Origin of the sequence: Adlercreutzia faecimuris, assembly GCF_022669055.1 — a bacterium.
Lineage (GTDB): Bacteria > Actinomycetota > Coriobacteriia > Coriobacteriales > Eggerthellaceae > Enterorhabdus > Enterorhabdus faecimuris.
Window position 1 is genome coordinate 229361 of sequence record NZ_JAJMLW010000004.1, and the last position, 53791, is coordinate 283151.

Genomic DNA, 53791 nt, shown 5'->3' on the forward strand with positions numbered 1-53791 from the left:
AAGTATAAGGTACGGCTGATTCTCAGCCTATGAGGAAGCAGGGCGCCACACCGATCGGGCCATTCGAGCACGCAATGCTGGTGGCATTGCCGGAGGCGTTGGCGGAGCACGCGAGGGTCGAGTGGAGGCCCGCCACGCAGCGCAGCCACACGTGAGACCTTGCTCCGTCGGGGGTGCGGAAGATGCGGTCACTTGGCGTCTCGAAGATGGGCAGCTTCGAGACCATGGCGCTGCCGTATCGGCTGCCCCAGTAGAAGCAGCCGTACATTTCGCCCTCGTCGGGAAGCCACAGGCGCCCGATGTTCTTCCACGACCACGTGGTGGAATCGGTCAGCTTCGAGGATGCGCTGTAGCGGTGCTCCATGAGGGCGATGCGCTCCTTCATCACGGCGCGCACCTCGGCGGGGAACTTGGGGAGCAGCGTGTTGGTGAGGTAGCGGTACACGTTGCTGGCGAGGTAGGGGTTAGGCTCCGCAGCCGTTCCGTTGTTGTCGTTGGTGGTGTTCCACTGGACGCTCTCAGGGAAGGCGAGGTTCGGAACCATGAGGAGGCTTGGGCCTTGCTCAGGGTCGCCGCAGTCGCGGTCGTAGTCGAACGCTCCAATTCTGTAGTTGTAGGTGTTGGATTCGACCTGCAGGGGCACGTAGTCGCGATGGCGGAGGCCTGCGTATGCCTTCTTTCCCACGCTGCCGCTGAGGTCAACGCGGTCGGCAAGGTACTCCCATGCGTTCGCGTAGCCGTTGGCGATCTCGTCCTCGAACAGCACCTCGATATTGCGGCCCTCGAACGTGTTGTTCGCCTGCTGGGTGTTCAGCAGGATGGGGCCGCCACGGAAGTCCTCGTCCACTTCCTCAAGCGCCAGAATCTTGCGCTCCTGCTCGTCAATGAGCGCCCGCGCCTGAGAGTCCACGATCTCTCGCTTCTCGCGAACGCCCTCGGCGTTGATGAATGACAAGCTGTTTACCTGTGCCATGTTACTACTCTCCAATCATTAGGGTGAAGGTTTCCTCGTCCATGCTGGCCGCCTTGAAGATGGCGGTCTCATCGTCTTCGTAGCCGGCCACGTCGAAGGACGCATACAGCACGTCCATGACCGCCCAGATGTCACCGCTCTCGCGGGTGAGGCGGTTGGTCAGCTGCCCGATGGCCTCCATCACGGAGTCCATATCGAAGCCTGCGGAGTGAATCGCGTCGATGATGGCCTGCGCCTCGCGCGCGAGCACCAGCGCCTGCGCGATGGTCTCGTCAATGTCCCGGCATGCGCTGAGCACCTTCCAGAGAACGTCCTCGGTGACTTCGGGCAGAAGCGTGTCGTACACGTCGCCGCTCTCGTTGATTAGGAAGGGGCGCTCCATCTTCTGGGTGACGATGCGCTGCTCGTCTCCGAGGTAGCCGATGATGGTGACAAAGAGCCGCCCTTGTGTGAGCAGCACGTTGGCCGGAATCTCGCACTGGCCGGATGTGACCTCGATGGGGTTGCTGCGCTCGCCGTCGGCGGCGTTGACGAAGATGGCCACGATGTCGGTCATGTAGTCCCATTCGTCATCCCATGCGACGCGCAGCACGTCGCCGCGCACGCAGTTCTGCACCCATCGGTCGTTGCGCGGGTAGGTTATCTTTCGGTCCACGATGCGCACGTCGTGGGTTCTTGCGTTTCTAGACATGCCCTTCCTTCCTATAGTCCGAGCATCTTCTCAAGCTGTGCCACCTTGGATGCTAGGGCTGCTGTCGCTTGGGATGACTGCTTCGCTGTGGAATTGCCGAAGTCCACGCTTGAGGCGTGCGGCTCGTTGATGTCGATGGTCTGCTTGATAATCTCAAGAGGCTCATCCAAGCCCACCAGGTGGTTGCGGCACGGGTACCAGTCCAGCAGGCTCAGCTCGTCGGGCGCCTTGTCGATGAGCGAGAGGTCGTAGACGCTCACGGCTGCGGAGTGGGGGAATCGGTTGTTCTCGGCGAGCCACGAGCGCGCGGCGCTCAGCAGGTTGGCTGGCTGGGTCACGTCATCCCAGGTCTGCGTTCCTTCGAGGATGCCGTACTTCGCAAGCGCATCGGCATCGTCGATGTATTGGCGCCCTCCGTTGACACTGGCCACCGTGATGCGGTCCTCGCTGTCTTCCAGCTTCGCCCCCAGCGGGTAGAGGCGCGTGATGACTTGGGTGGGGTCCTCGTCCATGGAGACGCTGGCCATGTTGCGCGCCACTTCCACGGGTGTCTCGCGGTCGCGCCCCAGCTTCTTGCTGTAGTCCAGATAGAGCAGGCCGTCTGCCTCGTTGCGGCGCACACGCATCTCCCCGCCGAACACGTCCACCAGCTTGCCGAACAGGGTCTCGCGCGTGGTATCGCGCTGCAGCCCCTTGTACACGCCGCCGGTGGTCTCGTAGGTCACGAGGTCAACGTTGCCGCGATAGACCCGCTTGTGCGGTTCCACGCGCTCGTTGTGGCGCGCGAGCACGTAGTCGATGAACTCTTGCAGGCCGGTGCGCCCGTTGCCTCCCGACCACTGGCGCTCCGCCAGGTACGGCTGGGCCGAATCGCATAGGTACGCCTCCACGCCCTCGCAGAGCACCGCCTTGGATATGAGGCCGTTGCCGTCCATGGAGCCTGGCGCCTTCACGACGCGCCCATCGAAGTCCAGGCGGCCGGTCTTGCCGTTGCGCACCTGGATGGTGGTGGTCATGCTATCAAGGAGCGCATAGCCCGGATTGTCCGGGTAGATCGTGAAGGCCATGCTGTCGATGGCGTTGCGCTCCTTCGAGATTTGAGCGCCGGCGATGCGCTCGTAGCGGTCGTGGATGTTGACCGATTCGCTGCCGTTGGTGATGGTGACCGTGTAGAGCATTACATGCGCTCCTCGAACCAGCGGATGAGCGCGGGGCCTCCGTCCACCTCGATCTCCACCATGCCCGCCTCAAGGCAGAGGCTCGTCACCTGCTCCTTGCGGACCGTGGCGCTCTCGCCTCCCACGGTAATCGTCGCCCAGTCGCGCAGCGGCTTGGCAGTCAGGCGCACGGCCCTGCCCTCGTTGATGACGTAGTTGGTGCCGACCTCAAGCGTGGCGGTGCTCTCATCGTCGGCAACCATGAAGGGGTACAGGTCGAAGGTGGCGGTCACCGTCGCGCGCACTCCGCTCTTGGCGTGCTCCCATTTGGTGGATGTGCAGCTGCCGTGGTTGTGAAACTCCTCGAACATGCTGTCGCGGATGTCCGTGTTGCAGATGCCGGAGAGCCATTCGATAAACTCGCGCACGCCCTCCATCAGCTCGCTGATGCCCTTGAAGTCCTTGGCGAAGGTGTACTCGATGGACTTCTCGCCGTAGAACGGCTCGCCGTATACGCCGGTGTAGTCGAGCGAGCCGTTCGCGTAGGGCACGGTCACCTTGGTGGTGCGCAGCTGCGGCGGTGTCTCAACTCTGTCGATGAGCCGCCACCCGAAGTCATCCAGGGAGTGATAGCCCGCTACGCTGATGCCGTGGTTCATATCGCCAGTCCTCTCCTCGCGTTGTTGTATCTGCTGCCGTTGATCTGGTCGAGGTACGGCGCAAGCGCCTCGCCCAGGGTCTTGCCGTCGATCTTGAGCACCGTCTGGCCGAAGCCTGCCGCCATGAGGGCGGCGACGATGGCGGAGGCGAACTCCTCAGGAGACGGGAACGCCATGTTCTCGGAGACCGCCTGCGCAAACGGGAGCATATGCTTGCCGTCGCGCGGAACCACGAACTCGGTGCCCGCCTCGCCCACGCCGATGATGCTGGCGCCGTTGAACATGCCGCCCGTCGCATACCACTCGATCGAGAGCGAGGGAATGGAACCCTTGAGGAGGTCCCCGATCTGCCAGCCCGCCGGCGAGATGGCGAAGTGCGGAAGGTTGATGTGCGGCAGCTGGATGTGGAAGTTCGAGAAGAACCCCTTGATGGTGTCGATGATGCCACCCACTGTGTTCTTCGCCGTCTCGATGGGGTTGGTGATGGCTTCCCTCACGCTGTTGAAGATGCCCAGCACGGTGCCGACTAGGCTGTTGAAGGTGCTGGTGATGTTGTTCCAGATTCCATTGACCACCCCGCCGATGTTTGAGCTGATGGCGTTCCAAATGCTGCTGGCCACGCTGAACACGCTGTTCCAGATGGAGGCCCATACGTTGTAGATGCCCGTGAGCACGCTGCTGATGATCGAGGTGAGCGCGTTGAACACGTTGGCCCCAGCTTGCAGGATGCCGTTCACGATGCTCTCGAATATCTGCTTGATGCCGCTCCATACCGCACCCCAGTCGCCGCTGATGATGCCGGTGACCACTTGGATGATGCCCTGGATTACGCCCATGACCGTGTTCACGGTGTTGCTGATGTTGTCCCAGATGGCCGTGAACACCGAGGAGATAAGCCCCCACGCGCCATCCCACGCAGCTTGGATGACGGGCATGACCGCGCCGATGATTGTCTGGATGACCTGCATGCCGGCCTGCACGATGGGGGCAATCTGCTCCCAGGCGCTCGTCACGTTTGCCACGATGGCATCCCAGAGGCCGGCGAACAGCGTCTGGAACTCTTGGAACTTGCTCACCAGCGGGGTGATGACGTTGGCCATCACCCAGTCGGCCAGGGGCTGGACCGCGGCCTTCACGGCATCCCACACGCCGATCCAGAAGTTGCGGAACTCCTCGGAGGTGTTCCAGAGGTACAGGAACGCCGCCACGAGCGCGCCGATGAGCGTGATGACGATGCCGATGGGGTTCAGCTTCATGGTGCCGTTGAGCAGCTTGGTGGCATTGTCCACCAGAGCGGTGGCCGCTGCCCGCGCCTTCTCTGCCACGGTCACCGCGAGCGAGTAACCCTCGTACGCAAGGAGCGCGCCGCCTGCCGCAGCGAGCACGGGCACCATGCTCTGCACGGTGCTGGCCAGCTGCGAGAGCGGCGAGGCCGTCTCGCCGACCACGTTGCCGAACTCATCGAACTCCTGGGTGCCCGTGGTGAGCCACGCCATGAAGCCCTCGATGCCCGGCACCACCGTCCCGGTGATGAACTGCACGGCGCTGCGCAAGGGTTCCTGTAGCCCGTCGTAGATTTTGAGGCTCAGTTCCTCAAATGCCGAGTTCATAGCTGCCAGGTCTCCGCCAAGGTTGTCCGTCATCGTGGCGGCGGTCTCCTCAGCTGCGCCAGCGCATCCGTAGAGTTCGTCCCTGAATCCGACCATTTCGTCGGCTCCGGCATTGAGGAGGAGGTTAAGGCCCTTGATACTATCAGCCGTGAAGGTGCTCTGGAGGGCTGCTGCCTTCTCAGCGTCGCCCATGCCGTTGGTGGCCTCCTGCACGTCTGCAAGAATGTCCGTGAAGTCGCGGTAGTTGCCCTCCGCGTCCATGACCGCCACCGACTGCTCGCCGATGGCGATGGCGCCGTCCTCCATCTTCGCGGTCATATCGCGGAGCACGGCGTTGAGGGCGGTGCCCGCTTCCGAACCCTTCAAGCCCTGGTTGGCCATCATGCTGATGGCGGCCGAGGTGGTCTCCACGTCCATGCCGGCCGCGTTCGCGTTTGCCGCACAGTTTTTGAAGGCCATGCCGAGGCCTTCGACTGTCGTGTTGGCATTGGCTTGCGCGTAGGCGAGAACATCGACCATGCGCGCGGTCTCGCTCGCCTCCATGTTGAAGGCGCTGAGGTAGTCGGTTACGAGGTCGGAGGCCGCCGCCAGTTCCATCTCGCCGGCCTGGGCCAGGGTGAGCACGGATCCGACGCCCGCGAGCATCTGCTCGGTGTCCCATCCTGCGAGCGCCATATAACCGAGTGCATCAGCCGCCTGCGATGCGCTGAACGTGGTGGACGCACCGAGTTCGCGAGCCTTCGCCTCAAGCGTGGCCAGATCGTCGCCGGTCGCGCCGGAGAGCGCGCTCACCTTGCTCATGGAGGTCTCGAAGGTCTGGCCGATCTCCACGACCTCGGAGCAGAAGTCCTTGACCGCGCCGGCAGTCACGGCGATGCCCGCAGTTGCGAGGTTGGCGAGGATTCCCTTGAGTACCGTGAAGCCGTCCCCCGACTTCTTGGCGGCGCTCTCGCCGTCCTTCACGCCCTGCCAGTTGAGGGAGCCGTCCGCCTTCTTGATGTCCTCAAGGCTGACGGTGATCTTCTTTGCGCCCGAAACGACGCCCTTCTCGTTCAGCTTTGCGTCGATAGTTACGGTGTTGGCCATGGATTACGCCCCTCTCTGGGCGGCGCGCTTGGCCGCTGCGAACATGTCGGCGGTCGTGTCGTTTGCGCTCAGTTCGGGATCGCGCCCCGATTGGAGGGCGAAATGCTTGCGGCGCGCCTCGAAGGCATCGCACAGGTCTCCGTTGTGCTTGTTGCGCTTCGGGGGTTTGGCCGTGCGGTAGTAGACCGCCTGCGCGAACGGCGTCTCGGCATCGGCTTCCAGCAGCATGCCTAGAAGCGAGCACATGTCGGCGTATGAGAGGGTGCCGGCCACGTCATCCCAATCGAGGCCGAAGCATTGGAGCAGCGAGGCGCGGATTCTCCCCGCGTCCTCTGTGAAGTCGAAGACCGCATCCTCATGCTCCGAGGCGTGGCGGCCGTCGCTCGATATGTCAAGCCCGAAGGCCTCCCACACGATGTCGATGAGGAGATCCCCAAGGCGCTCGCCTGCGATGGCCAGAGCGTCTTCGGGCTTGGGGAACAGCATGCGAATGAGGAGCGGCGCCTTCTGCTCGGGCGCAAGCTCCTCATCTTGGAACAGCTCTATGACCAGGATGCCGTTGCGTGCTGAATCGCATACGTCAACCCGATGGCCGCCCCATTCGTAGGAACTGACGAGGCGGCCGTTTTCGGCCTTAGTCTTCCGGGTCAGGCTCGGACTGCGCATCATCTACCTCCGCCAGGTAATGCGCAGCCTTCTCGTTGAGGGTGTCTTCCTTACGCTCCTGAACCGTCTGGAAGATAGCGTGGAACACTTTGCCCATGACGATGTTGCAGTCCACCTTGCTGATGGGGTAGCCAGCGCCGCAGGCTTCCACGATCGCGTCGTAGCCTTCCTCGCCGATGCCGGCCTTGACCGCCACCTCAAGAACGTCGGCCGTCTGCTTGTTCAGCTTGCGAAGCTGCGAGACGTTCTTGGACTGCTCGGCCTGGTCCCGCAGCTTTTGGAGCGCGGTCATCTTGCTGTGCGCCTTGTTGCATGCTTCTCCGATGTCGAGCAGGCCGTCCACCGTCACGTTGATGCGGGTCTCCACCACCGCGTTGCCGATCTCGATGGTTAGCGGTTCATAGGGTGCCTTGACTTTGAGTTCCATGGTTTACCTCTTTTCCTTTCGCGCAGTAAAAGGAAAGGCCGGGGAGGCTGCGCTTCCTCCCCGGCCTCATGACCGATATTCCCAAGTGTGTCGCTTGGCTAAGCCTCGGAGACCACCACGTCCACGGTCGCGCGGATGGAGGGCTTGGCGGCGCACTTCACGGAGAGACGCGTCTTGCCCGCCGCGATACCCTCAACGATGCCGTCGGCGGTCACCTTGGCGATGTCGGGGTTCTCGATGGCATACAGGCACCAGTCCGAGGAAGTGGCAGGCTCGACGGTCGGAGTGACCTGCTTGGTCTTTCCCACGGAAACCGTCACGTCCTCCACCGCGATGGTGGCGGGAAGATGGTGCCCCTTGGCCGGCTGGATGAGGGTGGGGGTGTCGTTGCGTGCCATGCCGAAGCTGATGGCCTGCTTGTCGGAGGCTGCGCCGTTCGGGCCGCTCATGTTGATGTCCTTGAGCGTGACCTCCTCCTCGATGATCTCGCCGGTGGGGGACACGCAGCGGTACTGGGTTTCGCGCTCGTCCCCGAAGCACTCCTCAAGGCTGGCCAAGTAGTCCTGCAGAGGGTCGCCGATGCGGCGCTTGCCGGTGACGCTCGTGGTCTTGGTCACGCCCGTCACGGTGGTGACGGTGTTGCCGCCGGTGGAGTAGTCCTCGGTCTCGTCGGTCTTCTCGGAGCGGTCGGGGCTGATGTCCTCGATGCCCGGCCCCATGTAGGCCCAGGTCGGCTCATCCTCCTCCGGGGTGATGTTCAGGAGGTTCGCGTACTGGTAGTTCAGCGCGAACCCGATGTCCACGGTCTTCGCCATTAGAAAAAGTCCTTTCTCGTGTCGATGTAGGCATCGAAAGCCCACACGAACCGCCCGGATTCGTCCCAAGGGAGCGGCTGGGGGTCGGTGGTCTCGAAGCTCTCAAGTTCGTAGCTGCCGTTCTCGGAATCGAGCGGGGAGGTGGCCAAGATGCTCTCGGCGAGCTGAGCCGTGGCCATGGCCTCGTACTCGCTCACCCTCATCACGATCACGGTCACGCGCAGCGGCGAGGTGGTGGTGCCGTCGTAGTAGACGATCTTGCGGTCGGGCACGCCGAAGGCGATGGTCACCGATTCGGGGAAGCGTCTGCCGTCTGGCATGGTGGTGAATACGTCGGTGATGCCGCCCTCGTTGAGGCGGCGGCGCATCACGTCCAGAAGGTCAAGGGCTGCCATCAGTCACCTCCATAGAGGGATTCGGCGTACTTGATGAGCGCGGGCATATCGTTGCGCGCGCACGCCTCGTCCCAATGGTCGCAGGTTCCCGACGTGGTGTGCCTCATGGGGATGCTGTACTGCCTTGCGGCATACGGGGTGCTCCAGATCAGCAAACCCTCGGCGTACTTGGAGTTCAGCGGCTCGGAAGCCCTGAGCGTGTTCTCGTCGCGGGGCACGTACTTGCGCATGACGAAGGCCACGCGCATGGCGTACTCCTCCTGGCGCTTCTTCGCCTCGGCCGGGTCCGCCAGCTTCTCGATGCCCTTGATGTTGAGGATGACCGTCATTTGAGCAGCACCTCCCAATGGTGCAGGTCGCCGAGGTTCGGGACGGCTTGGCACTCATGCACCGTGGCATCGGAGACCTCCCCGTCAATGCTCACCAGAGACCCCGCAGGGATGGCGAAGGCGCCAGTGCTCACCTTGGGGTCTATGTAGAGCGTGCCCTTCAAGGGCGCCTGCAGTTGGTAATCCGTGCGCCTGATCGAGGCGGTAGGCTCGAAGCAGACGCGCTCGATGGTCACAGGCTCCTCGAACTCGCCGCCGTAGGGCGTTCCTGTCTTCGGAACCTTGACCTTCGCAGTGGAGCGCAGCAGCCTGCGCGGCAGGGGCATCATTGCAGCCCCTGGTAGAGGAGGGTGGAGCCGACGAGCTCACGGCGCACGGCGCGCCTCATGTCAACGTCGTAGAGCGATGACGAGCCGGATGCCTGCCCCATGGTCGCGGAGAACTTGCCGAGCGTGACCGATGCCACGCCCTCGCCGATGCCGCCGGATGCCCCGTAGGCCTCGTCCACGTCCACGGCGGCGCACACCGCGCGGGTGTATGCCTCCACGTCATCATCGTCCTGCGGCTCGTTGTAGCCGATCACGTCGCGCACCGCAGATACCGCCGCCCGAAGGGATGCCGCGAAGGCATCCGCTTCGAGCGTTCCGCCCTGAGCCTTGTATTGCTCGTATGTGACGGATGGCAGCGGCATCTACTCGCCCGCCTCCTCTCCGGCCTTGGCGTTGTCAGCCTTGGCCTCTGCCGGCTTCTCAGCGGCAGCCTCGTCCTTGGCAGCGTCTTCGGCCTTCTCGGCCTTCTCCGCGCCCTTGTTCTCGGCCTTGGCGTTGTCAGCCTTGGTCGTGGTCTTGGTGGTCTTCGCCTTGGAGGTCTTGGCCTCCTTCTTCTGGACGGCCTTGCCGTCGATGAGCAGACCCACGGTCTTCATGTTGCTCCTCCTTCTTACTGGTGGCTCAGGTAGATGCCTGCGCGCTTGTTTTCGTAGCCGTCAACCACGCCGTACTTGCGGTACTTCACGATGTCCGCATCCGCATCGGGGTTCTGGTCCGCGCTGATGACGGTGGGGCCGGCGATGTGGCGGTCGAACTTGATGAGCGCGGGCTTGTGCACGATCAGGAAGTTGATCGGCTTGGAGAGTTCCGAGGGCTTCCAGCCGCCCGCGATCTCGTCGCCGTCGCGCCCGCTGAGCAGGTCGATGGCGGTGTTGAAGCGGCCACGGGGCACCTTGATGATGCCGGCGAAGCCGTCAAGCGCCTCGCGGGACTTGGTGGTGTCCAGGGCCTTCACGGACTTGAGCAGCGTGGAGGTGGTGAACAGGTAACGCTGCTCGTCGGGCACCTCATTCTCGTCCATTTCCGTGGTGGCCGTGAGGATGGCCTCAAGGAACTGGGCGCCGCCCTCGATGGAGTCCGTGTTGTTGGTGATGCCGGTGAGCGCGGCGATCTTGGCGAAGGTGAAGGCATCGCCCTCAGGTGCCACATGCTCGCGCATCAGGATGTTCGCGGCCTGCCCGAAGGCGAGGTCGAAGGATTCCTGGTTGTCCATGGCATCGACCATGATCTTGGTGCCACGGTCGTAGTCGGCCTCCACGGTCTTCCACACGAGGGATACGCCGCTGTTGGAGGTGTAGCCGCTGGCGCGGTCGTAGTCTCCGAGGCCGCCGACCTCCATCTGCGGATAGCAGAACTCGTGGACGTTCTGGGTGGGGCGCACCTGGGAGGGGGCGCTGTCCAGCACGGAGGTGCAGGCCGCCTGGCGGTACACCTCGTCCAAGATGGTCTGGATGCCCTGGGGCAGGGTGATCTGGTTGGGCATTGGTTTACTCCTTTTCGTTGGTCAGCCCGAAGGTCTCGCGCATCTTCTTCGTGCGCTCGTCTTCGGGGTCGGGGGTTCCCTTGGGCTTGCCCCCTGTGGACTTGCTGTTATCGGTGGACGTGAACAGGTAGGGCGCGGCCTCTTTCAGCTTCTCGATGTCGCCATCGAACTCGCCGAGGCGTGCGCTCGCCGCCACCACGTCATGGCATCCGGCCGCCTTGAGCGCGCTCTCGGTCTTCGCAGTTTCCTGCTCGGCCTTCCACTGCTCGAACTCGTCCTTGAGGGCCTTGTACCCTTCGGCCTCGGCCTTCGCAGCGTCGCGCTCTGCCTCCACCTTCGCGATGTCGCGCTGGTACTTGTGGGCGTTCACGGTGCTGCCGGCAGGTGCAGCAGGCTGCGGTGTCGGCTCGGCTGCTGGTGCAGGCTCTGCGGCAGGTGCAGCAGGCTGCGGGGCGGGTGCCGGTTCCGCCGCAGGGGTCGGTGCCGGCGTAGGCTCGGGCGTGGGCGTGGGTGTCGGTTCTGTTCCTGTCATTGCTTCCAACCTTTCCTTCCGGGGTTTGGTTTCCGCGCTTCTCTGCGCGCTTCGGTACCTGATTGCCGCTCAGGCGGGCGATTGAGACCGTTGCCGCCGTCTCTCGCGCAGTTGGAAGTTTCCCCAAGGTGTCGCCTGGGCATGAAAAAGCCCCGCGCTCGGCGGGGCTTCACGGTTTCGCTAGACTATCGCGTCATCCGGCAGGCCGGGGTCGAACGGCTGCCCTGTGTCGAGGCACTGGCGTATTGCCGCGATAACCTCCTCGTCCGGGGCGCTCATCATCATCATGCGGGGGAAGATGTCCCCGAACTTTGCCTTGTACTCGTCCATGAGTTCGTAGATCAGGTCATCCATCAGATAGCCCCTTTCTCAATCGCTTCGATTATATCCTCGAATATCTCCGCCGACTTCGGCAGGTACTGCTTGAGCACCGCAAGGCTCTCAGGGTTGCCGATGTGCGCGCTGTAGAACTCCGCGAACGCCTCGCGTGCGAGCGCGCCGCCGCCTTTGTCCCAGTACGATGTGCGATGCCCCCAGCCGCCGTCCACCTTGTTGCCGGTCGCGCCGCCGAAGATGTCAGAGAGGTCGGCCTTCTGGGCATCTGTCATGCCCCTGATCTCCTTGCCCACGGCCTCATAGGCGCGCTGCTTCTTGACGGCCTCCTTGTACTGCGGGTCTTTCTTGACGGTGGCCACGATGCTCTTCTTGCTGGCCTTGATGGCCTTGACCTCCTCTGGCGTGTAGCCGTAGTCCTCCGGCTTGAAGCCTGGGGATGTCACGCGCTGGTACGCGCGGGCATCGTGCCGCAGCGCGGAGAACGTTGCCTCGGACAGCATACCTGCGTCGCGCATCCCCCTCAGGTCCATGGCGTCGATGAAGGCGGCGGCTTCCGCCTTGATGCGCGCGTGCACCGCATCGACGTAGGCGGTCGCCTCCTCCTTGAGCATCTTGCCGAAGGCGTTTCCCTTGTACTTCGTGGAGGCGTACATATCGCCATAGGGAACGCCTGCGGCACGCTTGGCCGCATAGCCCTGCGCCCCCGTGCTGATGTAGTCGATATGGTGGCCGAACTCGTGGAACCACGTGTTCATGGACGGCCTGCGCGCGTCGGCGTAGGTGTTGGCCACGTTGATGCGCACGCCCACGTCGCTGGGCGAGAAGTGGGCGGTGCTGCGGTAGGCGTGGTCGATGAGGCTCAGCTGGTCCTCGTATCGCAGGTACAGCCGCGCCGCCGGCGTGGTGCCCTTGCCGACTAGCTTGGCCACCTTGTCCACGTGCTTGTCTTCCAGCTTCGCGTATATGGGGGCGGACCTGTCCACGGCGGTCTTGGCCGCGTGCTGCGCGCCCTTGATCTTGGCGGGGTTTCGCAGCGCGCTCACGATGCTCTTGAAGATGCCCTGCTGGTCTGAGGCTGAAAGCGATGCGAAGTCTGCGGCGGTGCCCCCACGGCTGGCCATTTCCTTGGCTATGGCGGCGCGTGCCGCGCTCTTGGTGATTCCGTTGGCCTTGAGCGTCGCGGATGCGCCCGAGCCTCCCAGGAACTCGTCAACCTTGCGCCCGCTGGCCTTGATGGCGGTGCCCTTCGGCATGTCGCCAGCCCATTCTCTGTTCGGCCTCCTGGTGAGCACGGTGGTGCCGGGCTTCGCCTTGGCGTTGGCGTCGCTGATGAGGTCGCGCATGGCGCTCTGCCGATCTTTCAGCGTGCTCTGGGCCTTGAGCAGGTTGGTGCGGCTCTCAAGGCTGCCCGTCTTATCGTAGACCTGCTGCGCGCCCCTCAGTTCTCGCTTGGCCTCGCGGATGCGCCGCTCAAGGTACCGCTGCTGCTGTTCCAGTTCGTACACCTCCGAGCCTTCCAGCCCGCTGGGGTGCTGCGGGTTCTGCTCGTATGCCCTCGGCGCTCCGTGTCGGTACGGCCCGAAGCTGTGGCGGCAGTTCGCGCCCAGGAGGCCGTCCACGCTTCCGTAGCGCGTGGCCTCGTAGAAGTCGGCGTACTTGTGGCCGTCTATCTCCACCTCGCCGTGCAGGCTGTAGACCTGCCCCTGCCATGCGGCATGGCTCGGCCTGCTGTCCTCGTGGCTCGATACCTCCACAAGCGTGACCTCGCCGCGCTCCATCCGCTCCAAGGTCATGCGCGCGCCGTCCTGCGCGATCTGTGTGCGGATGTGACGGCGCACGGCCACGTCCACCTTGTTGGCCACGGTGACGATGCCGGTGCTGGCGTTCTGGTATGTGATGATCGGGATGCCCTCGCGTTCCAGCTTCCTCACGGCGGAGTGCAGTGCCCGCTCCGTGGTCATGGTGCCGGTGTTCACGCGCGTGATGGCCTCCACTGAGGCCGAGAGGAAGGCCTGCTTGGCGCCCTCCACCATCTGGATGTTGTCGCGTGCCAAGATTCTGGCCACGCCGTCAACGGTCGCGGTGACCTGCTGAGGCCATAGCGGCGTGCCCTTGCCCATCCGCCTGATGTCATCGGCATCGGATGCCTCTATCAGGCGCTCGGCGGTCTCGCGCACCCCGGCCGCGATGACCTCGCGCTCGTCGTTGATGTAGTCGCGAAGCTGCTGGGTGTGGGACTGGGCGAGGAGGTTGAGCTCCGTCATGGTCATCTGGTCAAGTTCCTCCACGTTGATGAGGGCGATGACCAGGTGGTCGAGCATCTTGGCCTCTATGTCGTTGTAGACGGCGGCAACCGCGTCGCCAGCCGTCTCGATTTGCTCAGGGGACAGCATTAGAAGCCCGGATCTATCGCTGCGGCCTGGTCTGGCACGGCGGCCGCTGCATCCTCCTCGTTGAATCCGCAGTAGTTCACGAGGTACTTGCGCTTGAGGGCGGGGATGCCCAGCATGCTGATCTCGGTGAGCGCCATGTTCTTGTCCGTCTGCGTGTCGGTGATGACGCTGTCATCGAAGTCGATGGAGACCGCTGCCTGCGTGTCCACCGCTGTGCCGCAGATGCCCTTGCAAACGCCCGCCACGCCGCGCACCAGCGTGGTGATGGAGCCGCTGAGGGCGTTCTGGTGCTTCCTGAGCGTTCTGGCCAGCATGCTGGAATCGCTCACCACCTCGGTGGCCGTTTTCAGGCCGTCCTTGTGGTCCCATGCCCAGTAGTTGTCCCCAAGCCCGCAGGTGAGGGAGAGCATCTTGAGGCCGGCGTTGATGGCCGCCTCGTTGTCGGCCACGCGCATCTCGGGATGCACCACCTTCATCGGGTCGGTGCCCTCCTCGCCGGGAGGCGTGCGGAACACGGTGTCATCGGCCTCGCCGAATGCGGCGTACTCGGTGACCTTGTTGCCGTTCGCGTCCTTCTTGGTCTTCTTCTCGATCATGGTGTCGGTCACGAACATCTTGGGGCGGCCGACCCGCATGTGCACCAGCAGGCTGGTGAGCGCCTCGTCGGTGGCTTTGATGGCGCTGATGCCCTTCTCGAAGATGCTGGCGCCCATTGCGCAATAGCTGAAATGGGGATTCGGGACGGCGGGCTTCACGAGTGCGAAGGTCTGCTCGGTGCTCTTGGTGTCGAGGTCTGCGATAACGCTCTCAGGGAACACCATGCGGTGGCTCTTGATGTCGAACAGCTGCGTGAGGATGTGGTAGGTGCCGTCCAGCAGCACGTGGGCTTGGCATTGGTCATAGTCGCGGCCGTCCAGCTCCACCCGTGTCACGAACGCGCACTGCGTGCAGCTGTCAGCCGACCACGTGAGGGGGAGGCACTGGTGCGCCTCGTAGTCCTCGATCTCCACGCGCGCATCGGGGTGGAGCATGCCATCGTCCGAAACGTCATAGACCCCGCAGGCCCATCCCCCCGTGCCGAGGGCGAAGGAGCGGGTAACGAAGTCGGCCTGGTTCACGCCGAAGCCGCCGAAGTGGGCAGCGATGACTTTCTGCATCCCCTCATCCTCGGCGGTGATGCCCAGCTTCTCGTTCATCAGCAGGTCGCTCCACGCTTCCGCCGCCAGTGCCGCAGGGTGCAGCGTCTCGCGGTCAACGCGGAAGCGGCGCATGTTCCTGCTCACGCTGTAGTGGTACCAGTTGTTGTCGGCCGTGTACCAGCCCCAGTACTTCCCGATGATGCCGCTCATGCGGGTGTCGGGATGATAGCCCATCATCTTGAGCCATTCGATTGCGAAGGCGAAAGTGCCGCGCTCCTCTGCCATGCTATAACCCCTGCCTAATCCATACGGATGCCGCGTAGCCTGCGGCATCAAGCGTGTCATCGTCTACCTTTGGCAGTGTCTCCGTAATGTCGCCCGACGGGGTTATGACGTACTCAAGGGCGGGAATCTGCTCAGCCGCGAGCGGGCAGGTGTTCGGGTCGATGACGATCTTGGCCAACCGGTTGAACCACCGCACGCGCTCGCTTGGGGAGTTCACGCCCTGCTTGTAGGCCTTGCGCGCGTGAAGCCCCTGCTGCTGGTAGTACAGGATCATGCCCTTCGCCGCGCTATCGCACCAGAGGTCATCATCCTCCTCGTCCCATCCCTCAAGCCTCTCGGCCAGAAGCGGCGCGGTCTTCGTGTCGTGCGCCTCGCTGCCTGTGGCGCTGTCCTCATCGAGGAACCACAGCACGTGCTCGTCCACGTCATAGGCCACGCGCTCGTGAACCCACGGGTGGACGCTGCCGGCATCTACCCCGTGGGCTATGTTGTCCAGCGCCTCGCGCTCCTCGTCTGTGATGGGTCGCACCTCGATGATCTCAGGGTCGATGACGTTGGCGCCTGTGCCTGTGGCCACGCCGTCGTACTCGTGGCGGTACGCCTTTGGGTTGCGCGCCTTGAGTGCTTCGGCTACGGCGATGAACGCCTCGCCCAGCCACGCCCTCGGCGCATCCGTCCAGTGCGAGCGATGCACGGTGCGGCCTTCCTGGGGCTGCTTGCTCTCGCGGTTGACCCAGGCGTTGGCCGATACGGGCGGGTTGTAGCTGAGGAACGTCCACGTGGGCAGGTCGCCGCCGCCGCGCAGCACCGTCTGCTTCACGTTGCGGACGTAGCGGTAGCCGGGGAACTGGCTGGCCTCCTCGAACCACACGTATGCGATATAGCCCTCCTCGGGCGCCAAGCCCTTGAGAGGGGAATCCTCGGGGTTCACGTTGTCCGCTCCGAAGAAGTAGATCACGTTGCCCGTCGGCCTGTGCACGGCCTGCAGGGGCGACTTTCCCCATGTGAACTCGTCGGCCACGCCCATCCTCCGGGCTGCCTTCTTGATCTCCGCATAGACGGAGGTGCGCAGCTTGTTCGTCCGGTTGCGCATGCACAGCGCATTGCGCCCCTGCACGGTGGTCACGCCGTTCACGATCTCGGTGGCGATGTGGCTGGTCTTGAGCGAGCCGCGCCCGCCTTCCTCCCATATCTCCTCGAACTCGTGGGCGATGATGGAGCGGTGCAGGTCGATGAAGGCGCGCCCGATGAGCAGCCCGAAGTCGTACACCCTCAGGATTCCGTCACCCTTGCCCGTATCGTCGGGCAGCACGTCCAGCAGCTTGGAGCCTGTGGCCATCATTGCATCGGTGGCCGCCTTGTCGATGAAGCCCTCTCGCGCCCTCTCCACGGCTATCTTGGATGCATGGGCGTTCAGGGCCGCCATTCGGTCGATGACGGCCGCACGCGACGCGACAGCCTGCTCTGCGGCCGCATCCTGCAACTCCTTGACCCTTGCGGAAACCTTGGGCAGCTTCTCAAGGCGGCAAGCCTGCGAGTCCACCGCCGAGTCCTTCCACTTGACAGACTTCGGGTAGGCCTCGCGGTACGCTTGGCGCTGAGACAGCCCACGGGCGCGGGCCTGGCAGTATTTCTCCTGGGGGGCGGTGAGCACTAGAAGCGTTCCCTGTGCTGTGTGACGCGCTTGCACCAAGGGCACCACATGGTCTTGATGTGGTTGCGCTTGCGCAGGTGGCCGCGCCTGCGGCGCACCGGCATCATGCCCCCGCACTTGCAGCACTTCATCTGGCTGAGCGGCATGGCGGTCCTCCTATCTTGGCGGTGATTCTCTTGGATGTGTCGCAAAACGTAAGGGAGCCTCCCTAGGGAAGGCGGCTCCGGTAGAGGAGGGTCGCGGCGCGACCGGGGAAGAAGGAAAGATTCAAGAAGCCCGATCGGCCGCATTGGCATGTTCCGCCATGTGTCGCCGGTACTCCTCCCGCCTGCGCTTGCGGGTCTGGGCGTGGTGCTCCTTGTCCGCGCGCAGGTGGCAGGGTGCGCACAGGGCGACGAGGTTGGACCTCTCGCAGTTCTCAGGCGTGTGGTCGATGTGGTGCACGGTGAGCGTCCTGCGGTGCGTGTCCAGCGGCTCTCCCGGCCTGCGGCACTGCTTCCCGCACTCCTCGCACTTCCACCCCGCCTCCTCCTTCACCTGGGCTGCTATCTGCTTCCAGTCCTTCGGGTAGCGGTGGCGCTCCATGGGCATCGCGTCCACCCCCCCCCTAGCAGCACGGTGCCAGCAGCGGCTGGGGTGCGGGCGCGTCCGCCATCGTGGCTGCGGGCGCTGCGGGGCTGAGCCATTCCCTCCACGGGCGGCAGGGCATGCCCAGAGCCTCGGCGATGTCGTGCTCGATCTTCGCGCCACGGCTCCGTTCCCATCCGTCCAGCATGGCGATGCCGTCGTACAGCGGGATGGTGCTCTGGCCGTCGTTCGCGAGCATCTGGCGGATGCTGATGCGCATGGCGCGGCCCCATTCGGTTCCCTGCTCGATGTAGTGGTGCGGGCAGTCGCACTCGTAGCCGTCCTTGCGCAGGATGGCGCGGACCGCCCTGAAGGTCTCCCTGTTGTCGTTCGGCTTTCCCGTGACAGGTCCGATGAGGTAGAGGCGGGGGATGTCTCCGTAGACCACCACCCTCTCGCATCCTCCGCATTCCCTCACGGTGTTGGGGTTGGTGCCGGCCGGCACCTCCCACCCGCATTTGGAGCAGACGATGCGCGTCATGTCCGTGTTGAGCTCAAGCATGCACACGCGGTCGCTGGTTCGGCCCATTTCATCGCCTCCAATTCCCTCGCTAGCGCATCCGCCGATTCCTCGGTGAGGTTCATGCCCGCCCCGTCATCGAAGACCACGAAGTTGGAATCGGGGTGCATTCTCACGACTGCGCCCAGATCAATAAGCCACTCAGTTGGGCATTTGCCAGCTTGTTCGACTTTGACGAACTTCCTATTGCTCACGCTTCCTCCTAGAAAATCGAGTCCACCGCTTCGATGCGGCGGCCTATGTGGTTGATTACGGGCACGGCCATGGAGTTGCCGCATGCCTTGTAGCGGGGCGCGTCGGGGGTGCCCGTCTCAACGACCGTGGGCGGATTCTTGATGAATGCGACGTACCCTTCGGGGTCATCGAACTCGTCCGGGCACTTTCCCCAGTCGATTCGCTCACGCGTCTCTCCTCCGTAGATGTCGGTCCATCCGTCGGGGAATCCTTGAAGGCGCTCGCACTCCACGGGCATGAGGCGGCGCACTATGTAGCCGTTTGCTGCTACGATGGGCGCGGATCCGCCGCATTTCAGGGTGTTGGCCACGTTGACTCCGATGCCAGCGTGGGCGTTGTCATCCGCCATGCGTACGGCAGGCTCTCCCGAATGGGCTGCTCTCATCGTCGGGGTCACTTCCTCAGCTGCCGATACCCCTATGCTTGAGTTCCAAGCGAAGGCAACAGCATGGCGGTCGGCGGTCGTGAGGGTGAACATCGCCCCATCGTCCTCGATGCCCAAGTGGTGGCCGCCGTTCTTCTCCTCGCGGCCGATGATGTTGCCGCTTATGGCATAGGCAACACTCGGCACCTGGTTCGTTCCCGATTCGGCAGCCCTCAGGGTGGGGGCAACCTCGTCCTGCGCGGCAACGGATCCCGCCGTGGCCGACTGCCCCGCGCTAAATCCGATGCACACCGCAGGGGTGTGCCCCTGGGCGCTCATGGTGTGGCAGGGGTCTCCCCACTGGGGGTTGCTGCCGTTCCTGGGGTCGGTCACCTGGGTGGTGTCGATCGGCAGCACATTGGACTGGAACAGCACCTGGTCTTGGCTAGTGGCCAGCGTCGCGCTCAGATCGTCCTGAATCAGAGGCCCAGAACCCCCCCCTGGGCAAGGCGATCCGGTATGGCGCAGCTTGAGCGTATAGCTTCCTGCAGGGCGGTCTTGAGCACCGGCGGCAAGGAGCGCCCGCGCCTCTCGGCTCGACGGATTATCCCCTCGCATGCAGTCGGGCTCAAAAAGTACTCCTGCGGCGCATCCGGGCACAGGATGTCCGACAAGAAACACACGGCGCCTTCTCTGGGGTACTCCGAAGAACTGAGCGTCCAGCACTCGCCACGCGAGAGCATACCCGCAGTCTTCCAACTCCCCGAGGAGGGTGCCAAAGGCTCGCCCTTTGTCCTGTGACAGAACTCCGGGGACGTTCTCCCAGATGACCCAGCGGGGCTTAGCTTCTCTAACACAGCGGACGAACTCAAGCATGAGCTGACCTCGCTCGTCCATAAGTCCAAGTCTTCGCCCTGCCATGCTGAACGCTTGGCACGGGCTTCCTCCGATGACAACATCGACGCTCCCTTCGTATTCGGTCCAATCAACTCCGGCCACGTCTCCCAAGTTGGGCACGTCCGGGAATCGCTTTGCTAGCAGGTCGCAGCAGAACGGCTCGATCTCCGAGAAGGCCACGGGGTTCCAACCGAGGGAAGCCCAGGCCACGGAGGCGGCCTCTATGCCGCTGAAAAGGCTGATGTAGTTCATTCCTCCTCCATTTGCAGGTCTCGCATGAGGTCATAGGCTTGGTCGGCCGCCTCCCAGACCTCCCAATCGGGATCGAAGCTGGCCGCAGCGTCGAAGGCATCGCAGTCATTCCCGACGGTAACGACGCTATCGGGTTCAACGAACTCGCCGATCTCGTCGCAGAAGCCATGGGCGCCGCAGGGGCACTCGTGGAAGTGGTTGCAGTCTCCGCAGTGGGCGCGGAACGTGGGCGGTTCGGGCGGGTCGACCCAGTCTTGGTCTCTCATTCCGAAGCTCATAGCGGCCTCCATCCGTCCATCCTGATGGCGGTGAGGTAGTCGCATGCCTCGTCCAGGCGGATGTACTCCCAATGGCCTGCGCAGGCTATCGCGCCATCATCGACCCAGCGGAAGTAGAGCCGGCGATGGTGGGCGAGGCCGTGGCAGTATTCGCGGCCGTCCGCGTCTTGCAGGTTGTTGCCGAAGCCGCAGAGCGTGATGGTCGGCTTCTCGATCTCGCGCCCCTCCACGAACATCTTGCCGGCGCTTCGGAACACCACATGGTGCTGCTCAAGCGGCCACGTGCGGCCGCACACCGCGCACCGCGCCATCCTCACGGACGGCTTGCCCATCATCGGCTGGTACATGGCCGGCAGAGTAGTGACCTTAGCCATTTAAGCCACCCCCCCCCGCAGATTTCGCGCGGGCGACGCGCTCATTGGCCAGGGCGCAGTATTCCGGGCTGAGTTCGTACCCGATGAAGTGCCGCCCCGTCTCGATGGCCGCCACCGCCGTGGTTCCCGACCCCATGAAGGGATCCAGCACTATCGCGCCCTCGTCGGCGATCTCCATGAGCGCCTTGATGAGGTTCAGCGGCTTCTGGGTGGAGTGGATGCGCCCTTCGCCTGAGGGGGCTGCGAACTTGTACGCGCCGGGCAGGTACTTGGCACCGGCCACGGGCGTGCGGTCTATCGCCCCCTTGGTCGCCCAGACCGCGTACTCGCACTCGTTGCGGAAGCTGTTGGGCTGAGGCCGCGCGGCGGTCTTGCGCCACGGGATGATGCCACGAAAGACGAAGCCCGCAGCCTGAATCGCGTCGGTGACGTTGGCCAGCTGCCTCCAATCCGAGAAGACGATGGCGCTGGCACCGTCGGCCATCGCCCTGTAACACTCGCCCATCCAGAGCACCGACCACAGCACGAAGCTGCGCTCGTCACGGCTGTCCCCGTAGAACTCCGGCTTCTTGGCCGCATCGTTGGTCTGGTACTTCTCGGACGTTGCGCCCGACCGGTCGCCCCGGAACATGCCGCCGCTCGAATAGGGCGGGTCGGTGAGCAGCATCCCCACCATGCCGTCGGGGATGTCGGAGAGCGCCGGCAGCATGTCGCGGCACTCGATGATGTCAATCTTGGCCATTGAGCCTCCTATCCGGCCCCTCAAGGGGGACCTGCTTGCATGAGGAGGCGAGGCGGGACGCTATGGCCACGCCGACCGCCCCCTCGGTGATGTTCTTGGCTATCTCGCTGAGGCGGTAGTTGGACGTGACGATGGTGGGCAGCATGGCCTTGTCGCGCTTGTCGATGATGGCGAACAGGCGCTCGCAGGCGTAGGCCGTGTTTGAGGCCTCCTTGCCCAGATCGTCCAGGATGAGCACGTCGCAGCCGGCCGCCCGCTCGAAGAGGGCGCGGTCCTCGTCCTTGCGGCTCCGCATCGCGTCCATGAGGTCGTAGGTGGCCACGGCCATGACCCTGCGCCCCGTCTCGATGAGTTGCAGCGCCGCAGCCATGGCCAGCGTGGTCTTGTACGTTCCGTTCGGGCCGAAGATGTAGAAGCCCTGCCCCTCGGAGGCCAGGGCGGCCATCTTCGCGGCGTAAGGGTGCGCGGCATCGCGGTAGCGGAGGGGTATGCCCGCCCTCTCGATGGCGCGCTCTTTCGCCTCGGCCTGCTCCTTGGCGGCCTTGTGCCGCTCGGCCTCGGCGATTGCCTCCCGCTCGGCCACAGCCCCTGGGCAGCCGCAGTCCTCGTGCCCCCAGAAGGCGGGGATGCCGTTGAACTCGACGGGCGTTCCGTCTTCGCGGACCACCTTGCGGGGAGGCCTCATCGCGCCGCAGTGCTCGCAGCGGATGGGCTTCTCGGCCTCGAAGGCCCTGAGCCTAGAACTGGTCGTAAGCGGCATACGCCTCGGCCTCCTTCTCCTCGCCCTTGGCCTCGTGCATGTACTGCTCGAAGTGATCGGGGCTGAACAGCGTGTTGGGCGTGAGCCGCTTGCTGAACTTCGTGCCCTGCCACTCGTCGCGCTTATAGGCGATCATCGAGCGCACCTGCTCGACGGTGTAGCCGCCTGCGCAGCGTTCCAGCATGTGCCGGCACTTCTCCGGCATCGTGGTGTACGTGGTCCCGAGGAACTCGTTGAGAGCGCCGAGGCATTGGAGCCAGAACGGCGCATCTTGCAGGCTGCTCAGCATCGGGGGGATATAGGGGGGTATCTCTACCTCTATCTCAACCTCATCCTCAGCATCCGAGTTGTTCGATGCTTGTGCATATGCCTGCGCATCTGCCTGTGCATATGCTTGAGCATCCTGCTTGGCACTTGCTTCGGCATCCTGCTTGGCAGGTGCCTGCGCTTGCTTCTTGCCCCATCTGGCCTGCGCCATCTTGCGTCCGCGCTCACTAGCCTCGTCACCCATGTCGATGCGCTGCTTGAGGGCGATGAAGGTGGGCAGCCACGGAGGGCTGCCCTTTGGCTCCTCTTTGGTGAAGCGGTAGTTCGCAAGGGCGTACAGGAACGGGGCGCGCTGCTTCTCAGGCATTGCTTGGCATGCCGCCCAGAAGTCATCGTGTATAACCATTCCCATGCCGCGCCTCCTTAGAACGGGATGTCTTCGGGGGCGTAGTCGGGAGCGGCGTATTCCTCGCGCTCAGCCTCGCTGCCGCCCTGCTGCGCCGCGAGTTCCTGATGGTTGCGGATGTTCACGGCAAGGAAGTCGCTGAGCTTCACGATGTCCTCGGCTGTGTACATGTTGATCGCTTTGGGGCTTCCGTCGGGGTTGAGGATGCTGGCGGCCATCCAGCTGGTGATGCCCTCCTCTTTGGTGCCGAGTTCGATGGCCTGCCGCTTCTGATCTGCAACCTGCTGCCAGAGCGCCTTGCGCGGGTCTTCCTGAGGCTGGGGGGCGGGCTGTTCCTCGACCACGTCTTCAACGATGTACTCCACGGCCTCCTCTTCCTGAGGCTGTGGGGCGGCCTGTTCCTGCTGCCGCGCCTGGTCCATTTCCTCAGCGCCGTAGAGGCCGCCGAGGTCTTCGGGGAACGCCTCGCGCAGGGCATGGCAGAGCGCCACCTTGCGAATCATGGTCGCGGGCATCTTGCTCCAGCCGTTCTTGCCGTAGCGGTCGGGCGCGGCGTACTCGGAGAGGGCAACCTCCTCGAAGATGGGGCAGGCGTACCCGTCCAGGTATACCTTCGCCCAGCCGCCTATCAGTTCCTCGCCTTCCAGCAGCATGGAACCCTCGCGGCGCTCGATGATCTTCCTTATGCCGCCGTTTTCCTTGACCCTGCGTATGAAGGTGATGCCGGCCTCGTGGCCTCTGTACTTCTTGTTGCGCGTCGCGCGCTTGACGAACGCATCCTTGCCGGCGATGACCGACGCGGGCTGGTTGCCGTACTTGACGATGTAGGCATCGCGGGTGAACGGGTTGAGGCGCTGGGACTGACAGAGCCGCAGGAACATCTTGACCTCCTGGGAGGTGACGTTCTCCATGTCGTTGCCGTTGGCTGCCATGAGGTCGCGTACGTCCTGCTCGGTAACGCGGATGTCCTGGCCGTTGTCGGCCTTGTACTCCACGATCTCGCTACTCATCGGTGACCACCCCCGCGAACTTGATGGAGGCGCCCGTGATGCCCATTCCCTTCAACGTCGCGGCAACTTGCTGCGCGAACGCCTCGGTGCCCTGGAACTCCATGGCCAGAGACCAGCGGCAGACCGGCGGAGCGGCCGCTGTGGGCTGATCTGGGACGGGTTCAGGCTCCGGTGCGGGTTCGGGTGCCGTGCGCTCGGCCTTGACGGCCTCGGCGGCTTCCTGCGCCGCCTTGAACTCGGCCATCTGGCGGTCGCGCTCGTTCAGCTGGTCTTCCAACTCAAGCGCGCCGATGAGGTCCAGGGTGTCAGCGTAGTGCTTGACCACCTCGTCCTTGTGAGCGAGTTCCTTGGTCTGCAGCGTGTTGTAGCCCTTGAGCGCCTTCTCGACCTTCTCGTAGAGTTCATTGACGGCCTTGGCCTCGTTGGTGGAGCGGTTCAGCCACTTGTCCTCCAAGATGGCGGCGAAGGGGATAACGTCTGCGATGGGGCCGGCGCATCCCGCGTACTCCTCGGCCAGCGTTTCCCGACGCTGCGCCTTGAAGTTGGCATCGGCCTCATCAACCTGCTCCTTGATGTTTGCGCGTGCGTTGTCGATCTTTGCGGTGATGGCCTTGACCCTCGCCTCGAACTCCTTGAGCGGAGCCTCGTATATCTTCTTGACGCGCTTGCGCTCCGCCTCGATGGGCGCTTTCAGCTTGTTGAGGTCGGCCATGCAGGTGCGCCCCATCTTGATGGTCTCGTAGTCGTTGGGGTCAAGCTGCGCGCCGATGTACGGCTCGATCTGCTGGTCTACGTAGGCATCCAGCGCGGCGAGGTTGTCGGAGAACACGGCGGGGGTGTAGGTCACCTCCAGCGCGTCGGTCGGCTCGATCACCTCGGCCGTCACCTCGATGGTTCCTTCTTCTGTCATTTGGTTGCCTCCATGCAATCGGTTGCTTTCTGGTAGATGGCCTGCTCGTCCTCATCAGGCTCGTAGCCGTCGGCCTCCATCGCGTCCATAAGGGCGATGTATCGCTCGCACGCCTTTGGGCGCGGCTTGCCGGTGCCGTCGAGGATTCCGCAGCCCGGCGCGTCGTTCATGCTCTCGAACAGCAGGACGATCTCCGAGTGCCCGACGTTGAGGCGCTTGGTGCCGGTCGCTTCGAGGAACGTCTTGACCAGCGGGGCGTGGCGGTTATCGCTCTCGGCCACGAGGCGGGAGAGGTTCGGCAGGAGGCTCTGGGCGGCCAGCTGCTCGGCGAGCCAGGCGCGGCGGTTGCCCGTGCCCTCGGCGTAGAGTTCGGCCATGGCCTCGGCCTCCGCGCGGGCGCTGTCTTCCTCCACCTGCTCAGGCGCGGGCGGCTCCTCCTCAGGGGCAGGGGCCAAGATCATGAAGAATCCGGGGATGCTGTGGCGCATGGCCACGCAGCCATCGGGGAGGTCTTCGGGGAGCTGCGCGATCTTGTTGAGGTTGCACACCATGGCCATGCCCTGCGCGTCATCCACGACGGCGATGCCGCGCGCCGCCAGTTCCGCCGCGAGGTCCGTGGCCGCGCTCTCCTTCTTGCGGCGAGCCTCGAAACGCTTGGCCACCGTCTGGTACTCGCGCTCCGAGCAGTTGGTGAGCGCCTTCACGGCCTCAGGGTCATCGGCGAACTCGCCGATCGCGATGAGGCGCATGAGACTCATATCGTCGGCGGCATCCTCCACGACCTTGGCCGCGCGGCGCACCTTGGCGGCCTTCTCGACGGTGAGGCCCGACACCTCCGCCACGTACTCATCGGTGCCGAACATGGCCAGCTGGCGGACGAAGCGGCTCTCCTCGACGGCCTCGTACTTCTTCTTGGTGTTCGTGCGCACCACGGTCTCGATGACGTCCTGCAGGGTGCTCTCATCCTCAACGATGGCGGGGAAGGTCTTGGTGCCCAGTTCCTTCATGGCCATGATGCGGCTGTTGCCGGCCTTGATGCGGTAGATGCCGCCGTCGCGCACGAGGGTGACCATTTCGTCGGGGATGCCCTTGGAGCGCATCGAGCGGGCGAGTTCCTGGACGTAGGCCTGGTTCTCTTTCAGCGTGTAGTCGCGGCGCGCCAGATCGTAGCCGAACTCATCGACCAGCGGGTGCACGTCCTCGATGCTGACGGTTTCGATTACGGCGCTCATTAGCGGTCACCCCGCACGATGAAGGCATCCACTACCTCCACGCCGTTGGCCTTGAGGAGTTCGATGACTTCGCGGGCTGCGCTCATCACCTCGGCGGGAGGCTCTGCCTCCAAGGCGAGGAGGCCGTTGTCCAGGTACTTGGGGAACTCGGCTCCGTGCATGTCGCTGCCTTCGGGGCAGGTGAGGTACGAGAGGACGCACGCGGCACCCTCGATGAACTCAGGCTCAAGGTCGTAGTCCTCAAGCGTCCCCACGATCTCGTCGGCGAACTCGCGGGGGATGAAGCGCCCCGCACGGTTGCGCTTCATCTTCTCAAGTTTCATTTTGTTGCTCCTAACTGGCAAAATGCCAAAAGTGTCATTGATTTACTTTTTTGCTGATGCGCTCTTTGCGCTTCTGCGCCGCCTTGATCTCGCGGCGAAGGTTCCCTGCTAGGCACTCCTCGCAGGCAAGGGCATGGGCCTCATCGGCCTTCGCCCTCTCGTAGTAGGAAAGCCCCTCAGTGTTGGGCGCCTTCGGCATCGGGTCGCGGCGCGATTCGGTCTCCGCCTCTGTCTTCTCGTAGGTGTCCCGCTCGTCAAGGGGGAGGCGCGGCAGCAGTTCCGCGATTCCTGCATGGATGTTGGCCAGCTGCTCGCGCCTGCGGCACGGCTCGCAGATGCCGTCGCAGCCTAGGTGGCCTGAGAGGCATCCGCACGAGGGGCACGGCTCAAGCTTTGGGCGGTAGTGCCTGAGGCTCACGGGAATGCCTTGCATCCTCAGCGCCTTGGCCTTCTGCTTGACCGATTCGTTCGACCTTCTGAGGTGCTGGCATATCTCCCGCCTGGGGATGCGGCCGGCGTTCTCGATCAGGTATCGCTCATCGGCGACCTTCCAGTCGTTGCGCCTTCCGCCCTTACGCACCCGGCACCTCGCAATAGGTCACCTCGATCTCAAGCCAGTCGAAGTCCCCGACGCGCGGGGCCTTGAGCGGGATGCTCGTCACGATCTGGCTGTCATCCTTGTAGGCGATGCCGTTGAGGGCATCCTCCACCAGCTTCACGATGTTGGAGGCGTCGGGCTTCATGGTGTCCTGCTCGCCCCTGCGGCGCTTCGGCCATGAGACCGGCACGTGGCGGTGGCTCACCACCGTCATCACCACGGGGCCGTCGAAGCCTGAGCGGATGAGGCCGCGAGCCGCCTTGTAGCGGTCGGCGATGCAGTCCATTGCCTTCTGGTGCTTCCGGGCGTTGTGGATGCGGGGTCGGCCGCCTCTGGTGTCCACGCGGGGGCGCATCCACGCAACCACCTCAGGGAGGTCGGCGCAGTCGCACTTGATGCGAGTGCACACCGTCTCGATCTCCTCAAGGCCGAGGTAGGCTAGGATGGGCTTGCGGGCTTGCGCCAGGTAGGGGTTCATGCCGCCTCCCCTCGGTACAGGCCCACCGCGTCCTGCCAGCACTTGACCGGGAAGAACGTGTTGCGGGCGACGTTGTCGTGCCAGACGTTCTCGAAGTCGATGCCGTGGCGGTCGATTTCCGCAGAGTTCGGGAAGATGACCGTGGCCAGTTCCGGCCTGAACATGAGCAGGTAGCGGCTGAGCACCGACCAGAGGTTGTTGTCGAAGCGGAACTCCATGCACTCGGTGATGGCCATACCCTGCTGCTGGGCGAGGATGAACAGGTCGCCGCGCCGGATGCGGGGCAGCCCGTCGGCCTTGGCCTGCTCGCAGAGGTTCACGAGCCTGAGCCACTTGCGGGGGTAGTCATCGGCTATCCAGCAGCAGGCCTCCTCGACGCGCATGAGGGGGGTGCGCTGCACCCCGTCGTACAGCTGCTTGCAGACCTCAGCCATGGCGCACCTCCGTGAAGAAGTGCTCGGCGGCCCCGTAGCCGACCTGGTAGGCGCATCCGTAGCCCCAGAGAACCGAGGCGACGCAGAACGCCGTGACAATCACGAGGAGAACGTCCGCGATGCGGTAAGATTTGCGGTGAGCCGCTTTCCTGCGAGTTGGCGGCATCCGGAAGGGGCGGCAGGCATCAAGTCCGTGGCGGGGTTGTTCCTTCGCTCCTTCCATTCCCTGAATCGGCGCTCGTTTTCGGGGTTCTCGTAGAACCTGCCCATGTGCTGCATCAGTACGCTGCACATGGACCGCTGCGCCGGTGTCATCACGCCGCCTCATCTTGGATGTCCTCGTACTCGTAGGCGGCAGGCGGCAGCTGGTAGGAGCCGTCCTCATCCTCGTCATCGTCGGCGAAGGCCTCCTCCTGGCCGTCGATCACCTCGCCGCTGCCCGTGTCCACGAACATGACGGTCTTGCCGCTCTTGATGTTGCAGCCTGTGAAGCAGGCGCGCACTTTGACGATGTTCTCCATGGTTAGCCCTCCTCGGCCATGACGATGACGGATCCGAACTCGGCCTTGAGGTAGTAGCCGTTGTCGGTGATGGCATCCAGCACGTAGCTGGGCGCGTTCGTGATGCTCAGGCGGTTCTCGCCCGTGAGGCTTCCGATGGTGAGGCTCACCATGTCCCCCTCTTGGCGGCTCTCGCAGATGAGGCCGACCACTTCCTTGATGGCGTTGTCGTTCATGTTGGTCCTCCTCTACAGGCCCTTGATTTCCTCGATCAGCTTGGTGCCGAGGTTCGCGGCGTTCTCCTTGGCCTCTGCCTCCAAGATGGCGGCGTAGGCGGTGCCGAGTTCGGCCACGGCATACATGCCTTCGGGGTTGTTCGCGGCCTTCTCGATCGTGTTGGCCACCGCTTCCTTGACGCGGTAGGTGAGGGACTTGATCTCTTCCATGTCTTTCCTTTCTTGATTGCTAGCTTGCTGCTTTCTGCTCGCGCAGATCGTCCAACGATTTGCCGAACACTTCGGCGATGGCGCAGGCCTGCGGGAAGCTGATGCCCCGCTGCCCGTAAATCCACGCCTTGAGGGTGCCGACGGGCACGCCGATGCGCTCGGCAAGTTCGTCATACGTGACGCCCGAATCGACGCACCAGGCTCGCACGCGGCGGCCGTTGAACGTGAACTGGTCGGCCATATGGTTCCTCCTTCCTGTTGCTCGCAGTGACCTGGGGGATGCAATGCCGTGGCGGGGATTGCATCTGCCAACTCAATGGGGAGGGGTGCCCCGCCTTGTTAACGTCGTGACGGGTAACCTGACGGATGAGTTTTTGGGGTCTGCTCAAGACCCGCTGCCTAGCGGCTGAGGATGACGCGCGCGAGGTCTTCGTGGATGCGCTCATCGGAGACGCCGAACAGGTGGGCGATGAGTTCCTGCTGGGCGCATGCGCACTGCGCGGCGGGTATGACCTCCATCTGCTGGTGCTTCTCGCACAGCGTGCGGTCATCCTTGAAGGACTTGTTGGCCTCGACGGCGCTGAGGAAACGCTCCTCGGCATCTGCGGCGAACTTGATGGCCTCGCGGTATAGCTGCTCGTTCTTCATGGCTGCCCCCACGATGCTGAGGCGGTAGTCGTGCACCTCGTAGGTGACGCGGCAGACGGTGAAGCGGCAGTAGTCCCAAGGGTCGGCCGCGCAGTCCTCAGGCACCACGTTGCCGCGCTTGAATCCGAACTCGGTGGCCACGTCGCGGACCCACTGGGCGGCGGCCTCGTCCATGGTTCCCACGAACACGGCCTCAAGAGCCGCGACGATCTGGAGGGCGGCTTCCAGCCCCTCGCCCGTAGCGAGGTCATGCCCACGGTCGAATGCGTAGACCTCCTGGCCGAACTGATCGCGGACGCACAGCTTGGAGACGTTGCCGCCGTCTTGGAAGCGCGGGGTGGGGATTCCGAACTGGCTGGGGGCCTTGAAGACCTTGGCCTCGTAGGTGTAGCCCTCGTGCTCGCCGTGCACCCAATTGGAGCGGCCAGCGTCGAACTTCTTGCGGTTGATTTCCATGGTTGTTCCTTCCTTCTTTATGTACACGCTGTGTGTCTGCTCCTCTAAAATCAGATACTCAACGCATCGACTGAAAAGAAGAATAGACACTCAGAGTATCTATGTCAACCCTAGAGTGTCTAAAAGTTGAAAAAAGGAGGCGGAGCGTGTACTATTCGGGTTGTCTGAAATATCCCGAAAGGCGCAAAAATGGAACTTAAACTGATGCAGTTGCGCAAGGCTGCGGGATACAAAAGCCGCGATGCTTTTGCCGCAGTTATCGGCGTTAAGCCACTGACCTACAAGACCTGGGAAACGGGTGAGCGCAATATGAACTTCGCGCAGGCGTGCATGGTGGCTGATGCGCTCGGCTGCTCGCTTGACGAGTTGGCAGGGCGCCCACAGTACGCCGGCAGCTATTCCGATCGTCGGCAGGCCGTCCTGAACGATGACTACGCCCACCTCTCCGATGCGGGCAAGGATGCGGCAGCCGGAGCGGTTCGGGGAATCCGCGCTTCCGAGGGCGTGCGCCGGACTGAGGAAAAAAATGCGGGCGAAGGGGATGCGCCTGATACTGAATCCCAGGTATCGGTAGCGTAGGGAACCCCATGGAGTACAGCCTCTGCAAAAAGCCAAGGCCTGGGCGCCGCGCCGCATCCTACGCGCGCTTCTCCTCCCACAACCAGAGAAGCGAGAGCATCGAGATACAGCACGACAACAACCTGGCGTACTGCGCCATCGAAGACCTCGACGTGGTGGCCATCTACTCGGACGAGGCGAGGTCCGGGCGCAACACCAACCGCGCGGACTTCCAGCGCATGGTCGCCGATGCCAAGGCGGGGCTGTTCGATTACGTGGTCATATATAAGGTAGCCCGAATCATGCGCAACCGCGACGAGATGGCGCTGCTGCGCATCACGCTCAGGAAGCACGGGGTCGAGGTGCTGTATTCAGGCGAGAGCATAGGCACCGGCTCGGATGCCATCCTGCAGCTTGGCTTGAAGGAGGTGCTGGCCGAGTGGGAGAGCGCCCAGCTGGCCGAGCGCATAGTTGACGGTATCCAGAAGAACGCCGAGAGGTGCATGGCCAACGGCCAGCAGCTGTACGGCTGGGATATTGTGGAGGGCTATTATGAGATAAACGAGGCCGAGGCGGGGGTGCTGAGGCGCGCGAAGGGCATGCTTTTCAACGGCAAGACCGTGGCGGAGATTGTGAGAGCGTTGGAAGGCCATACCACCAAGCGCGGAAAGCCCATCACCCACAACGCCCTGACCAAGATGCTCAAGCGGAAGCAGAACGCCGGGGTGTTCAGCTACGCGGGGCACGAGAAGGAGGGCGGCATGCCCGCCCTGTGGTCCATGGAGGAGCAGCGTATGATCTGGAAGATGCTGGGGGACGAGACGCGGCCGCGCAGGAAGGCCGGCAACGCCGACTTCCTTCTCACGGGCAAGCTGTGGTGCGGCAAGTGCGACACGCCCATGACGGGCACCAGCGGCACCGGCAAGTCGGGCAAGGTGTACTACTACTATCAGGACAAGAAGGGCTGCGGGCGCAAGGTGCGCAAGGAGGCCATCGAGGAGAACGTGGCCGAGGCCGTGCGCGCCGCCCTGTCGGTGGAGGCCAACCGCGAGAAGATCGCCGACCTCATGTGCGAGTTCGAGAACGAGCGCGACGATACGCCGCAGAGCGCCATCATCGAGGGCGAACTCAAGGAGATAACGCTGGCATACGACCGCATATGGAAGGCCATCGAGCAGGGCATCGCGCCGCCGGGCGGCAAGGAGCGCGTGGACGAGCTCAAGGCGCGCGAGGAACTGCTGCAGGAGGAACTGGCCACAGCCAAGGCCATCGAGGCGGTGAAGCTGGACCGCGACCGCGTGCTGTTCATGTTGGAGAGCATGGCCGAGATAGATGACCCCAAGGCGCTCATCGACGTGTTCGTGTCGAAGGTGGTGCTCACCGGCGACGATGATTTGCATATATTCCACTACTTCGATGATAATGGCGGGGCACTTTCGCCAGGTGACGATGGAGGGGGCGGTGTTCTCCCAAATGTGAACATGCTCCACCAAATGCCGAAGAGGCGGTTGACGGAAGTCAGCCGCCTCTTTTTTCGTGCGCGAGAGGCACAGTCGGGAAGGCAAGTATTAGACTTAGTCCTATAGAGAAGACGCCGGGGCGCTGCCCGGACGGGCCCGTGGCCGGGCCGGACGGGCGGTGGATCGCCCGACGGGAGGGCGCCGGGCCGCCCCAGCGTGCGGGAGACACGCGGAAAGGAACCGCCATGCTGTTCAAGAACATCGCCATCCTCGACGAGGACCTCGCTTACCAGCCGGATCGCTGGGTGGGCGTGCGCGACGGCCGCATCGCCTACATCGGGGACGAGGCGCCTGCCGATGCCGACGCCTACGGCGAGGCCTACGACGGCGCCGGCAAGCTGCTCATGCCGGCCCTCTACAACGACCACGCCCACGCTCCCATGGTGCTTCTGCGCGGCTACGCCGAGAACCTGCCGCTCCAGGCGTGGCTCGAGCAGAAGTGCTGGCCCTTCGAGGCGAAGATCACGCCCGAGGACAACTACTGGGCGATGACGCTGGCCTGTGCCGAGCTGGCGCGCTACGGCGGCGTCAGCTTCTCGGACATGTACTACGCCACGCGCGAGCGCGCCCAGGCCGTCACCGAGGCGGGAATGAAGGCCAACCTGAGCGAGGGCCTGCTGGCCTTCGAGCCCAAGCCCTTCGCCGAGTACCCGCAGTGCGCCCTCAACGAGGAGCTCGTGCGCGAGCTGCACGGGTCGGCCGACGGGCGCATCCGCATCGACTACAACATCCACGCCGAGTACACCTCCAACCCACAGGTGTGCGCCGAGGTGGCCGCCATCGCCCGCGAGAAGGGGCTGCGCGTACACTTGCACGCGTCCGAGACCCGAAGCGAGGTGGAGGAGTGCCGCGGCCGCCACGACGGCCTGAGCCCCATCGCCTACTTCGACTCCCTCGGCGTGCTCGACGGCGCGGTGACCGCCGCCCACTGCGTGTGGGTGGACGACGCCGACATCGCCCTCCTGCGTGAGCGGGACGTGACCGTGGCTCACTGCCCGGCCTCCAACATGAAGCTGGGCAGCGGCTTCGCGCCCGTCGCCAAGATGCTCGACGCGGGCGTGCGGGTGGCGCTCGGCACCGACGGCATGGCGTCGAACAACAACCACAACCTGTTCCAGGACATGTACCTCATGGGGCTCATCGCCAAGGGCTCCACGCTCGACCCGGCCGTGGTCGACCCGCGTCAGGTGATCGAGGCGGCCACGCGCGCCGGCGCGCTGTCCCAGGGGCGTGAGGACTGCGGCCTGATCAGGGAGGGGATGCGCGCCGACGTGTGCGTGCTCGACGTGACGGGCCCGCAGTGGTGCCCCATGACGGCGCCCGCCTACAACGTGCTCTACGCCGGGGACGGCTCCGACGTGGTGCTGACGATGTGCGACGGCGAGGTGGTCTACCGCGACGGCGCCTGGCCGACCATCGACGTCGAGCGCGCCAAGGCCGAGGTGGCCGCGCGCACGCGCCGCATCATCTCCGAGCTGTAGGCGCCGCGCGGGCGCGGGCCGGGCGCACGGGCTGCGCGGCGGGAGTCGGCGCGCCCGGGGTCGCCGGGCGCGCCGACCTGGCGCGACCCGTCCCGCGGTCTTATGCGTCGGCCCGCTCCGCCAGGCGCCGGCGCACGTAGGCCTCGAAGGCGCGGCGGTTGCCCACCCGCGCCTTCGCGTAGAGGTGCCGCGCGTGGTACTTCACCGTGCGCTCGGCCAGGTAGACGCGGCCCGCTATCTGACGGTAGGTGAGCCCGCGCATGACGAGGCGCCCGATGCAGCGCTCGTCAGCCGACAGGCCCAGCTCGTCGAGGACGGCGCCCTCGGCCGACCGCAGCTGGCCGAGCATCGTGGCCGGGTCGTCCGGCTGGGCGGCCGCGGCTCCCGCGCCACGCGCCATGTTGCCGCCCGCGACCCTCGCGCTGCCCGCTGCGGCGGCGCCTGCGGCTCCCGTGCCGCCCGCCGTGCCCGCGCTCTGCGCCGCAGCTCCCGTGTCGCCTGCCGTTCCTGCGCCGGTCGCCGTGCCCGCGCCCTGCGCCGCAGCCTTCACGCCGCTCGCCGTGCCCGCGCCGCTCGCCGTGCCATCTCCTTCGTCGCCGCCCGGGCCCGTGAGGGCCCGGTGGATCAGCCACGCGCTGGCCAGCACGCCCACGGCCGCGCCCGCCAGGGCCAGCGCCGCGGGAAGCGACGTCCCGCGGTGGGCCGTTCCCGCAGGACGCGGGGGCCTCATCGGCAGCTCGAAGTCGGACATGGTCATCACCCCTTCGAATAGGCGCCCGACGGGCCCAAGGCGGCCCGCCGCCCATCCGAGAAACCCCCCTTGTAAACGCCAGTTTACGTTTTCGCAGATAGACACGGGCATGATAGCCGTCTTTCGCCCACGCGCAAGGGCTTTCGGGCAAATGCGCCCTCCGCACTGCGCTGCCCCATCTGCGCCGCCTTCCCCATCCGCATCGGCGGATTTCCCCGCGAGCGGATCGAAAAACCGGGCGAGGAGCCCTCGGCCGCGCGCGAAACCTGGCTCGTGAGACCGTCGCGTGGGGGAAGATACGCTAAACTGAAGGGGTCGCCCGGTGTTGCGTGCGGGCGGTGAGTGAGAGTTCGTAATGAAGGCCCGAGCGGCCGCGCCCTCCCTCGGAGCACGTGCGGCGGCGAAACCCGAAAGTTGGTGGTCACCATGGCAGCTCCTGCTACCGAACACGTGAGAAACATCGTCCTCGTGGGCCAAGACGGCGCCGGGAAGACGTCGCTCGCCGAGGCGATGCTCTACGTTTCCGGCAAGACCCCCCGCATGGGCACGACCCACGACGGGAAGTCCTACCTCGACTACGACCCCGAGGAGATCAAGCGCAAGTTCACCATCGGCACCTCCATCGCCCCCATCCCCTACAAGGACTACAAGATCAACGTGCTCGACACGTCAGGCCACCCCGACTTCATCGGTGACACCCTGGCCACGATGCAGGCCGCCGAGATGGCGCTGTTCGTGGTCGACGCCGTCGCCGGCCCGCAGGTCATGACCACCAAGCTGTGGCGCGAGGCCGAGGACATGCGTCTGTCGCGAGCCGTCTACATCAACCACATCGACCGCGAGAACGCCAACTTCGACACCGCCATGGCCACCCTGCACGCGCGCTTCGGCTCGCGCCTGGGCGCCGTCACCATTCCCATGGGCGTGGAATCCGACTTCAAGGGCGTCATCGACGTCATCCGCATGAAGGCCCGCTTCCACGACGGCGAGGGCCTCGAGGAGGTCGTCACCGACATCCCCGCCGAGTACGCCGACGTGGCCCAGGCGGCCCGCGACAAGCTCTGCGACCTGGTGGCCGAGGCCGACGACGAGCTCATGATGAAGTACCTCGACGGCGAGGAGCAGCTCACCCAGGCCGAGCTCGAGTCCCTGCTCGACCAGGCCATCGCCAAGGAGCTCTTCATTCCCGTCTTCGTGGGCTCCACCATCATCATGCAGGGCGTCCAGGGCCTCATGGAGGACATCTGCACCTACTTCCCGCACCCGCGCAGCCACGGCCGCTTCCAGATGGCCGACGGCGAGACCATCCGCGTGGACGAGTCCAAGCGCCCCGCCGCCTTCGTCTTCAAGACGCTGTCCGATCCGTTCGTCGGCCGCCTCAGCTTCCTGAAGGTCATCGCCGGCGTGCTCGAGCCGGGCATGGAGCTCATCAACTACCGTACCGGCAAGAAGGAGCGCCTGGGGCACCTCTACGTCATGATGGGCAAGGAGCCCATGGACGTGAAGAGCGCCAAGGCCGGCGACATCATCGTGGTGCCCAAGCTGGTCGAGACCCGCTCGGGCGATACCCTGTCCCAGACCGGCGAGATATCCGTCATGCCGCTGCCCACGCCTACCCCGCAGTACCCGGTGGCCGTCGAGGCCGTCAACAAGAAGGACGAGGACAAGCTGGGAACGTTCCTCGCCCGCGCGGCTGAGTCCGACCCGACGGTGGTCATCTCCCGCAATGAGGACACGCACCAGACCATCCTCACCGCCATGGGCGACACCCAGGTCGACATGCTGATGGCGCGCCTGAAGGAGCAGACCGGCGTCGATGCGAAGCTGGTGCCCGTGCGCGTGCCCTACCGTGAGACGATCCGCAAGACCGCCGAGGCCCAGGGCCGCCACAAGAAGCAGACCGGCGGCGCCGGCCAGTTCGGCGACTGCTGGCTGCGCCTGTCGCCGAACCCGGGCGCGGGTTACGAGTTCATCGACGAGATCAAGGGCGGCGCCATCCCCAACGGCCTCATCCCCGCCGTCGACAAGGGCGTCCAGGACGCCATGCGCGAGGGCTTCCTGGCCGGCTACCCCATGGTCGACATCAAGTGCGCCGTGTACGACGGCTCCTACCATTCCGTCGACTCCAACGAGATGGCTTTCAAGACGGCGGCCCGCATCGGCTTCCGCGCCGCGTGCGAGAAGGCCGACCCGGTCATCCTGGAGCCCATGGCCACCATGGACATCGTGGTGGGCGAGGAATATGCCGGCACCATCATGGGCGACATCTCCACGCGCCGCGGCCGCATCGTCGGCACCGACTCCAACGACGCCGGCGAGACGGTCATCATGGTGCGCGTGCCCTACGCCGAGGTGGTCGGCTACACCAAGGACCTTCGCTCGCTCACCCGCGGCAGCGGCTCCTACACCATCATGGTGGAGGGTTACGAGGAGGCGCCCCACGACGTGACCAAGAAGCTGATCGAGGAGTACCAGGCCGCCCGCGCCGCCGGCAACTAGCGGCGGGTTTGCTCGCCCCCGGGGTGAGCGCCTGGCATAACGGCTGATGAGGGGGCCGGAACCGCAGAGGTTCCGGCCCCCTTCGCGTCTCGGGGGGCGGGGGGCTAGTACTCGGCCCGGGGCATTTTCGACCGCCTGCGGGGACGCGAATCGACCCGTGGGGTTGATGCCCGCGGGCGGCGTTCCCCTATGCTGTGAGCCGCCTCGGGCCGCGTGGGTGGGGACGAACGCACATGCGGCCCGGGGTATCCCGCCGCGCGCCGGCGGGCCGTGTCGCCGAGCCTTCTGGGGGAGACTGCCATGAGACCCTACAAGACCGTCATCTACAGCTTCTTCCTGGGCGGGTGCTTCGCGCTCATCGCCCAGGCCATCGCGTCTGTCTGGTCGGCGCTGCTGCCGGGCACGCCGCTGGAGTTCTTCACCGGGGGCGCCACGCTCGTGTCCATGGGCGTCATCGGCTGCGTGCTGGGCGGCCTGGCCGTCTACCAGCGCCTCGAGGAGTGGGCCACCTTCGGCGCGCTGCTCCCGTTCTCCGGCTTCGCCATGGCCGTGGGGATGAAGATGCTCGGCCCCTGGACGCGCGAGGGCGCCACGCTGGGCGCATCGGTGTGGAAGGGCCTGTGGCTCGTCATCTGGTTCAACGCGGTGGGTGCCGCCAGCTGCATCCTGCTCGGCCTCGCTTGCGGGTCGCTGGGCGTCGAGCCCGCGGTTGCCGCCAAGAACACCTCGGCGCTCGTGTTCCCCGGCGCCTTCCTCATGGGCGGCATCCTGTGCGCCTTCTTCCAGCTGTGCTACCTGGCCGTGCGGGCCCTCACCCCCAAGGCCGCGCCGGTGTGGATCCTCCTGTTCGCCTGGATGTGCGGGGCGATCGCCGCGCCGCTGGGGCTGTCCGGTACGCTGGCCAACGTCTTCGGCCAGGGCTTCTCGGTCATGATCCCCGTGGGCGGCTACAACATGTACAACGTGGGCGTATCCTTTGCCTTGGGCGAGATGGGCGAGGGCCTGCTGCATCTGGGATCGTTCCTGCTGGCCGTGTTCTTCCTGTTCTTCACCGGCCTCATGACGTTCGTCATCTACAACGCCAAGTTCGGCCGCACGCCGCTGCACGAGGTGCACCTGGCCGCGGCGCGTCGCAGCCTGGCCGAGCTCGAGGGCGCGGCGCCCGCGCCCGCCTGCGAAGGGGCCGTCGGCGTCGACTTCGACGAGAGCGAGCTCCAGCGGGCCTAGGCGCCGCTGTGCTCGCCTTAGGCAGGCGCCCCGGCCCGACCCGGGGTGCCGCCGGGGCGACGTCTGCCCGATGCGGTGATGCCGCGCCCGCCTGCCGGGGCGGCCGGCGAGAGGAGGGGCCATGGGCCGAGGGGCCAAGGAGTTGAGGCGCCGCGAGGCGGAGGCCGGGCGAGCCCGTGCGAAGGCCCGCAGTGGGATGGCGCGGCTCGTCGCGGCCGTGGCGGGCTTCGCGGCCATCGCGCTCGTGCGCCAGGCGCTGCTGTTCCAGGGCGTCGAGGCTGCCAGCTCGCCGGTGGCGAGCATCATGGTGTTCGCGACGGCCCTCGTCCTCGCCGGCGTCGCCGGCTACGGCGCCCGAGACTACGCCCGAGCCCGCCAAACCCTCCGCAACCTTCGGGGGAAGTAAGAGACAAGCCGAATCCCCGTCTCTGCTCCCGAGTGAGCTCTTCCTTCCTCGAAAGTCCCCCTCAAAAAAGCTCTCTCTTTCTCGGAAACGCGCCAAGTGCATGCGCCTGGCGTTGAGCTCTCGCGCGCATCCGCAGAACCAGGCGCTTGGCAGAAATGCCCTTCCCCACTTCGCTCTTCTGGCAAATCAAACGAACAAAAGTTCCCGTATTTCTAAGAACAAACGTTCTCTTTAGTGCTATACTATTCCCAATCAATCACAGAGCCAGTGCAAGCGCCGCCCATCCGGGCGCGCCCATAGCGACGGCGTTCTTCCCGCCCCGTCCCCACCACGCTTGCAAGATCCTCTCTCATCCAGGGAACCTTCCGAAGGGAGGATCTGCCATGGCGTGCCCACGTCCCGCTGCCCCTTTGCCTGAATTCCGCCTCGTCGGCGAGGAGGGAGCCCTCGTCACGGTAGGCGAGGCCCTCTGCGCCTGCGACCCCCATGACCTCTGCGTCACTCTGCTGCGCTGCCAGGCGGGCTGGGCCGTCGACCCGGATGCGGTGGGTGCGCGCCGGCTGAGGCCCCTGGTATCCCGCGTGCGCACGGCCCTGCGCGCCATGGGCGCCCTCAGGCCTCATGGCGAGGCGCCGCCCGGCCACGAAGCGCTCATTCCCTGGGAGTCGTTCGAGTACGCGGGGCGTCCCGGCAGGGTGGAGAGGTCCCTCGGCGCCGCCCTGGTGCCGCTCGGGCGCGCCGACGACGCCCGCCAGGCGCTGGCCGCGTGCGGGGGCGCTGTCTGGGGGCCCGTCCCGCCCGTGGCCGATCGCCTCCTGGGCGAGGCTCCTCCCGGCGCCCCCTGGACGCCCGACGCCCTCGACGCGAGCCTCGTCTCCTGGGAAGGGCAGCCCTGGCCCCGGGCCCTCGGCTGCGCGCTCTGGGTTCCGCACGGCCAGCTGCGCTCCGAGGCACTCCAAGTGGCTGCGGCGCTCTTCTGGGCCCTCACCCGCCGGGGGTTCTCGGCGCGTGGCCGCCCCGTCGTCTCCTCGTCGGTCGCGCCTGCGCCCCGCACTGCCCGTCGCCAGCCCGACCCCTCGCCGGCGGACGCCGCCCTCGTCCGCCGGCTCAACTACAACGCCTGGATGGCCGCCCTGCGCGCCCAGGCGGAATCCGCCCGACTGATGGAGGTATCCCGATGATGTCACGCGACTTCGCCTTTCCCCTGACCGACCCCCTCGTCCCCATCTCGCCCTTCTGCCCCTGTGATGACCTCATCGACCAGGCCATTCTCGCCGGCATCCTGGTCGACCTGCTCGACGACGAGGCGTCTCTCGTCCTGATTGCGGAAGTGATGGCATCGCTGGAGGACGCAAGCGAAACAGGATAGAAACACGGGCCACACGCCGCCGAAACAAAGGCAGCCTATCGTGACCTTGGCAGAATGCAGGCCCAGCGCTCCCGCCACGTCGCCGCGGCCCGCCTTCGCGGACGGCAGCCGCGACGGCGATGCGCCGTCGGGTCGTAGCGCGTAACGGACCGCGGGCGCGGCCCTCCGGCGCCGGCGGGGCGCTGGGCCCGCATTCGCCAAGCACCGGATACAGACGAGGAGAAGACCCATGCCTATCAGGGAAAGCCTTCGGGAGGGCGCCGTGCGCATACCCTCCGGCTGCGCCATCGCGGGCATCATGGATCGCAGCGGCGCGCGTCACGACGGCAGCGACATCCTGAAGTCCATCGCCCTCATGCACGACCGCGGCAACGGCCTGGGCGGCGGCTTCGCGGCCTACGGCATCTACCCGGAGTACCGCGACCTCTACGCCTTCCACATCATGTACGAGAGCCGCGAGGCCCGCGCCGAGACCGAGGCCTACCTCGACACGTTCTTCATGAGCGAGAAGCAGGAGCGCATCCCCACCGAGCCCGTGGCCGCCATCAAGAACCCGCCGGACATCTGGCGCTACTTCGTCGCCCCGCATCCCATGCGGCTCAACATGAGCGGCCTGGACGAGGCGGAGTACACGATGCAGCACGTCTTCCACATCAACGGGAAGGTGAACGGGGCCTTCGTGGCCTCGTCGGGCAAGAACATGGGTGCCTTCAAGGGCGTCGGCTACCCGGAGGACATCGGCGAGTTCTACCGCATCCGCGACTACGACGCCTGGGCGTGGACGGCCCACGGGCGCTTTCCCACCAACACCCCCGGCTGGTGGGGCGGCGCGCACCCCTTCACGCTGCTGAACTGGTCGGTCGTCCACAACGGCGAGATATCGAGCTACGACGCCAACCGCCGCTACGTCGAGCAGTTCGGCTACGGCTGCGAGCTCCAAACCGACACCGAGGTCATCACCTACCTGTTCGACCTCCTGGCGCGGCGCCACGGGTTCTCGCAGGAGATGGCCGCCCACATCATGACCGCCAGCTCGTGGGATGACATCGACCGCATGGATCCCGACCGGGCGGCCTTCGAGACGGCCCTGCGCGTGGCGTACTCCAGCGCGCTTGTCAACGGGCCCTTCTCGGTCATCCTGGGGTCGGACGAGGGCCTGCTCGCCCTCAACGACCGTCTCAAGCTGCGCGCCCTCATGGTGGGGGAGAAGGGCCCCATGACCTACCTCGCCAGCGAGCAGGCCGCCATCGAGGTCATCTGCCCCGACGTGGAGAACGTCCGCCCCGTCGAGGGCGGCGTCCCCTTTGTCGTGCAGCTCGACGAGGTGGCCGAGCGCAAGCGCCGCGAGTCCGCCGAGAACCGCCCCGCGCGGGAGAAGCCCTATCAGCACGAGGTGGGCGTCATGCCGCCCAAGAGGAAGGAGGCGTAAGGGATGCTCGACTATCTGCTTCCTCGCTACAAGGTGCTGCGCGATAGGGACGAATGCGTCCAGTGCGGCGTGTGCGAGCGATCCTGCGCGAACGGCGTCCACAAGGTGGACGAGGATCTCGGCCGTGTGACCGCCGACCATGCCAAGTGCGTCAACTGCCAGCGGTGCGTGGTCATGTGCCCCACCACCGCCATCGCCATCACCCGCTGGCCCCAGGTGGACGCCGGCTCGGGCAACTGGACGCTCGAGGCCATGCAGGACATCGCCAAGCAGGCCCAGACGGGCGCCGTGCTGCTGGCCTCCATGGGCAACCCCAAGGACTACCCCATCTACTGGGATCACCTGCTGCTCAACGCCAGCCAGGTGACCAACCCCTCCATCGACCCGCTGCGCGAGCCCATGGAGACCCGCGTCTTCCTCGGCAGCCGGCCGGGCATGCTCAAGGTTAACGAGCGCGAGCACGTGGTGATGACGCCCATGCCGCCCCAGATCCGGCTCGACGTGCCCCTCATGTTCTCGGCCATGAGCTTCGGGTCGGTGTCGCTCAACGCCCAGAAGTCGCTGGCCATGGCCGCCAAGGAGCTGGGAACCTACTTCAACACCGGCGAGGGCGGCCTCCACCGCGACCTCGAGGCCTATGCCGACCACGCCATCGTGCAGGTGGCCTCGGGCCGCTTCGGGGTCGATCCCCACTACCTGAACGCCGGCGCCGCCATCGAGATCAAGATCGGCCAGGGGGCCAAGCCGGGCATCGGCGGTCACCTGCCGGGCGAGAAGATCAACGAGGAGGTGTCCCGCACCCGCATGATCCCCCAGGGCACCGACGCCATCTCGCCGGCGCCCCACCACGACATCTACTCCATCGAGGACCTGCGCCAGCTCATCTTCTCGCTGAAGGAGGCCACCCTCTACCGCAAGCCCGTGGCCGTCAAGATAGCCGCCGTGCACAACGTGGCGGCCATCGCCAGCGGCATGGCGCGCGCCGGGGCCGACATCATCGTGGTGGACGGGTTCCGCGGCGGCACGGGTGCTGCGCCCAAGCGCATCCGCGACAACGTCGGCATCCCCATCGAGCTGGCCCTGGCCGCCGTCGACCAGCGCCTGCGCGACGAGGGCATCCGCTCGACGGTGAGCCTGGTGGCGGCCGGATCCGTCCGCAGCTCGGCCGACGTCGTGCGCGCCATCGCCCTGGGCGCGGACGCCGCCTACATCGCGTCAGCCGCCCTCATCGCCTTGGGCTGCCATCAGTGCCAGGACTGCTCGAGCGGCCGCTGCAACTGGGGCATCGCCACCCAGAACCCTGACCTCACCAAGCGGCTCAACCCCGAGGTCGCCGCCGAGCGCGTGGTCAACCTGGTGCGCGGGTGGAACCACGAGATCAAGGAGATGATGGGCGGCATGGGCATCAACGCCATCGACAGCCTGCGCGGCAACCGGCTCATGCTGCGCGGCATCGGCCTGAACGACAAGGAGCTGGAGATCCTCGGCGTGAAGTACGCGGGAGAGTGAGCATCATGAAGAGAATCTACGCCATAGAGGCCTGGTGCATCGACTGCAAGCGCTGCGAGGTGGCCTGCAAGACCTTCCACTCACGTAGCCGCGACACTGTGAAGGCCTTCACGGTGGAATACCCCCAGCCGCAGAACCGCGTGCGCGTGGAGGGCACGCGGCAGCTCTCGGTGGCGGTCAACTGCCGCCACTGCGCCCAGCCCAAGTGCGTCGAGGGATGCATATCCGGCGCCATGACCAAGAACCCCCGCACCGGGGTGGTCACCTCCGATCCGCGCAAGTGCGTGGGCTGCCGCACCTGCGTGTCGCTGTGCCCCTTCGGCGCCGTCCGCATCGAGGACGTGGCCGAGAAGGGCATCGCCTACAAGTGCGACCTGTGCGGCGAGGTGCCGGGCGAGGCGGGCGAGCCCTCCTGCGTGGCGGCCTGCCCCAACCGGGCGCTCATCTACGTGGAAAGCGAGGGATGCTAGCATGGCTGACCGTGCCTTCGACCACCTCATCATCGGAAACTCCGCTGCCGGCGTCACCGCCGCCGAGCAGATACGCGCCCTCGACGAGGCGGCGTCGGTCGCCATCGTGAGCCGCGAGCCGCATCCCGCCTACGGACGCCCCCTCATCTCGTACCTCATCGAGGGCAAGACGACCCTCGACGCCATCGGCCTCAAGGCCCCCGGCTTCTACGAGGAGCAGCGCATCGACGCCCTCCTCGGCCCGGATTACGAGGTGGTCGAGCTGCGGCCAGAGGCCCACGAGGCGGTTCTGGCCGACGGCTCCGTCCTCTCCTACGGGTCATGCCTGCTGGCCACGGGCAGCATTCCCTTCGTCCCGCCCATCGAGGGACTCGACGGCAAGGACAACGTCTACGGGTTCATGACCCTGGACGACGCCCTGGCCCTGTGGGACGAGGCGAGGGCGGCCGCGGAGCGGGCCCATGCCGAGGGCCGGCTGGCGCGCGCCATCGTCATCGGGGCGGGGCTCATCGGCCTCAAGGCGGCAGAGGCGCTGTCCCACCAGGTGGACGAGGTGCTCGTGCTGGAGCTAGCCCCGCGCATCCTGCCCGCCGTGCTCGACGCCGAGGGGGCGGCCGTCCTCCAGGGCATCCTGGCCGACCACGGCATCCTCTGCCGGCCGGGCGTGTCGGTCGAGCGCATCCTGGGCGACGGCGCCCGCGCCGAGGGCGCCGTGCTCACCGACGGGGCCTCCGTCGACTGCGACCTGGTGGTGACGGCCGTGGGCGTGCGCCCCAACACGGGGCTGGCCGCGGCTGCGGGCGCGGCCCAGGGGCGCGGCCTCGTCTGCGACGATCGGTTGCGCACGAGTCTGCCGGACGTCTACGCCGCCGGCGATGTGGTGCAGGTGACTGATGTGCTGGACGGCTCCGAGCGGCCGCTGGCCCTGTGGCCCAACGCCATGCGCCAGGGGCGCATCGCCGGCCGTCAGATGGCAGGCGCGCCGGACGCCGAGCCCTTCGAGGGGAGCTTCGCCGTCAACGCCGTCGACTTCTTCGACGCGTCGCTGCTCACCGCGGGCATCATCAACCCCGCCGAGGACTCGGGCTGCGTCGTGGAGGTGGCGGCGGAAGGCGACCGCTACGCGAAGTTCGTGCGGCGCGACGGCTGCCTGGTCGGCTACATCCTGCTGAACCGGCCGGCCAACGCCGGCATCTACACGGCGCTCATCGAGCAGCGCGTCCCCCTGGACACGCTCGACCCGGCCATCTTCGATGGGGCGCCGGCCAACCTGGACTTCCCGGCGGACGTCCGCTGGGAGCGCCTGCACAAGTGCTATCCCGCGGATCGCGACAGCCGCGGCTGGAAGGAGCGTGACTGACATGGCCGAGCCGTGCCTTTCGAGGGCCTGCGTAACGCTGGGCACCTCGCACTTCAAGGAGGCGAACGAGCGCGTGCGCGCCGCCCTGGCCGAGGCCGACGTGGTCGAGCTGCGCGACGTCTGCGCCCAGCGGTACCTGGGCTGCGCGATGCCGGTTGGCAAGCGGCTGGAGATCCACGGGGTACCGGGCAACGACATGGCCAGCTACCTCGACGGCGGCGCCATCGAGGTCTTCGGGAACGCCCAAGACCAGATCGGCAACACCATGAACGGCGGCTCCATCGTCATCCACGGGCGCTGCGGTGACGCGGCGGGCTACGCCATGCGCGGCGGCCGCATCTTTGTGCGCGACGGCTGCGGCTGGCGCGTGGGCATCCACATGAAGCAGTACGAGGGCCGGCGCCCGGCCATCGTGGTGGGCGGCGATGCCGGCAGCTTCCTGGGGGAGTACCTGGCCGGCGGCGTCATCGTGCTGATGGGGCGCCCCGGGCAGTACCTGGCCACGGGTATGCACGGCGGCGTCATCTACCTGCGCGAGCCCCTCGCGGCCGATGAGGTGCCCGAGGGCCTGGTGCTCGAGCCTGTCGACGCGGATGACCGTGCGCTGCTCGCCGACCTGCTGGGGGAGTACAACGCCCACTTCGCGTCTGACCTGGGCGCGCCCGTCGAGGCGACCGGCGAGGGCTATTACCGCCTGCGCCCCGCCTCCAGCCGCCCCTACGCCAGCCTCTACGCCAGCTAGCGGCCCGTGCGCGGCGGAGCGTCCCCGCCCCCGCTGCGTGTCGTGCGGCGGACGCCGATGCCCTGCTGCGCGGGATCGCCCGGCACCCGGCACTCGGCGCCCATCGGGCGCCGCGCCTCCGCCCATGCCCCGCGCGAGGGGGTGGCCGGCGCGACGTGATTGGCGTAGTATGGCGCGAAGGCCGGAGCAGGGGAGGAGGCGGCCATGATCACGCTGCAGGATGTCATCGACCTCGGCATCTTCGAGGACATCTGGCCGGCCGCGCCCTGCGAGGGCTATCGCGACCGCGTGGTCACCGGCGCTGGCATCCTCGATTGCGAGCCCTTCCTGGGCGGCTACGACTCCTTCGTCCCCGGTGAGCTCATCTTCACGTCGCTCGGCTTCGCCCGGCGCGACCCGGCGCTGGCCGACGAGGCCGTCCGAGCCATGATCGAGCAGGACGTGGCCGCTCTCGTCATCAAGCCGGTGGCCCTCGACGCCATCAGCGCCGACGCCGCCGCCCTCAGCGCGGCCCGCGGCGTCCCGGTGCTCTTCTACGAGGGCCACTACGTCGAGCGCCTGATGGCCGCCGTCCTCGCCCTGGTGGCCGAGGACCAGGCGCAGTCCCAGCGCGACGCGCGCATCGACGCGCTGCTGGCCCCGCGGGACGAGGCCGCCGTCCGCGCGGCCCTCTTCGAGGTGGCTCATGCCACGGGGTCGACGGTGCAGTGCGTGGCCGCACGGCCCGTCGTCGCCGACGGCTGCACGCTGCCGGCGCTCCAGGGGGAGCTGGGCGCGGCCCTCTACGCCTTCCAGCGCGACTGGCCGGTCGTCGTCCAGGCCAGCGTCGTGCGCTACCACGACCGCCTGCTGGCCTTCGCGTCCTACGACCGGCCGCCCCGCGGCGCCGTCGCCCGGTCCGAGGTCGACCTGATCACGCGCCTGGGAGCCGTGGGCCGCCTGAGCCTCGGCGTCAGCCAGGAGGTCCCCCTCGGCCAGGGCGACCTGGCCATCCGCCAGGCGTGCGCCGCCCTCGACGCGGCGTGCGAGGGCCGGCGCCCATCGGTTCGCTGGGCCGACCTGGGCATCGACGCCTTCCGCGTGGCGGCTGCGGGCGACCGGCTCTTCTCGGGCACCGCCCGGCTCTACCGCGACCTGCTCGAGGGCTACGACGGGGCCCACGGCGCCGAGCTGTCGGACACCGCCCGAGCCTACGCGGCGGCCTTCGGCGAGGTGCGCGCCACGGCTGAGGCGCTCTACCAGCATCCCAACACCGTGCGCTACCGCCTGCGGCGCATCCGGGAGGTCCTCGGGCTGCCCGACCTCGCCGACCGGGAGCTCGCGGCCCTCCTCATGCTGGCCTATTCGCTTACTGATTAAGTCATAGTTATTTGTCCGATCGTACAAACCGGGCGGCCGTCGTTTCGTCGGGCCCTCCAACGGAGCGCCCGATCGCGGGCGGTACCCTCTTCCTCGTCGAGCACGTCCCGAGGAAAGGAGCCCCCGATGCTCAACGAGAAGGCCCTCAAGGTACTGTCCACCCTGTCCGAGCCGGACGCCGCCTACTGCCACAAGCTGGCGCGCCGCTTCGCCAACCTCGGCATCGCGCCGGATAATGCCAGCAGCGCCGTCTGCGCGCTCGTCGAGGCCGACGCCATCCCCGAGGCCGGCGTCGTCAAGGTGGCATCCCTCGCGAAGCCTGCGGCGCCTGCCGCCGAGCGCCCCGTCACCGACCAGGCCGTCTATGCCTAGCGCCCGACGATCCCGGCGCGCGGGCGCCCGACGGCGTCCCGCCCGCCGGCCCATCACGTGAAGCGGCCCGGCTCTCCTCGAGGGAGAACCGGGCCGCTCGCATGCTCGGGCCGGGTGTGCGGGAGGGGGAGCGCTAGTCGGCGACCTCCACCAGCTCCAGCTCGAAGTTGAGGGCCTTGCCGGCCAGCGGGTGGTTGAAGTCGAAGGTGGCCACGCCGTCCTCGATCGCCTTCACCTGGACGGGCACCGGGCGCCCGTCGGGGCCGTGCATGTAGATGACGCCGCCCACCGGCAGGTCCTCGGCGTTGGGGATGTTCTCCAGCGGCACCTCCTGGATGAGGTCCTCGCGCACCTCGCCGTAGGCGTCGGCCGGCTCGATGTGGATGGTCTTCTTGTCGCCGACGGCCATGTCCTTCACGCCCTCGTCGAAGCCGGGGATCACGTCGCCGGCCATGCATACGAACTCGATGGGCTCGCCGTGGTCGTAGGAGGAGTCGAACTTCTCGCCGTCGTCCAGGGTGCCCGTGTAGTGGATCTTAACCTTCTTGCCCTCGTTGCTCATCGAAAGGCTCCTTTCGTCGGTCATGCCATAGCCTGCCAGTCTAGAGGATGGCGTCGCACGCGCCTGCCGCGCGGGGGAATCTGCCCCAAGTTGTCACCAAGCGGCAGCGCCCGGCAGCGCCGCCCGCGAGGGGGTCTCCCGCGGAGGACCTGCGGGGCGCCCACCCAGCTGGATGCCGCGAGCGCGCTCGCCTGGCCGGATGCGCCGCGAGCACACGGCCCGCCCGCCCGGCGCCTATTCCCCGCGCTGCTCCTCGGCCACGTCGGCCAGGGTCGTGCGCGCGGCCACCAGGCTCGCCAGCGGCTCGAGGTAGGGCCGCTCCTCGTCGGAGAGCCCCGCGGCCGCCAGGCTCATCACCTCGTCGGCCAGCTCCGAGACCGGGTGGTGGTACAGGTAGCCGTCGTAGCCGTCGGCCATGAGCGACGCCTTCCCCGCCGCGATATCGTCGGCGGTCACGCCGGCGAAGAGCCGGTCGAGCGCGTCCAGGTTGCCGGCGTCGTAGAACAGGCCCTTGATGAGGGCCGCGTAGGCGATCACGCAGGGGATGGGCATGGCGTCGGCCGGCCGGATCTCCACGTAGGTCTTCAGCCGCACGTCGGTGAAGAACATCGACAGCGCGTGCTCCACCTGCTCGCGGGTCATGGGCTCGTCGGCGTAGATCTCGCCGAAGGTGCGGTCGGTGTAGCACCACTGCTCCGCGTCGCAGGCCACCAGGATGGCCGGCGTGTCCAGCACGTAGGCCGCGTAGTCGCGCAGGGTGAAGCCCGGTTCCATGATGCCGGGCACCACGCCGCAGCGGTCGGGGTCGCACTTCTCCCATATCTCGGTGCGCATCAGCCGGTGGGGCCGCGGCGCGTCCTCGAAGACAGGCGAGTTGTCGCAGATGAGCGACAGCAGCGGCACCAGGGCGAAGGCCAGGCGCATCTTGCGCAGGCAGTCCTCGGCCGACGAGTAGTCGATGGACACCTGGGTGGACGCGCTGCCGCGCATCATGCAGATGCCGAACATGCTGATGGCGCCCAGGTACATGTTCATCAGCTTGTAGCGGCGCTTGGGGATGAGCTCCAGGTCGACGGCGCGGGCGGTGGGGTGGTAGCCCACGGTCAGCACCTGGGTGTCCACGGGGTCGAGGCGCGCGGCGAGGGCGTCCTCGAAGGCGGAGAAGCAAGCCTCGGCGTCGGCCAGGCGCGAGAAGGGGCCGGCCGAGAGCTCCACCTGGGCGGCGGGCTCGATGGTCACGGCCTCGCCGGGACGGGCCACGCCCAGAAGGTCGCCCTCCGGGTCGCGCGAGGCCTCCGGGTAGTCCTCCAGAAGCTCGCCGAGCAGCCACTGCACGCCGTCCGGGCCGCGGTAGGGGACGGGCGTCCCGTCGGCACGCACCAGCGTGTGCTCCAGCTCGATGCCCAGCCGCTCCGACGACGCCTTGGCGCCGCTCTCGAAGTAGGCCACTATGGCGTCGATATTGGCCTCGCGGGCCGGTTGGTCGTTCTTGCTCATCGCTCACTCCAAACTCGCGCGTTCTCGCGCAAAAGGCTGACCGGTTTGATTACAATGCCGCTAATCGGCGCCCATGGTAACACTGGCAGGCCCGCGGGGCGCCCTGGTAGCGAAATCGAGGGTAGATCGTGGAATTCCGCAACGCAGCCATCATCACGGCAGGGGCCCCGGGCCCGGCCGTCCGACGACGCGCCTAGCGCGGCGAAGCCGCGCCGCGCGCCCCCTCCACCTCCGCAACCCCTCGGCGCCGTCCGGCAGCGACGCCGTCCCCTCTCCCTCGTGGCGAGGGCTCCCATCGAAAGGAAGAGCGACCCATGACCCTCAGAGCAGGCGTGGTGGGCGCGGCCGGATTCGCGGGCATCGAGCTCGTGCGGCTGCTCCTGGCCCACCCGGAACTCACCCTGACCGCCGTCACCTCCGACGCGCTGGCCGGCCGTCCGCTGGCCGATGCCTACCCGGCCTTCCGCGGCGCCACCGACCTGGCGTTTTCCGCCCATGACCAGGCCGACCTGGAATCCTGCGACGTCGTGTTCCTGGCCGTGCCCCACACGGCCGCCCTCGCCCAGGCCCCCGGCCTGCTCGAGCGGGGCGTGACCGTCGTCGACCTGTCCGCCGACTTTCGCCTGAAGGACCCGGCTGTCTACGAGGCCTGGTACCAGGTGCCCCACACGGCTCCCGGCCTGCTGGCCCAGGCGGCCTTCGGGCTGCCCGAGCTCACCGGCGGCGAGCTGGCCCGCGCCGCGGCGGCCCGCGCCCGCGGCGAGGCGGTGCTCGTGGGCTGCGCCGGGTGCTACCCCACGGCCACGTCGCTCGCCGCCGCCCCCGCCATCCGCGCGGGGCTCGTCGATCCCGCCGGCACCGTGGTCGCCGACGCCGTGTCGGGCGTCACGGGCGCCGGCAAGAAGGCCACCGAGCGCACCCACTTCTGCTTCGCCGACGAGAACCTGGAGGCCTACGGCGTGGGCACGCACCGCCACACGCCCGAGATCGAGCAGATCCTCGGCATCCCCGGGCGCCTCGTGTTCACGCCGCACCTGGCCCCGCTCAACCGCGGGCTGCTGTCCACGGTGAACCTGCCGCTCGACCCGGCCGCCCCGCGTCCGAGCGCCGACGAGCTCGTGGCGCTCTACCGCGACTTCTACGCCGATGCGCCGCTCGTCGAGGTGCTCGACCCGGGAACCTGGCCGCGCACCGCCTCGGTGGCCGGCACGTGCCGCGCGCACATCGGCGTGACGGCGCACCCGACGGCGCCCATGATCGTGGCCGTCGGCGCCATCGACAACCTGGGCAAGGGCGCCGCGGGCCAGGCGGTCCAGTGCGCCAACATCGTGTTCGGCCTGCCCGAGGACGCGGGCCTCACGGCCGTGGCCCAGCCGGTGTAGGGGAGGGGATGACCATGGATAACGAGAAGGCTGCCGCCGGCGTCGCTAGCACCGCCGGCGCCCCGGGCACCCCGGGCGAGCCCGTCCGGCCGCTGCCCCCGGCCGCGCCCGCGCCCGACGCGCTGGCCGCCGTCCCCGGCGGCGGCGTGGCCGCGGCGCTGGGCTTTCGCGCCGCGGGCGTCCACGCCGGCTTCCGCGACGACCCCGAGCGGCTGGACCTGGCCCTCGTCGTCGCCGACGAGCCCTGCGCCGCCGCGGCCGTGTTCACACGCAACGTCTTCTGCGCCGCCCCCGTGCAGGTCAACCGCGAGAAGCTGGACGAGGGCGGGCCAGGCGCGCCGAGCTACGGCACCGCGCGCGCCGTCGTCGTGAACTCCGGCGTGGCCAACGCGGCCACCGGCGAGCGCGGCCGCGAGGCCGCCCGGGCCATGGCGTCCATCACGGCCGACGCCGTGGGCTGCCCCGCCTCCGAGGTGCTCGTGGCCTCCACCGGCGTCATCGGCGTGCACCTGCCGCTCGAGCCCTTCCGCACGGGCGTGCCGGAGGCCGTCGCGACGGCCTCGCGCGCGGGCGGCGCGGCGGCGGCCCGCGCCATCATGACCACCGACACCCGCCCCAAGGAATGCGCCGTCACCTTCGACGGCGACGACGTGGGCTACCCCGGCGCGCGCTTCACCGTGGGTGCCATGGCCAAGGGCTCGGGGATGATCATGCCGGACATGGCCACCATGATCGCCGTCGTCACCACCGACGCGCCCGTGCTGGCCGCCGACCTGGCGCCGGCCCTGCGCGCCGCTGCCGACGCCAGCTTCAACCGCGTCACCGTCGACTCCGACACCTCCACCAACGACTCCTGCTTCCTGCTGGCCAGCGGCGCCGCCGCCCCCGGCGCGCCCCCGATGGCGCCCGGCACCCCGGCCTTCGCCCGCCTGGCCCAGGCGCTCGACCAGGTGTGCGTCACGCTCGCGCGCGCCATGGCGGCCGACGGCGAGGGCGCCACGCGTCTCATCACCGTCACCGTGCGCGGCGCGGCCGATCCGGCCGACGCCCAGGCCGCCGCGCGCACGGTCGCCAACTCGCCTCTGGTGAAGACGGCCGTCTACGGCCACGACGCCAACTGGGGCCGCGTCGCCGCGGCGCTCGGCCGGTCCGGCGCGGCCTTCCGCCAGGAGGACGTGGCCATCGACATCCTGGGGCTGCCGGTCTGCCGCGGCGGGCTCACCGTCCCCTTCGACGAGGACGAGGCGCTGCGCCGCTTCGAGTCCCCCGAGGTGGCCATCACGGCCGACCTGGGCGCCGGCAGCGCCGAGGCCACGGTCTGGACCTGCGACTTCTCACACGACTACGTTTCGATCAACGGAGACTACCGCTCATGAAGTACGACACCGAGACGCGCCCCAACGGCGTTTCCAGCATCACCGGCGACGTCCTCACCGAGGCGATGCCCTGGATCAAGAAGATCACCGGCGAGACCATCGTCATCAAGTACGGCGGCTCGGCCATGGAGAACCCGGCCCTGCGCGCCGAGGTGATGGCCGACATCATCCTGCTCAAGATCATCGGCGTGAACCCGGTCATCGTCCACGGCGGCGGCAAGGCCATCACGGCGGCCATGGACCGCTTCGGCCTGCCGGTCGAGTTCGTCGACGGGCAGCGCGTCACCACCCCCGAGGCCATGGACCTCGTGCGCATGGTGCTCACCGGTCAGGTCAACCAGGAGCTCGTCGAGGCCATGAACGAGCACGGGAACATGGCCGTGGGCATCAGCGGCACCGACGCGGGCGTCATCGTGGCCGAGCAGGCCGACCCGCGCCTCGGCCGCGTCGGGTCCATCACGCGCATCAACCACCTGCTCATCGAGGACCTGGTGGCCGCCGACTACATCCCCGTCATCGCCACCGTCGCCATCGGCGAGGACGGCGGCTGCTACAACGTGAACGCCGACGTGGCGGCTGGCCACATCGCCGCGGCCATCGGCGCCCACAAGGTGTTCTTCCTCACCGACGTCGACGGCCTCTACGAGGACTACCCGAACCGCGACACGCTCATCTCGGCCATGACGCTGGAGGAAGCACGCACGATGGTGGAGGAGGGCGCCATCTCCACCGGCATGATCCCCAAGCTGCGGTCCTGCGTCTACGCCATGGACGCCGGCGTGAAGAAGGGCCACATCATCAACGGCACGACGCCCCACGCGCTTCTGCTGGAGATCCTCACCGACAAGGGCATCGGAACCATGGTCACCGGCGACGGCGACCCCGAGGCCGCCGCTCCCCTCGGCAACTTCGCCGCCAAGCTCATCGAGAACCGCGATATGTAGGAAAGGAACCCGCCATGTCCCTCCAAGAGCAGCAGTCCCTCGAATCCGCCTATGTCATGGGCACCTTCGCCCGCAAGCCCGTCGAGTTCGTCGGCGGTCGCGGCATGACCCTCGTGGACGATGCGGGCCGCGAGTACCTCGACTTCCTCTCCGGCATCGGCTGCGACTGCCTCGGCCACTGCCCGCCGGTGCTGGTGGACGCGATAGGCGCCCAGGCCTCGCAGCTCATCCACGTGAGCAACTACTTCTACATCCCGCAGCGCGGCGAGGTGGCCGCGCACTTGTCCGACCTGCTCAACCGCTACGCGCCGGAAGGCGAGCAGGGCCCGTGGAAGACGTTCTTCACCAACTCGGGCGCGGAATCCAACGAATGCGCCCTCAAGCTGGCGCGCCTCCACGGCCGCCGGCGCGCCCAGGAGGCCGGCGGCCCCGACGCGCCGGTGCCCTACCACGTGGTGACGGTGGACGCCAGCTTCCACGGTCGCACCATGATGACGCTGGCCGCCACGGCCCAGCCCAAGTTCCACGTGGACTTCGCGCCCATGCCCGACGGCTTCTACGACGTGCCGCGCAACGACGTGGCCGCCCTGGAGGCGGTGTTCGCGGAGCACGGGGCCGCCATCTGCGCCGTCATGCTGGAATGCGTGCAGGGCGAGAGCGGCGTGCACCCGATGACGCCCGAGTTCCTGGCCGCGGCGCGCCGCCTCACGCGCGAGCACGGCGCGCTTCTCATCTGCGACGAGGTGCAGTGCGGCATCTTCCGCACGGGACGCCCCTTCGGTTTCCAGCACTACGGTGTCGTGCCGGACGTGGTGGCCATGGCCAAGGGGATAGCGGGCGGCTTCCCGGCCGGCGCCTGCGCGGCGCGCGCCGAGGTGGCCGACCTGTTCGCGCCGGGCGACCACGGCACCACCTTCGGCGGCAGCTGCCTGGCCGTGGCGGCCGCGCACGCCGTGCTCGGCGAGCTCGACGCCGGCGGCTACGAGCAGCGCGCGGCCGAGGCCGGCGCCTACCTGCGCGAGCGCCTGGCCGCCCTGCCGCGCGTCCACGACGTGCGCGGCCTGGGCCTCATGGTCGGTTGCGACCTGGCCGAGGACGCCCCGTCGGCTCCCGAGGTGGTGGCCGCCGCGCTTGAGGCCGGCTTCGTCCTCAACGCCACCGGCCCGCGCACCCTGCGCTTCCTGCCGCCTCTCATCTGCGAGAAGTCCCACATCGACGCCCTCGTCGACACCCTGGCCGCCCTCATCTAGCCCGCGCGCGGCG

62 protein-coding genes are annotated in these 53791 nt (G+C 66.7%); 19 read left to right on the forward strand and 43 right to left on the reverse strand.

What is annotated here, in order from left to right:
- Window positions 1-22: 22 nt before the first annotated feature.
- The 40 genes from LPT13_RS11240 to LPT13_RS11435 form a co-directional block, all read right to left on the reverse strand.
- Complete coding sequence (locus tag LPT13_RS11240; protein WP_242166489.1) at window positions 23-973, reverse strand: DUF6273 domain-containing protein; 951 nt, start codon at window positions 971-973, stop codon at window positions 23-25.
- Between the two features lie 4 nt (window positions 974-977).
- Entirely contained in the window at window positions 978-1664 is a 687-nt protein-coding gene (locus LPT13_RS11245; RefSeq protein ID WP_242166491.1) for a hypothetical protein, read from the reverse strand.
- Between the two features lie 11 nt (window positions 1665-1675).
- Window positions 1676-2842 (reverse strand): phage tail spike protein, encoded by a 1167-nt coding sequence (locus LPT13_RS11250; RefSeq protein ID WP_242166493.1) that lies wholly within the window; start codon window positions 2840-2842, stop codon window positions 1676-1678.
- On the reverse strand, window positions 2842-3480 hold the full coding sequence (locus LPT13_RS11255) for a hypothetical protein (protein WP_242166495.1): 639 nt from the start codon (window positions 3478-3480) through the stop codon (window positions 2842-2844). Before LPT13_RS11255 ends, LPT13_RS11250 begins: the two co-directional genes overlap by 1 nt.
- Complete coding sequence (locus LPT13_RS11260) at window positions 3477-6176, reverse strand: phage tail tape measure protein (RefSeq protein WP_242166497.1); 2700 nt, start codon at window positions 6174-6176, stop codon at window positions 3477-3479. The genes LPT13_RS11255 and LPT13_RS11260 overlap by 4 nt, the downstream gene beginning before the upstream one ends.
- 3 nt (window positions 6177-6179) lie before the next feature.
- Complete coding sequence (locus tag LPT13_RS11265; RefSeq protein ID WP_160345525.1) at window positions 6180-6845, reverse strand: Gp15 family bacteriophage protein; 666 nt, start codon at window positions 6843-6845, stop codon at window positions 6180-6182.
- A complete protein-coding gene (locus tag LPT13_RS11270; protein WP_242166499.1) occupies window positions 6811-7269 on the reverse strand; it encodes a hypothetical protein in 459 nt (152 codons plus the stop codon). Before LPT13_RS11270 ends, LPT13_RS11265 begins: the two co-directional genes overlap by 35 nt.
- A 98-nt stretch (window positions 7270-7367) precedes the next feature.
- The gene (locus tag LPT13_RS11275; RefSeq protein ID WP_242166501.1) at window positions 7368-8084 is read right to left on the reverse strand and encodes a phage tail tube protein; all 717 of its coding nucleotides are present in this window, start codon (window positions 8082-8084) and stop codon (window positions 7368-7370) included.
- Entirely contained in the window at window positions 8084-8479 is a 396-nt protein-coding gene (locus LPT13_RS11280; RefSeq protein ID WP_160345531.1) for a phage tail terminator protein, read from the reverse strand. Before LPT13_RS11280 ends, LPT13_RS11275 begins: the two co-directional genes overlap by 1 nt.
- Entirely contained in the window at window positions 8479-8808 is a 330-nt protein-coding gene (locus LPT13_RS11285) for a minor capsid protein (protein ID WP_160345533.1), read from the reverse strand. Before LPT13_RS11285 ends, LPT13_RS11280 begins: the two co-directional genes overlap by 1 nt.
- Window positions 8805-9137: a putative minor capsid protein gene (locus tag LPT13_RS11290; RefSeq protein WP_160345536.1), complete on the reverse strand. Its 333-nt coding sequence runs from the start codon at window positions 9135-9137 to the stop codon at window positions 8805-8807. Before LPT13_RS11290 ends, LPT13_RS11285 begins: the two co-directional genes overlap by 4 nt.
- Window positions 9134-9499, reverse strand: a complete 366-nt coding sequence (locus LPT13_RS11295) for a hypothetical protein (protein ID WP_202095574.1) — start codon at window positions 9497-9499, stop codon at window positions 9134-9136. The genes LPT13_RS11290 and LPT13_RS11295 overlap by 4 nt, the downstream gene beginning before the upstream one ends.
- Window positions 9500-9733 carry a hypothetical protein gene (locus LPT13_RS11300; protein ID WP_242166503.1) on the reverse strand — a complete coding sequence of 78 codons (234 nt, stop codon included), beginning with the start codon at window positions 9731-9733 and terminating at the stop codon, window positions 9500-9502.
- A 14-nt stretch (window positions 9734-9747) separates the two neighbouring features.
- Window positions 9748-10620, reverse strand: coding sequence for a hypothetical protein (locus LPT13_RS11305; protein WP_242166506.1), 873 nt, complete (start codon window positions 10618-10620; stop codon window positions 9748-9750).
- 4 nt (window positions 10621-10624) lie between these two features.
- Complete coding sequence (locus LPT13_RS11310) at window positions 10625-10990, reverse strand: hypothetical protein (protein WP_242166508.1); 366 nt, start codon at window positions 10988-10990, stop codon at window positions 10625-10627.
- A 342-nt stretch (window positions 10991-11332) separates the two neighbouring features.
- A complete protein-coding gene (locus tag LPT13_RS11315; RefSeq protein ID WP_242166510.1) occupies window positions 11333-11506 on the reverse strand; it encodes a hypothetical protein in 174 nt (57 codons plus the stop codon).
- On the reverse strand, window positions 11506-13881 hold the full coding sequence (locus tag LPT13_RS11320) for a phage minor capsid protein (protein ID WP_242166511.1): 2376 nt from the start codon (window positions 13879-13881) through the stop codon (window positions 11506-11508). The genes LPT13_RS11315 and LPT13_RS11320 overlap by 1 nt, the downstream gene beginning before the upstream one ends.
- Window positions 13881-15305, reverse strand: a complete 1425-nt coding sequence (locus tag LPT13_RS11325) for a phage portal protein (protein WP_242166512.1) — start codon at window positions 15303-15305, stop codon at window positions 13881-13883. The genes LPT13_RS11320 and LPT13_RS11325 overlap by 1 nt, the downstream gene beginning before the upstream one ends.
- A gap of 1 nt (window position 15306) precedes the next feature.
- On the reverse strand, window positions 15307-16959 hold the full coding sequence (locus tag LPT13_RS11330) for a PBSX family phage terminase large subunit (protein ID WP_242166513.1): 1653 nt from the start codon (window positions 16957-16959) through the stop codon (window positions 15307-15309).
- Complete coding sequence (locus tag LPT13_RS11335) at window positions 16959-17105, reverse strand: hypothetical protein (RefSeq protein ID WP_160345556.1); 147 nt, start codon at window positions 17103-17105, stop codon at window positions 16959-16961. The genes LPT13_RS11330 and LPT13_RS11335 overlap by 1 nt, the downstream gene beginning before the upstream one ends.
- Before the next feature lie 121 nt (window positions 17106-17226).
- Window positions 17227-17559: an HNH endonuclease gene (locus LPT13_RS11340; RefSeq protein ID WP_242166514.1), complete on the reverse strand. Its 333-nt coding sequence runs from the start codon at window positions 17557-17559 to the stop codon at window positions 17227-17229.
- 7 nt (window positions 17560-17566) lie between these two features.
- Window positions 17567-18115 carry a DUF4406 domain-containing protein gene (locus LPT13_RS11345; RefSeq protein WP_242166515.1) on the reverse strand — a complete coding sequence of 183 codons (549 nt, stop codon included), beginning with the start codon at window positions 18113-18115 and terminating at the stop codon, window positions 17567-17569.
- Window positions 18116-18308: 193 nt separating this feature from the next.
- On the reverse strand, window positions 18309-19853 hold the full coding sequence (locus LPT13_RS11350) for a DNA cytosine methyltransferase (protein ID WP_242166516.1): 1545 nt from the start codon (window positions 19851-19853) through the stop codon (window positions 18309-18311).
- Complete coding sequence (locus LPT13_RS11355; protein ID WP_242166517.1) at window positions 19850-20119, reverse strand: hypothetical protein; 270 nt, start codon at window positions 20117-20119, stop codon at window positions 19850-19852. The genes LPT13_RS11350 and LPT13_RS11355 overlap by 4 nt, the downstream gene beginning before the upstream one ends.
- Window positions 20120-20127: 8 nt before the next feature.
- Window positions 20128-20505 carry a hypothetical protein gene (locus LPT13_RS11360; RefSeq protein WP_242166518.1) on the reverse strand — a complete coding sequence of 126 codons (378 nt, stop codon included), beginning with the start codon at window positions 20503-20505 and terminating at the stop codon, window positions 20128-20130.
- On the reverse strand, window positions 20498-21247 hold the full coding sequence (locus LPT13_RS11365) for a DNA-methyltransferase (protein WP_242166519.1): 750 nt from the start codon (window positions 21245-21247) through the stop codon (window positions 20498-20500). Before LPT13_RS11365 ends, LPT13_RS11360 begins: the two co-directional genes overlap by 8 nt.
- The gene (locus LPT13_RS11370; RefSeq protein WP_242166520.1) at window positions 21234-22007 is read right to left on the reverse strand and encodes an ATP-binding protein; all 774 of its coding nucleotides are present in this window, start codon (window positions 22005-22007) and stop codon (window positions 21234-21236) included. Before LPT13_RS11370 ends, LPT13_RS11365 begins: the two co-directional genes overlap by 14 nt.
- Complete coding sequence (locus LPT13_RS11375; RefSeq protein ID WP_242166521.1) at window positions 21985-22686, reverse strand: conserved phage C-terminal domain-containing protein; 702 nt, start codon at window positions 22684-22686, stop codon at window positions 21985-21987. Before LPT13_RS11375 ends, LPT13_RS11370 begins: the two co-directional genes overlap by 23 nt.
- An 11-nt stretch (window positions 22687-22697) precedes the next feature.
- On the reverse strand, window positions 22698-23690 hold the full coding sequence (bet, locus tag LPT13_RS11380) for a phage recombination protein Bet (protein ID WP_242166522.1): 993 nt from the start codon (window positions 23688-23690) through the stop codon (window positions 22698-22700).
- Window positions 23683-24600: a DUF1351 domain-containing protein gene (locus LPT13_RS11385; RefSeq protein WP_242166523.1), complete on the reverse strand. Its 918-nt coding sequence runs from the start codon at window positions 24598-24600 to the stop codon at window positions 23683-23685. Before LPT13_RS11385 ends, bet begins: the two co-directional genes overlap by 8 nt.
- The gene (locus tag LPT13_RS11390; protein ID WP_242166524.1) at window positions 24597-25832 is read right to left on the reverse strand and encodes a ParB N-terminal domain-containing protein; all 1236 of its coding nucleotides are present in this window, start codon (window positions 25830-25832) and stop codon (window positions 24597-24599) included. Before LPT13_RS11390 ends, LPT13_RS11385 begins: the two co-directional genes overlap by 4 nt.
- Complete coding sequence (locus tag LPT13_RS11395; protein WP_242166525.1) at window positions 25832-26155, reverse strand: hypothetical protein; 324 nt, start codon at window positions 26153-26155, stop codon at window positions 25832-25834. Before LPT13_RS11395 ends, LPT13_RS11390 begins: the two co-directional genes overlap by 1 nt.
- Window positions 26156-26189: 34 nt before the next feature.
- Window positions 26190-26735 carry a hypothetical protein gene (locus LPT13_RS11400; RefSeq protein ID WP_242166526.1) on the reverse strand — a complete coding sequence of 182 codons (546 nt, stop codon included), beginning with the start codon at window positions 26733-26735 and terminating at the stop codon, window positions 26190-26192.
- Complete coding sequence (locus LPT13_RS11405; protein WP_181965276.1) at window positions 26728-27231, reverse strand: RusA family crossover junction endodeoxyribonuclease; 504 nt, start codon at window positions 27229-27231, stop codon at window positions 26728-26730. The genes LPT13_RS11400 and LPT13_RS11405 overlap by 8 nt, the downstream gene beginning before the upstream one ends.
- Entirely contained in the window at window positions 27228-27665 is a 438-nt protein-coding gene (locus tag LPT13_RS11410; protein WP_117284147.1) for a hypothetical protein, read from the reverse strand. Before LPT13_RS11410 ends, LPT13_RS11405 begins: the two co-directional genes overlap by 4 nt.
- Window positions 27666-27979: 314 nt before the next feature.
- Window positions 27980-28186 carry a hypothetical protein gene (locus LPT13_RS11415; protein WP_242166527.1) on the reverse strand — a complete coding sequence of 69 codons (207 nt, stop codon included), beginning with the start codon at window positions 28184-28186 and terminating at the stop codon, window positions 27980-27982.
- 2 nt (window positions 28187-28188) lie between these two features.
- On the reverse strand, window positions 28189-28401 hold the full coding sequence (locus LPT13_RS11420) for a hypothetical protein (protein ID WP_242166528.1): 213 nt from the start codon (window positions 28399-28401) through the stop codon (window positions 28189-28191).
- 12 nt (window positions 28402-28413) lie between these two features.
- Window positions 28414-28611, reverse strand: a complete 198-nt coding sequence (locus LPT13_RS11425) for a hypothetical protein (RefSeq protein WP_242166529.1) — start codon at window positions 28609-28611, stop codon at window positions 28414-28416.
- Between the two features lie 19 nt (window positions 28612-28630).
- Window positions 28631-28852: a helix-turn-helix domain-containing protein gene (locus tag LPT13_RS11430; RefSeq protein ID WP_242166530.1), complete on the reverse strand. Its 222-nt coding sequence runs from the start codon at window positions 28850-28852 to the stop codon at window positions 28631-28633.
- 158 nt (window positions 28853-29010) lie between these two features.
- Window positions 29011-29715: a DUF7678 domain-containing protein gene (locus LPT13_RS11435; RefSeq protein WP_242166531.1), complete on the reverse strand. Its 705-nt coding sequence runs from the start codon at window positions 29713-29715 to the stop codon at window positions 29011-29013.
- Window positions 29716-29904: 189 nt separating this feature from the next.
- Between LPT13_RS11435 and LPT13_RS11440 the strand changes: the two genes are divergently transcribed.
- The 3 genes from LPT13_RS11440 to LPT13_RS11450 all read left to right on the forward strand — a co-directional run bounded on the left by LPT13_RS11440 (window position 29905) and on the right by LPT13_RS11450 (window position 33274).
- Window positions 29905-30294, forward strand: coding sequence for a helix-turn-helix transcriptional regulator (locus LPT13_RS11440; protein WP_117284155.1), 390 nt, complete (start codon window positions 29905-29907; stop codon window positions 30292-30294).
- 8 nt (window positions 30295-30302) lie between these two features.
- Window positions 30303-31859, forward strand: coding sequence for a recombinase family protein (locus tag LPT13_RS11445; RefSeq protein ID WP_242166532.1), 1557 nt, complete (start codon window positions 30303-30305; stop codon window positions 31857-31859).
- Window positions 31860-31978: 119 nt separating this feature from the next.
- Window positions 31979-33274: an amidohydrolase gene (locus LPT13_RS11450; RefSeq protein ID WP_242166533.1), complete on the forward strand. Its 1296-nt coding sequence runs from the start codon at window positions 31979-31981 to the stop codon at window positions 33272-33274.
- A gap of 100 nt (window positions 33275-33374) precedes the next feature.
- Here the strand turns inward: LPT13_RS11450 and LPT13_RS11455 are convergent, their stop codons facing one another.
- A complete protein-coding gene (locus tag LPT13_RS11455) occupies window positions 33375-34025 on the reverse strand; it encodes a helix-turn-helix domain-containing protein (protein WP_242166534.1) in 651 nt (216 codons plus the stop codon).
- Between the two features lie 426 nt (window positions 34026-34451).
- Between LPT13_RS11455 and LPT13_RS11460 the strand changes: the two genes are divergently transcribed.
- From LPT13_RS11460 to LPT13_RS11515, 12 genes are all read left to right on the forward strand, one after another.
- Complete coding sequence (locus LPT13_RS11460) at window positions 34452-36524, forward strand: elongation factor G (RefSeq protein WP_242166535.1); 2073 nt, start codon at window positions 34452-34454, stop codon at window positions 36522-36524.
- A 300-nt stretch (window positions 36525-36824) separates the two neighbouring features.
- Complete coding sequence (locus LPT13_RS11465) at window positions 36825-37751, forward strand: SpoVA/SpoVAEb family sporulation membrane protein (protein WP_242166536.1); 927 nt, start codon at window positions 36825-36827, stop codon at window positions 37749-37751.
- A gap of 196 nt (window positions 37752-37947) precedes the next feature.
- Window positions 37948-38157 (forward strand): hypothetical protein, encoded by a 210-nt coding sequence (locus LPT13_RS11470; RefSeq protein ID WP_242166537.1) that lies wholly within the window; start codon window positions 37948-37950, stop codon window positions 38155-38157.
- Between the two features lie 383 nt (window positions 38158-38540).
- A complete protein-coding gene (locus LPT13_RS11475) occupies window positions 38541-39338 on the forward strand; it encodes a hypothetical protein (protein ID WP_242166538.1) in 798 nt (265 codons plus the stop codon).
- A complete protein-coding gene (locus LPT13_RS11480) occupies window positions 39335-39526 on the forward strand; it encodes a hypothetical protein (RefSeq protein ID WP_242166539.1) in 192 nt (63 codons plus the stop codon). The genes LPT13_RS11475 and LPT13_RS11480 overlap by 4 nt, the downstream gene beginning before the upstream one ends.
- 229 nt (window positions 39527-39755) lie before the next feature.
- Complete coding sequence (locus LPT13_RS11485) at window positions 39756-40955, forward strand: class II glutamine amidotransferase (RefSeq protein ID WP_242166540.1); 1200 nt, start codon at window positions 39756-39758, stop codon at window positions 40953-40955.
- 3 nt (window positions 40956-40958) lie between these two features.
- Window positions 40959-42464, forward strand: a complete 1506-nt coding sequence (locus LPT13_RS11490) for a glutamate synthase-related protein (RefSeq protein ID WP_242166541.1) — start codon at window positions 40959-40961, stop codon at window positions 42462-42464.
- Between the two features lie 5 nt (window positions 42465-42469).
- Window positions 42470-42934: a 4Fe-4S dicluster domain-containing protein gene (locus tag LPT13_RS11495; protein WP_242166542.1), complete on the forward strand. Its 465-nt coding sequence runs from the start codon at window positions 42470-42472 to the stop codon at window positions 42932-42934.
- 1 nt (window position 42935) lies between these two features.
- A complete protein-coding gene (locus LPT13_RS11500) occupies window positions 42936-44294 on the forward strand; it encodes an NAD(P)/FAD-dependent oxidoreductase (protein WP_242166543.1) in 1359 nt (452 codons plus the stop codon).
- 1 nt (window position 44295) lies between these two features.
- The gene (locus LPT13_RS11505) at window positions 44296-45036 is read left to right on the forward strand and encodes a GltB/FmdC/FwdC-like GXGXG domain-containing protein (RefSeq protein ID WP_242166544.1); all 741 of its coding nucleotides are present in this window, start codon (window positions 44296-44298) and stop codon (window positions 45034-45036) included.
- Between the two features lie 204 nt (window positions 45037-45240).
- Entirely contained in the window at window positions 45241-46395 is a 1155-nt protein-coding gene (locus LPT13_RS11510) for a helix-turn-helix domain-containing protein (protein WP_242166545.1), read from the forward strand.
- A gap of 126 nt (window positions 46396-46521) precedes the next feature.
- Complete coding sequence (locus LPT13_RS11515) at window positions 46522-46767, forward strand: hypothetical protein (protein WP_242166546.1); 246 nt, start codon at window positions 46522-46524, stop codon at window positions 46765-46767.
- A gap of 133 nt (window positions 46768-46900) precedes the next feature.
- Here the strand turns inward: LPT13_RS11515 and LPT13_RS11520 are convergent, their stop codons facing one another.
- Together LPT13_RS11520 and LPT13_RS11525 are read right to left on the reverse strand one after the other, a co-directional pair.
- The gene (locus LPT13_RS11520) at window positions 46901-47329 is read right to left on the reverse strand and encodes an FKBP-type peptidyl-prolyl cis-trans isomerase (RefSeq protein WP_242166547.1); all 429 of its coding nucleotides are present in this window, start codon (window positions 47327-47329) and stop codon (window positions 46901-46903) included.
- Between the two features lie 234 nt (window positions 47330-47563).
- Entirely contained in the window at window positions 47564-48826 is a 1263-nt protein-coding gene (locus tag LPT13_RS11525) for a glutamate-cysteine ligase family protein (protein ID WP_242166548.1), read from the reverse strand.
- A 314-nt stretch (window positions 48827-49140) separates the two neighbouring features.
- On the opposite strand from LPT13_RS11525, the gene argC reads away from it, so the two are divergent.
- Genes argC through LPT13_RS11545 form a run of 4 tightly spaced genes read left to right on the forward strand, consistent with a single transcriptional unit; the run spans window position 49141 to window position 53778 of the window.
- Window positions 49141-50208, forward strand: a complete 1068-nt coding sequence (argC, locus tag LPT13_RS11530) for an N-acetyl-gamma-glutamyl-phosphate reductase (protein ID WP_242166549.1) — start codon at window positions 49141-49143, stop codon at window positions 50206-50208.
- Window positions 50209-50222: 14 nt separating this feature from the next.
- Complete coding sequence (gene argJ, locus LPT13_RS11535) at window positions 50223-51584, forward strand: bifunctional glutamate N-acetyltransferase/amino-acid acetyltransferase ArgJ (RefSeq protein ID WP_242166550.1); 1362 nt, start codon at window positions 50223-50225, stop codon at window positions 51582-51584.
- Entirely contained in the window at window positions 51581-52528 is a 948-nt protein-coding gene (gene argB / locus LPT13_RS11540; protein ID WP_242166551.1) for an acetylglutamate kinase, read from the forward strand. The genes argJ and argB overlap by 4 nt, the downstream gene beginning before the upstream one ends.
- Before the next feature lie 14 nt (window positions 52529-52542).
- Window positions 52543-53778, forward strand: a complete 1236-nt coding sequence (locus LPT13_RS11545; RefSeq protein ID WP_242166552.1) for an aminotransferase class III-fold pyridoxal phosphate-dependent enzyme — start codon at window positions 52543-52545, stop codon at window positions 53776-53778.
- Window positions 53779-53791: the final 13 nt, after the last annotated feature.

What these genes read in the sequence shown, in the direction of transcription:
- LPT13_RS11320 (WP_242166511.1), bottom strand. Translation starts at nt 13,881, where the DNA reads ATGCTGTCCCCTGAGCAAATCGAGACGGCTGGCGACGCGGTTGCCGCC.
- LPT13_RS11545 (WP_242166552.1), top strand. Translation starts at nt 52,543, where the DNA reads ATGTCCCTCCAAGAGCAGCAGTCCCTCGAATCCGCCTATGTCATGGGC.
- LPT13_RS11275 (WP_242166501.1), bottom strand. Translation starts at nt 8,084, where the DNA reads ATGGCGAAGACCGTGGACATCGGGTTCGCGCTGAACTACCAGTACGCG.
- LPT13_RS11470 (WP_242166537.1), top strand. Translation starts at nt 37,948, where the DNA reads ATGGCGCGGCTCGTCGCGGCCGTGGCGGGCTTCGCGGCCATCGCGCTC.
- LPT13_RS11325 (WP_242166512.1), bottom strand. Translation starts at nt 15,305, where the DNA reads ATGGCAGAGGAGCGCGGCACTTTCGCCTTCGCAATCGAATGGCTCAAG.
- LPT13_RS11405 (WP_181965276.1), bottom strand. Translation starts at nt 27,231, where the DNA reads ATGAACCCCTACCTGGCGCAAGCCCGCAAGCCCATCCTAGCCTACCTC.
- LPT13_RS11355 (WP_242166517.1), bottom strand. Translation starts at nt 20,119, where the DNA reads ATGAGAGACCAAGACTGGGTCGACCCGCCCGAACCGCCCACGTTCCGC.
- LPT13_RS11460 (WP_242166535.1), top strand. Translation starts at nt 34,452, where the DNA reads ATGGCAGCTCCTGCTACCGAACACGTGAGAAACATCGTCCTCGTGGGC.
- LPT13_RS11270 (WP_242166499.1), bottom strand. Translation starts at nt 7,269, where the DNA reads ATGGAACTCAAAGTCAAGGCACCCTATGAACCGCTAACCATCGAGATC.
- LPT13_RS11370 (WP_242166520.1), bottom strand. Translation starts at nt 22,007, where the DNA reads ATGCCGCTTACGACCAGTTCTAGGCTCAGGGCCTTCGAGGCCGAGAAG.
- LPT13_RS11255 (WP_242166495.1), bottom strand. Translation starts at nt 3,480, where the DNA reads ATGAACCACGGCATCAGCGTAGCGGGCTATCACTCCCTGGATGACTTC.
- LPT13_RS11300 (WP_242166503.1), bottom strand. Translation starts at nt 9,733, where the DNA reads ATGAAGACCGTGGGTCTGCTCATCGACGGCAAGGCCGTCCAGAAGAAG.
- LPT13_RS11305 (WP_242166506.1), bottom strand. Translation starts at nt 10,620, where the DNA reads ATGCCCAACCAGATCACCCTGCCCCAGGGCATCCAGACCATCTTGGAC.
- LPT13_RS11395 (WP_242166525.1), bottom strand. Translation starts at nt 26,155, where the DNA reads ATGAAACTTGAGAAGATGAAGCGCAACCGTGCGGGGCGCTTCATCCCC.
- LPT13_RS11245 (WP_242166491.1), bottom strand. Translation starts at nt 1,664, where the DNA reads ATGTCTAGAAACGCAAGAACCCACGACGTGCGCATCGTGGACCGAAAG.
- LPT13_RS11480 (WP_242166539.1), top strand. Translation starts at nt 39,335, where the DNA reads ATGATGTCACGCGACTTCGCCTTTCCCCTGACCGACCCCCTCGTCCCC.
- LPT13_RS11445 (WP_242166532.1), top strand. Translation starts at nt 30,303, where the DNA reads ATGGAGTACAGCCTCTGCAAAAAGCCAAGGCCTGGGCGCCGCGCCGCA.
- LPT13_RS11465 (WP_242166536.1), top strand. Translation starts at nt 36,825, where the DNA reads ATGAGACCCTACAAGACCGTCATCTACAGCTTCTTCCTGGGCGGGTGC.
- LPT13_RS11435 (WP_242166531.1), bottom strand. Translation starts at nt 29,715, where the DNA reads ATGGAAATCAACCGCAAGAAGTTCGACGCTGGCCGCTCCAATTGGGTG.
- argB (WP_242166551.1), top strand. Translation starts at nt 51,581, where the DNA reads ATGAAGTACGACACCGAGACGCGCCCCAACGGCGTTTCCAGCATCACC.
- LPT13_RS11420 (WP_242166528.1), bottom strand. Translation starts at nt 28,401, where the DNA reads ATGAACGACAACGCCATCAAGGAAGTGGTCGGCCTCATCTGCGAGAGC.
- LPT13_RS11525 (WP_242166548.1), bottom strand. Translation starts at nt 48,826, where the DNA reads ATGAGCAAGAACGACCAACCGGCCCGCGAGGCCAATATCGACGCCATA.
- LPT13_RS11335 (WP_160345556.1), bottom strand. Translation starts at nt 17,105, where the DNA reads ATGCCGCTCAGCCAGATGAAGTGCTGCAAGTGCGGGGGCATGATGCCG.
- LPT13_RS11495 (WP_242166542.1), top strand. Translation starts at nt 42,470, where the DNA reads ATGAAGAGAATCTACGCCATAGAGGCCTGGTGCATCGACTGCAAGCGC.
- LPT13_RS11430 (WP_242166530.1), bottom strand. Translation starts at nt 28,852, where the DNA reads ATGGCCGACCAGTTCACGTTCAACGGCCGCCGCGTGCGAGCCTGGTGC.
- LPT13_RS11350 (WP_242166516.1), bottom strand. Translation starts at nt 19,853, where the DNA reads ATGAACTACATCAGCCTTTTCAGCGGCATAGAGGCCGCCTCCGTGGCC.
- LPT13_RS11280 (WP_160345531.1), bottom strand. Translation starts at nt 8,479, where the DNA reads ATGGCAGCCCTTGACCTTCTGGACGTGATGCGCCGCCGCCTCAACGAG.
- LPT13_RS11365 (WP_242166519.1), bottom strand. Translation starts at nt 21,247, where the DNA reads ATGGCCAAGATTGACATCATCGAGTGCCGCGACATGCTGCCGGCGCTC.
- LPT13_RS11425 (WP_242166529.1), bottom strand. Translation starts at nt 28,611, where the DNA reads ATGGAAGAGATCAAGTCCCTCACCTACCGCGTCAAGGAAGCGGTGGCC.
- LPT13_RS11385 (WP_242166523.1), bottom strand. Translation starts at nt 24,600, where the DNA reads ATGACAGAAGAAGGAACCATCGAGGTGACGGCCGAGGTGATCGAGCCG.
- LPT13_RS11390 (WP_242166524.1), bottom strand. Translation starts at nt 25,832, where the DNA reads ATGAGCGCCGTAATCGAAACCGTCAGCATCGAGGACGTGCACCCGCTG.
- LPT13_RS11485 (WP_242166540.1), top strand. Translation starts at nt 39,756, where the DNA reads ATGCCTATCAGGGAAAGCCTTCGGGAGGGCGCCGTGCGCATACCCTCC.
- LPT13_RS11510 (WP_242166545.1), top strand. Translation starts at nt 45,241, where the DNA reads ATGATCACGCTGCAGGATGTCATCGACCTCGGCATCTTCGAGGACATC.
- LPT13_RS11285 (WP_160345533.1), bottom strand. Translation starts at nt 8,808, where the DNA reads ATGACGGTCATCCTCAACATCAAGGGCATCGAGAAGCTGGCGGACCCG.
- LPT13_RS11415 (WP_242166527.1), bottom strand. Translation starts at nt 28,186, where the DNA reads ATGGAGAACATCGTCAAAGTGCGCGCCTGCTTCACAGGCTGCAACATC.
- LPT13_RS11360 (WP_242166518.1), bottom strand. Translation starts at nt 20,505, where the DNA reads ATGGCTAAGGTCACTACTCTGCCGGCCATGTACCAGCCGATGATGGGC.
- LPT13_RS11455 (WP_242166534.1), bottom strand. Translation starts at nt 34,025, where the DNA reads ATGTCCGACTTCGAGCTGCCGATGAGGCCCCCGCGTCCTGCGGGAACG.
- LPT13_RS11500 (WP_242166543.1), top strand. Translation starts at nt 42,936, where the DNA reads ATGGCTGACCGTGCCTTCGACCACCTCATCATCGGAAACTCCGCTGCC.
- LPT13_RS11410 (WP_117284147.1), bottom strand. Translation starts at nt 27,665, where the DNA reads ATGGCTGAGGTCTGCAAGCAGCTGTACGACGGGGTGCAGCGCACCCCC.
- LPT13_RS11260 (WP_242166497.1), bottom strand. Translation starts at nt 6,176, where the DNA reads ATGGCCAACACCGTAACTATCGACGCAAAGCTGAACGAGAAGGGCGTC.
- LPT13_RS11345 (WP_242166515.1), bottom strand. Translation starts at nt 18,115, where the DNA reads ATGGGCCGAACCAGCGACCGCGTGTGCATGCTTGAGCTCAACACGGAC.
- LPT13_RS11505 (WP_242166544.1), top strand. Translation starts at nt 44,296, where the DNA reads ATGGCCGAGCCGTGCCTTTCGAGGGCCTGCGTAACGCTGGGCACCTCG.
- argC (WP_242166549.1), top strand. Translation starts at nt 49,141, where the DNA reads ATGACCCTCAGAGCAGGCGTGGTGGGCGCGGCCGGATTCGCGGGCATC.
- LPT13_RS11290 (WP_160345536.1), bottom strand. Translation starts at nt 9,137, where the DNA reads ATGATGCCCCTGCCGCGCAGGCTGCTGCGCTCCACTGCGAAGGTCAAG.
- LPT13_RS11315 (WP_242166510.1), bottom strand. Translation starts at nt 11,506, where the DNA reads ATGGATGACCTGATCTACGAACTCATGGACGAGTACAAGGCAAAGTTC.
- LPT13_RS11375 (WP_242166521.1), bottom strand. Translation starts at nt 22,686, where the DNA reads ATGGGAATGGTTATACACGATGACTTCTGGGCGGCATGCCAAGCAATG.
- LPT13_RS11440 (WP_117284155.1), top strand. Translation starts at nt 29,905, where the DNA reads ATGGAACTTAAACTGATGCAGTTGCGCAAGGCTGCGGGATACAAAAGC.
- LPT13_RS11490 (WP_242166541.1), top strand. Translation starts at nt 40,959, where the DNA reads ATGCTCGACTATCTGCTTCCTCGCTACAAGGTGCTGCGCGATAGGGAC.
- LPT13_RS11265 (WP_160345525.1), bottom strand. Translation starts at nt 6,845, where the DNA reads ATGATGCGCAGTCCGAGCCTGACCCGGAAGACTAAGGCCGAAAACGGC.
- bet (WP_242166522.1), bottom strand. Translation starts at nt 23,690, where the DNA reads ATGAGTAGCGAGATCGTGGAGTACAAGGCCGACAACGGCCAGGACATC.
- LPT13_RS11475 (WP_242166538.1), top strand. Translation starts at nt 38,541, where the DNA reads ATGGCGTGCCCACGTCCCGCTGCCCCTTTGCCTGAATTCCGCCTCGTC.
- LPT13_RS11450 (WP_242166533.1), top strand. Translation starts at nt 31,979, where the DNA reads ATGCTGTTCAAGAACATCGCCATCCTCGACGAGGACCTCGCTTACCAG.
- LPT13_RS11240 (WP_242166489.1), bottom strand. Translation starts at nt 973, where the DNA reads ATGGCACAGGTAAACAGCTTGTCATTCATCAACGCCGAGGGCGTTCGC.
- LPT13_RS11515 (WP_242166546.1), top strand. Translation starts at nt 46,522, where the DNA reads ATGCTCAACGAGAAGGCCCTCAAGGTACTGTCCACCCTGTCCGAGCCG.
- LPT13_RS11295 (WP_202095574.1), bottom strand. Translation starts at nt 9,499, where the DNA reads ATGCCGCTGCCATCCGTCACATACGAGCAATACAAGGCTCAGGGCGGA.
- LPT13_RS11250 (WP_242166493.1), bottom strand. Translation starts at nt 2,842, where the DNA reads ATGCTCTACACGGTCACCATCACCAACGGCAGCGAATCGGTCAACATC.
- LPT13_RS11520 (WP_242166547.1), bottom strand. Translation starts at nt 47,329, where the DNA reads ATGAGCAACGAGGGCAAGAAGGTTAAGATCCACTACACGGGCACCCTG.
- argJ (WP_242166550.1), top strand. Translation starts at nt 50,223, where the DNA reads ATGGATAACGAGAAGGCTGCCGCCGGCGTCGCTAGCACCGCCGGCGCC.